A 55,097-nucleotide genomic window follows, 5' to 3' on the forward strand; every position below is an offset into this window, starting at 1 on the left:
GGGAGAGCCGCGCGATGCGAATACCGAAGCGGACCTCGTGGCGGCCGTCGCCGAGGGAGACCGCGAGGCCTTCGAGCTGCTCTACCGTCACTACGCCCCTTGGCTGGTCGCCCGACTGCGCCACCGCTGCGCGGACGACTCGCTGCTCGACGACATCGTCCAGGAGACGTTTCTCAACCTGTGGCGCACCTGTGCGGCCGGTCGGCAGCGGCAAGTCGCCGACATGGGTGGGTGGTTGTGGCGCATCGCCTCCCGGCGGCTCGTGGACCAGGCCCGCGCGGGTGGCGCCCGCTCGCGGGTACAGCGGGCGCTGCAGCGGTTGCGTATCCGCGACGAACCGTCGGCCGAGGAGGAGGCGCTCGCCGGCGGCCGGCACGGCGACCTGGCCGATGCGCTGGCCCGGCTGCCCACGGAGCTCCGCCGCGTCATGCAGGCGACGGTGGTCGACGGCCTGACCGTACGGCAGGCCGCGAACGTTCTCGGAGTGCCGCCCGGCACGGTGAAGACGCGCGCCATGCGGGCCCGCAAGTTACTGAAGCAGGAGCTCGATCGAGGGGCCGCGCCACGACAGCGGCCCGGCTGGAGAGGAGGCGAGGATGACGCAGCGGACATTGCCGCAGGAGAGTCCTGACCCTCACACACCTGACGCGCTGCTGCGCGGCTATGCACGCGGAGAGACGCCGGCGCACGCCCTGCGGGCCGTCGAGTCGCACCTCGACCACTGTCCGCTCTGCCGCTCACGGCTGTCCGGCCACACCGACCCGCGGATCCTGGACCACGGCTGGGAACGCCTCGACGTGGCGATCGACGCACCCGTACCCGGTACAGGAGAGCGGCTGCTGGTCCGCTTCGGGGTGCCGGACCATGTGGCGCGGCTGATCGCGGCGACTCCGGCGCTGCGTGCGTCCTGGGTGGGTGCCGCCGCCCTGACGTTGCTGCTCGCCGCGCTGATCGCGCGCCTGGCCGAGCCGGCCGGGACGCCGCTGCTCTTCCTCGGTCTCGCACCGCTGCTGCCCGTGGCCGGAGTGGCCGTCTCCTACGGCCGGCGCTGGGACCCCGCGCACGAGATGGGCCTGGTGACACCCATGCGGGCCCTGCGGCTCGTGCTGCTGCGCACCGCCGTGGTCCTCGCCACCTGCATCGCCCTGACGGGCGCCGCCAGTCTGGCCGTGCCCGGTCTCGGCCTCGCCACCTTCGGGTGGCTGCTGCCCGGCTGTGCGCTCACCGCCGTGAGCCTCGCCCTGGCGGCACGGATGGACTCCACGACGGCGGCCGGCGCGACCGCGGCCGGCTGGCTCGCCGTCCTGATCGCCACCCACGACTCGCACGCCGTCTTCAGCGCGACGGGACAGACCGCCTCGGCCGCGGTGCTCGCCGTGGCCTCGGTGGCCGTGCTGCTGTCCCGTACCGCATTCGACCGACCCGCTTACCGACAGGGGACTGCCCGATGACCGATCACACCGTCGAGGTACGGGAGTTGGGTGTGCGCTACCGGCGTTCCGTGGCGCTCGACTCCGTGTCCTTCTCACTGCGGACGGGCGTCACCGGCCTGCTCGGTCCCAACGGCGCGGGCAAGACCACCCTGCTGCGGGCCCTGGCCACCGCACTCGTCCCCGACACCGGGGAGATCCGGGTGCTCGGCCAGGATCCTCGCGACCCCGGTCAGCGCACGGAGATCAGGCGCCGCCTCGGATTCCTGCCGCAGGACCCCGGATTCCATCCGAACTTCACCGCCTTCGAGTTCGTCGACTACGTCGCGATCCTCAAGGAGATGACCCACCGCGGCCGCAGGCACGACGAGGTGCGCCGGGTGCTCGACGCCGTGGGCCTGAGTGAGCACCGCGGCAAGCGGATCCGGATGCTGTCGGGCGGTATGAAGCAGCGCGTGGCGCTCGCCGCGGCGCTCGCGGGCGAGCCCGAACTGCTCATCCTCGACGAACCGACCGTCGGCCTCGACCCCGAACAGCGGCTGCGCTTCCGCGAGTTGATCGCCGACATCGGCGAGGGCCGGACCGTCCTGCTCTCCACCCATCAGACCGAGGACGTCGCCGCCCTGTGCCGCCGCGTCGTCGTACTCGACCACGGCGTCGTCAAGTTCGACGGCGATCCGGTCGGTCTGAGCGCGGTCGCCCAGGGCCGGGTGTGGAGCAGCGCCGAGCGCGACCCGCAGGCGCTGGCCGGATGGCGTACCGGCCAGGGGACGTTCCACAACATCGGCAGTCCGCCGCCGGGTGCCGCGATCGTGGACCCGGCGCTGGAGGACGGCTATCTGCTGCTCCTCGACGACACCGGACGGCGGGCCGGTCAGGGGGCCGCGGCATGAGCGGCACGATGACCGAGGCCCCGGTGCGCGCCGAACGCCGCACCCCCCGCGCGGCGGGCGCCGCCACGCGCACGCTCGCCCGCGTCGAGGCCGTACGGCTGCTGCGGCACCCCGCCGTACTCGCCGCGTTCGGGCTGTATCTGGCGCAGTGGGCGTACAGCGGGTACTCCGGCGACGACCGCTATCCGGTGCTGCACGACGAGGACCGCTACACCCAGCTCTCGCTCCTGCTGATCGCGGCGGGAACCCTGCTCGCGGCCAACCTCGCCGCGCTCCGCTCGTACCGGCACGGCACCGACGCGATGTTCGACCTCCTGGTGCTTCCGCCCTGGCGGCGCACCTGGGCCCTGCTGCTCGCCCTGCTGCCGGTGACCGTGCTGTCGGCGGTCCTGGCCGGCGCCCGCATCGGATACACGGCCGCTCAGGACGCGGCGATCGGCAGCCCCTCCGTGGCGGAACTCGCCACCGGCCCGCTCGTGGTGCTCCTGGCCGGCGCGATCGGCGTCCTCGCGGCCCGCGTCGTGCGATCCATGGTGGCCGCGCCGCTCACCCTGGCCGCGCTCGGGATCGTGACGGTGGTGGGCGCACTGCAGCCGAAGTCGGACGTGCGGTGGTGGGGTCTGGTCGGCATCGAGGACGAGAACGTGCCACCGCTGCCCACCTCACTCACCTACCGTCCGGCGGGCTGGCATCTGCTCTATCTGGCCGCCCTGGTGACCTTGGTGGCCGCGGCGGCGGTGCTCCGCGCGGGCGGTCGCTCGACCGTGTTCAGGGCGACGGCCGGCGTCGCCCTGCTCGCGGTGATCGGCACGGGTCTGGCCCAGCAGCGCGGTCTGCCGGACGAGGTCCGCGAGGCCCGTACGACCGCCGAGAACGCCCCGTCGTCGCAGCAGGTGTGCGTCGAGCGCGACGGCGTCGACCACTGCGCCTTCCCCGAGTTCAAGGACCGGTACCGGCAGTGGGCGGAGGTGACCGGGGGAGTGCTGCGCTGGGTGCCGCGGACGGCGCGGGAGAAGCGGTATGTCGTACGCCAGCACGTCTTCCTGAGCACGGTCGGCACCGGTGTCGTGCCTCCGTTGCCGGTGGCGAAGTGGGCTGCCGACGACCGTGCGGCCGGGACGCCGGGCGCCGTGCCCGTCGGCACCGACTGGGGCACGCACAGCGACCTCGCGGGCGACCACATGCTCGGCTTCGCCGGGAGCTTCGCGTACCGCGCGGTGACCGGCGAGGCCCCCGCCGACGCCCGCAACCAGGCGGTCTGCCGCGCGCGCGGGGCGCTCACACTGTGGCTCGCCGTCCAGGCGACGGACGGAACCCGGGAGGCCTACGACTCGCTGACCGGGCGATCCTTCGGCGGTCTCTCGCTCAACACCTTCAACGCCGCCACCGGCCTCGGTGTCAGCGCGCGTGAACAGGACCTCGTACGGACCCTGCTGACGCGGCGCGACGCCGAGGTCGGCGCCAAGGTGAAGCAGTCGTGGACGCGACTCACGGCGGCGGACACCACGACCGACGAGGCGGCCGCCCTCCTGGGCGTCCCGGCCCCGCCGGCCGCGCGCGACGGCGAGGAGGGCCGGTGCGCGTGAACGCCTCCACGGGTGCGGTGCTGCGCACGCTGCTCAGGCCCGACCTGCGGGCGGCCCGCACCCTTCCGCTGCTCGGTGCGGGCGTGGTGGGGGTGGCCGCTACGGGCTGCCCCGCGCTGTTCTCCGCGCACGTCCAGCCGGACGCGGCCGCCGTGCTGTTGCGGATCGCGACCGTACTGACCGCCATCGGCCTCGCCTGCCTCCTGGACGACCCCGCGGCCCGGACCACCGTGGTGGTGCCCGTGTCGCGAGGGCTGCGCAGCGGGCTGAGGATGGCCGTGGGCCTGCTGGCCTTCGGGCTCTTCTGGGGTGCCTCGGCGAGCCTCGCCCGGCTGGGAGTGGCCGCCGAGGCACGGCAGTCGTTCCCGGTCGGCGGGCTCGCGGTGGAAGGCGTGACGCTCGCCGTCGGCACGCTCGCCCTGGCCCTCCTCGGTGTGCGGCGATCGGCGCTGGGGGCGGGCAGCTTGGTGGCCGCGCCTGCGCTGACGCTCCTTGTCGGGGCGGCACTGTTCCTTCCGGACAGCCTGGAGCTGTTTCCCGTACCGGGTGATCCGGGCTGGAGCGATGCCACCCTGCGGTGGACCGTGCTGCTGCTCTTCGCCTTGGCCGGCTGCGCGGCACAGCTGCGCGAGCGGCCTGTCCGCTGACGGCGTGGTGCGCGACTGAGGCCGGTGACCTGCTACTCGCGGTTCCCGCGTGCGCGGCGCGAGAGAATCGGACAAGTCGGATTCCTGTGCAGGGAAATGGTGGTGATGAGCGCGATGAGTCACTCCGCTACGCCGCTCGCCAAGAAGATCGGCATCAAGCCGGGCCACCGTCTCCGGCTCCGACACGCGCCCGCCCACTGGGACATCCCGGGCCTGCCGGAAGGCTGCGAGGTGGCCGAGGGAAGCCCGCGGGGCGCGGACGTCGCCGTCGCCTTCTACCGGTCCTACGCCGACCTCGTCACCGAAGCCCCCGCCCTGGTCGACGACCTCGCCGACGACGCCATGCTGTGGCTCGCCTGGCCCCGCCGCGCGGCCGGGCACGTCAGCGACATCACCGAGAACTCCCTGCGCGACCTCTTCCTCCCGCTCGGCGTGGTCGACGTGAAGGTGGCGGCGCTGGGGGAGGACTGGTCAGGCCTGAAGTTCGTACGGCGCCGGGAGAACCGGCGTACGTGACCGGATGTGCGTGTCGGCGGCGAGGCTCGGTATCGGGACCCGGCTTCCCTAGTCGCCCCCGCCCCCGCCCCCGCCACCGCCCCCGCCGTCACCGCCCCCGCTGTCGCCCCCACCGCTGTCCCCGCTGCTGCCGCCGTCCGACCCCCAGCCGTCGCCGCCGCCGGGCTCGTTGTCGTCGCCGCCCTGCCCGAGGTTGCTGAACCAGGCACGGTCCCACCACTCGTCGGCGGCGAGGGGCTCACCCTCGTTCACCGGGCGCCGCTGCGACCGGAACCGTGCCAGGCCCGTGGTGTCCCCCAGCCCGAAGGCGACGGCGAAGACCTGCGCCATGACGGCGTCCAGCGGGTCCGGGCTCTCGTACCGCACGGGGGACAGCGGCAGCAGGACCGAGCCCTGCTCCAGCACCGGCCGGCGTGGGGGGCGTGTCAGCAGGGCGACGCGCTGTTCGTTGCGCAGCAGCCACGAACTCACCGCGTTCTCCCGCCGCAGCACCCAGTACTGCCCGGGCAGCCACACCTCCACGGAACTCTTCGACTTCCGCAGCTTCTTCTTGAGGCTGAGCTGCGCCGTGACCTCGCCGACCGTCAGACGCAGGCCCTTGGAGGGTTCGGAGGCGTCGGCCCGGAAGCCGCGGGGCGCCCGGAGCCGTACGACAGGAGCGTACGGACCCCATACGTCCACGCGCACCAGACGCCGGTCCACGGCGACGGTGACCGGCCCGGCGGGCCCCGGCGCGAACCGCCGCGCGATCCACAGCGGTACGCCCTCGGCCCGGGCCCGGGCCCCCAGAGCGGCCACCTGGTCCGGCCCGCCGCACCGCCAGACCGCCAGCTCACCCAGCCTGTGGGCGAACTCGGCGGCCCGGCGCACCCGCACCGGCGTGGCGGTGCCGGTGACGCGGGTGACGGGGACGATCCCGGTCCCCGCCGCCAACCGCTGGAGCGGGCGCTCCGCCCCACCGCCCCCGAGCCACCACCCGCGCTGGAACGCCTCGGCCATGGCGCCGAAGTTCAGCTCACTCGACGGTGTGGTCCTGCCACCCCTGCGCAGCCGGTCCTCGGTCAACTCCACGGTCCGCGCCAGCGGATTCCACGACTGCTCGCTGTACAGAACCTGGCTCACCACAACCCCCGTCCCCCGCGGCCGGCTCAGCACGGCCCACCCTCACCATTGTCCGGTCCTGCCCGCTCCCATGCCGCTGTGGCGTACGGCACAGGGAGCAGCCGCGTGTGACCGCCGTCCGTCATACAAATCGGCGTACTCAAGACGTCCCTGCAGTGAACGACTAGCATCCGCCGGAAGCCGTGGCCGGGGCGAAGTGACGGAATGAGGGCTGGACATGACGGAACCGAGGATCGCCGTCGCCGTGGTGACCATGGGGAACCGCCCCGCCGAGGTCGACGCGCTGCTCGAGTCCGTGGCCAAGCAGGACCTCGCCCCCACCCGGATCGTCATCGTCGGCAACGGCTGCCCGCTTCCCGAGTTCGCCGAACGGCTGGGCCTGCCCGGCGAGGTCACGCCGATCGAGCTCGACGAGAACCTCGGCTGCCCCGGCGGGCGCAACGCGGCCCTCGCGCGGCTGCGGGAGTTCGGGGACGTCGACGTCGTGGTCGACCTGGACGACGACGGGCTCCTCGTCGACGCCGACGTACTGCGCCGCGTACGCGACCTGTACGCCGCCGACGACCGGCTCGGCATCGTCGGCTTCCGCATCGCCGACGAGCACGGCGAGACACAGCAGCGGCACGTGCCGAGGATCGGCAAGTCGGATCCGCTGCGGGGCGGTTACGTCACCGGCTTCCTCGGCGGCGGGCACGCGCTGAGCATGGCGATGCTCGACGAAACCGGGGACTGGCCCGCCGAGTTCTTCTTCGCCCACGAGGAGACGGACCTGGCCTGGCGGGCGGCCGACGCCGGCTGGCGCATTCTCTACGCCCCCGAACTCCTCCTCCAGCACCCGAAGACCTCGCCCGCCCGGCACGCCATCTACTACCGCGTGACCGCCCGCAACCGCGTCTGGCTGACCCGCCGCCGGCTCCCGCTCGCCCTCGTCCCCGTCCACCTGGGCATCTGGATCCTGCTCACCCTCGCCCGCAACCGCTCGCCGGCCGGCCTGCGCGCCTGGTTCGGCGGCTTCCTGGAAGGCCTACGGGAACCGGCGGGCGAGCGACGCCCCATGCGCTGGCGCACGGTGTGGCGGCTCTGCCGGCTGGGGCGGCCCCCGGTCATCTGACCAGGCCCGTCAACGGACGGGACGCGGGCCCCGGTCGTTCACCTCTGACGACCGGGACCCACACGCGCCCCCGGATCCGGCCACGGCGGCGACGCTCCCCCGAGCTGCGCGTCGTACGCACGCACCGTCGGGCCGGACCCGATGTAGTGAGATTAAGCCATGTTGACGGAACGCCAACAACTGGCCAAAGGTGTTTTTTGACACTCGATCACTTGGCGTCGGCATAACACTCCACCACCGCCGTGGTGAACGGAAACCGCACCGGCGTCTCCCCGAACGTCAGCCGCCCGGCCAGCTCAGCCGCCTCGCGGATCGCCGTCACCACCGCCTCGGCCTCTTCCTCGGGACAGTGCACGATCACCTCGTCGTGCTGGAAGAAGACCAGTTCGGCCGCCATGCCCGCACAGGTCTGCCGCAGCGCGGCGAGCAGCAGCAGGGTCCAGTCGGCGGCACTGCCCTGGACGACGAAGTTGCGGGCGAAGCGGCCCCGGGCGCGGGCGTTGGTGGAGGCGTAGCCCGGCACCCACTCCTGCGGCCCGGAGCCGTCGGCCGACTCCTCCCGCGCCTGCGGTGTCGGGATCCCCGCCTCCTCGGCCGCGTCGTCCGACGCCCCGGCGGCCGGGGGACACGTCCGCCCCAGCCACGTCCGCACGAGCCGCCCCTCCTCCCCGGCCCGCGCCGCCTCGTCGACGTACGCCACCGCTCTCGGGAAACGGCGTCTGAGCGCGGCGAGGTTCTTGAGTCCGTCGCCGGAGGTCTGCCCGTAGACGGCGCCCAGCACGGCGAGCTTGGCCTGATCGCGGTCGCCGGAGAAGGCGCGGTCGGAGACGGACTGGTAGAGGTCGGTCTCCCGCCCGGCCACCTCCATCAGCCCGGGATCACGCGAGATCGCGGCGAGCACCCGCGGCTCCATCTGGTCGGCGTCGGCCACGACGAGCCGCCAGCCCGGGTCGGCGACCACCGCACGCCGGATGACCTTCGGAATCTGCAGCGCGCCCCCGCCGTTGGTCACCCACCGCCCGGTGACCGTCCCGCCCGCGAGGAACTCCGGCCTGAACCGCCCGTCCCGCACCCAGTCCTGCAGCCAGGACCAGCCGTGCGCCACCCAGATGCGGTACAGCTTCTTGTACTCGACCAGCGGCTTCACGGCCGGATGGTCGAGGGACTCGATCTCCCAGCGGCGCGTCGATCTGATCCTGATCCCGGCCTGCGCGAAGGCCTTGACGACGTCCGCGGGCAGATCGGGCCGCACCCGGCGCCCGAACGCGGCCGACACCTCGTCCGCCAGCTCGGCCAGCCGGCGCGGCTCCCCGCCCCCGGCGTACCGCTCACCCAGCAGTTCGTGCAGCACCCGGCGGTGCACCTCGGCGCTCCAGGGCAGCCCGACCCGGTTCATCTCGGCGGCGACGAGCATGCCCGCCGACTCGGCCGCCGTCAGCAGCCGCATCCGCTCCGGGTGTGCGGTCGCCCCGTGCCGACGCTGCTGGTCGGCGTACACCTCGACGAGGTCGGCGAGCGGCACATGGACCGCCTGCGGCTCGAAGAGCGGGGACTGCGAGCCGGGTTCGGCGGCGCGCAGGGGCGGGTCGGGCGGTACGGGGCGGCGGCGCAGCCGGGCGAGGGCGGCGGCGGCCGACCTCGGCTCGCCGTACCGCCCCTCGTGACCGAGCAGGAGCGTCTCGGCGTCCTCGATGTCGTAGCACCGCTCGACTCGCACCCCCGTGGCGAGCAGACGCGGATAGACCTCGGCGGTGGACCGCCACACCCACCGCGCGACCTCCGGCCGCCCCCGCACGGCCTCGGCCGCGTCCGCCTCCCACCGCACCGGCCCCGCGGGCAGCCCGTCCGGACCGAGGGGGGCGATCTCCACGCCGCCGTCCTCGGCCGGAGCGAGCGCCCACCGGTCGGTCATGCTGCGAGTGTGGCACCCGGGTCTGACAACGCCCTCAGCCTTGCTTCTCGCCCTGTTCCCCGCCCCGTACCTCGCCCTGTCCGTCGGCCGTCTTCAGCGTCGTCTCCTCACCGCTCTTCAGGAACTGGGAGAGCAGTTCGACGACGTACGCCTCCATCGCCTCCTTGGAGAGGCCGAGGCCGGACAGGACGCCGGTGCCGTTCTCGAACTCCAGCAGGGCCAGCAGGATGTGCTCGGTGCCGATGTAGTTGTGGCCGAGGCGCAGCGCCTCGCGGAAGGTGAGTTCCAGGACCTTCTTGGCGTCGGAGCCGTACGGGATGAGTTCTGGAACCTCGTCGGCGGCGGGCGGCAGCGCGGCGGTCGCGGCCTGGCGCACGGAGTCCAGGAGGACGCCCTGCGCCGTGATCGCCTTCGAGGCCAGGCCGTCCGGGTCGGCCAGCAGTCCGAGGACCAGGTGCTCGGGGCGGCCCTCGGCGTTGCGTGCCGCGATGGCCTCGTTGTGGGCGGCCATCACCGCGCCCCGGGCACGCGGCGTGTAGCGGCCGAAGCCCTGCTGCGGATCGAGGTCGATCGACTCCTTCGGCACGAACCGCTTCTGCGCGGCCTGCCGCGTGACGCCCATGCTCCGGCCGATGTCGGTCCAGGAAGCACCCGACCGCCGGGCCTGGTCCACGAAGTGGCCGATCAGATGGTCGGCCACCTCACCGAGGTGATCACCGGCGATCACCGCGTCCTGGAGCTGATCGAGGGGCTCGTCGTGGACCTTCTTGATGGCCGCGATGAGTTCGTCGAGTCGTACGGATGACGTGATGCTCGGGTTCGTCGACATGTGTCAACCGTAGGTTGACGATCCCGAGGCGTCAACCCGTGGTTGACGGGCTCGTTTCATTACGATCCTGTGGTGAGCACGCCCAGCACGGTCGACCGAGCCTTCGAGGCCGCCCTCTACGCCACCGGCCACACCGCCCTCGACACCGGCGCATCCCTCCTCGCCGCCGACACCGCGGCGGACGCCGAACTCGCCCGTCGCGGACAGGAGTTCGTGGCGGCCGCCTGGCGGCGCGGCTGGCAGCCGGCCGATGTCGTACGGCTCGTGCGGCGCGACCTGGACGACGTGCACGTACGACTGCTCGCGGCGCTGATCCGAGCACAGCAGCCGGACGACGGCCCCCGCGGCCCGCGCTGGAACGCCCAGCTCGACGACCTGCCCGCCGAGGCCCCGCCCCGCACGGACCGCTTCTCGCACGCGACCGCCGTCCTGGAGCTGTACCGCCTCCTGCTGCGCCTGCCCACGCTGGAAGCCCTGGACCAGGCGGCCGCACCGGCCACCCGGGCCACCGGGCCCGAGTCCCGCATGCTCACCCGCATCCGCGCGCTGCTGGCCAAGGCGGAGGCGACCGGCTTCCCCGAGGAGGCGGAGGCGCTCACCGCCAAGGCGCAGGAGCTGATGGCCCGGCACAGCATCGACGACGCGCTGCTCCCGACCAGCGACCACGCCCCGAAGGACGCGCCCGGTGCCTGCCGGATCGGTGTGGAACCGCCGTACGAGCAGGCCAAGGCCGTCCTGCTGGACGCGGTGGCGACCGCCAACCACTGCCGCGCCGTGTGGAACGAACCCTTCGGCTTCTCCACGGTCGTCGGCTTCGAGGCCGACCTGGAGGCGGTCGAGCTTCTCTACACCTCGCTTCTCGTGCAGGCCCAGACCGCGATGACGAAGGCGGAGGCGGCCCAGCGCGCGGGCGGCCGCAAGCGCACCAAGACCTTCCGGCAGTCGTTCCTGGCGGCCTACGCCCACCGCATCGGCACCCACCTGACCGCCGCCGCTCGGACGCAGGTGACCCAGGACCTGCTCCCGGTCCTCGCCTCCCGCGAGGTGGCGGTCACCGAGCGCCTGGACCGCATGTTCCCGGAGACGACCACGACCCGCCTGCGCGGCGTCAGCGACGAGGCGGGCTGGGTGGAGGGCTCGGAGGCGGCCGACCGGGCCCGGACGAAGGCCCGACGGCCGCTGCGCTGAGCCGCGTCAGCGGCCGGGGCGCCGCAACCGCGTCAGTCGCCCGACTGCTGGAAACCGGTCACCGAGGCGTCCGGGGTCTGCCCGTCGCTCTTCAGCGCGATGTCGCCGTACGACCACTTGAAGCTGTGCGGCTCGGCCGCCCCGGGCAGCGAGATCTTCACCGACTTCACGGCGAGGCTCTTGGTACCGCCGCCCTCGCCCCGCACGTAGGTGAGGGTGAAGGAGGTGGAGGCCTCCTTCGCGAGGGTCGTCTTCCCCGTCGCGGCGGCCTCGTCGGGCGCGACGGTGGCCACGGTGTCGCCCGCGTCGAGCTCGACGCCGGGCAGCCCGTCCAGGACGCACTTGGCACCGCTGCGGTTGGTGACGGTGACGGGCACGTTGCCGGTGTCCCCGGCGGCGGGGGCGGCGTTGGCCGGCCCGAACTCCACGGCCAGCTGGTCGGCGCAGGCGGAGGCGGCCTTGCTTTCCTTGCCGCTGTCGGCGTCGGCGGTGTCGTTGCCGCCGTCGCAGCCGGTCAGCAGGAGGGCCGCGGCGAGGGCGGCGACGGTGAGGGAGGTGGCGCGCATGGAGTCCTTCAGGGAGTGACGTCGGAGATCGCGTGCAGTCCCCGAATCAAACCTCACGATCCCAGACCGGCCGTCGGCAGCCCTGTCGGCAGCGCGTCGCCCTCCGCCCTGGTGTACGTCTCCGCGCCCAGGCCGCCCTCCCAGGTCACCTTCAGCGAGGTCTTGCCGACGGAGTCCACCATCCCGATCGCCCGGTCCTTGCTGCCGTCACTGCACTTGAGCCGGATCATCCGCATCCCGTCCTCCTCACCGGCGGTCCCGCTGCACACGGTCCCGCCGGTCGCGAAGAGCCCGGCCTCCTTGCCGGTGACGACCAGCGCGACGGCCTTGCCGTCGGTCGTGGCGAGCCAGTTGCCCTCCAGGCCACCGGCCGCGGAACCCGACCCTCCCGTACCGCCGCCCGTGTCGGCACTGGCCGACGCGGAGGCGCTGGGACCGGAGTCGCCCGTGGGGGTGGCGTCGGAGTCGGAGCCGCCGTCGCCGCTGCAGGCGGTGAGGGCGAACGCACCCGCCAGGGCCGCGGCCACGGCCGTGACCCGCATCCGCCGGCCCGGCATCGTGCGCGTACGCGAGAAAGTCGCCGAGGTCACTGGAAGCTCCCAAGCTGTAGCGGTCGGCATACGGCCGAATCGGCCGACATGGCCGAAACGACCGCAGCAAGTTACCAGGGAGTCCTGTCGGCGCCCCACCACCCGCCCGACCTACCAGGACGCCTTGCGCACCCCCGGCAGATACCCGGCATGCGCCTGCCCCCGCAGGCTCACCCGGGACAGCCCGAACGTACGGAAGTAGCCACGCGGCCGCCCGTCCACCTGGTCCCGGTTGCGGACACGCGTGGCGCTGGCGTCCCTGGGCTGCCCGCGCAACTCGCGCTGGGCGGCGAGCCGTTCGGCGTCACTGGACGACGGCCGCCGGATGATCTCCTTCAGCTCGGCCCGCCGCGCCGCGTACCGGGCGACGATCTCCTGCCGCTGCCGGTTCTTCGCGATCTTGCTCTTCTTGGCCATCAGACCTTCACTCCTCGGGCGCGGATACGGGCGACGGCCGCCTCGACTCCGATGACGTCGACCGTCTTGATCCCCTTGGCGCTGAGCCGCAGCCGCACATGCCGGCCCTCACTGGGCAGCCAGTAGCGCTTGGTCTGGATGTTGGGGTCGAAGCGGCGGGAAGTCCGCCGGTGCGAGTGGGAAATGGTGTTGCCGAAGCCGGGCTGGGCGCCGGTCAGCATGCAGTGGGCGGACACGGTGACGAACCTCTCCTCAGTCGCTGCTGTTAATGGAATTCATTTTCAGTAAGATAGCAGCATGGCACGCAACGAACTCCGGCCGGTCATCAAGCTCCGGTCCACCGCCGGCACCGGCTTCACCTATGTGACCCGCAAGAACCGCCGCAACGACCCGGACCGCATGACCCTGCGCAAGTACGACCCGGTCGTCGGCCGCCACGTCGACTTCCGAGAGGAGCGCTGAGCACCACCATGCGCAAGGAAATCCATCCGTCCTACGGCCCGGTCGTCTTCCGGGACCGGGCCGCGAACTATGCCTTCCTCACCCGCTCGACGATGACCAGCGAGAAGACGATCGAGTGGGAGGACGGCAACACCTACCCGGTCGTCGACGTCGAGATCTCGAACGTCAGCCACCCCTTCTACACGGGCACGGCCCGCGTCCTGGACACGGCCGGCCGCGTGGAGCGCTTCGAGCGCCGCTACGGGAAGCAGGGCTGACGAGGTGGCCGTGATGTCCGGTCTCTCCGTCGTGATCGTCGGCGGGCTGCACACCGACGCCCGCAAGGCGGCGGTCGCGCACCTGCTCGCCGACGTTCCCGACAGCGTCGTACTCCACCACGACCTGGCGACGGCCGCCGCCGGCACGGTCGTCCGCACGATCCGTGACGCCGCCGGCCTCGTGAGCGCCGGTGAGGCGCCCCTCGTCAACGACTGCGCCTGCTGCGCGCTGCGCGAGGACCTGGTGCCGGAACTGATCCGGATCCGGGACGCGGGCGGCACCCGTATGGCGATCGTCGAGCTCTGGGACTCCGTGGAGCCCAAGGCGATGGCCGAGGTCGTCACGGCCGGCGGGCTCCGGGTCACCGGCGTGATCACCGCGGTCGACCCGGCGCTCGTGCTGCCCTACCTGGGCAACGGCGACGACCTGGCCGAGCGTGGCCTCGCGGCCGCGGCGACGGACCAGCGCACGGTCGCCGACACCTTCGCCCGCCAGCTGGAGTACGCCCCGGTCCTGGCCGTCGCCGACTCCCCGGAGGCCGACGACGAGGACCGCGAGCTGCTGGCCCAGCTCCACCCGACGGCCCGCCGGGTCCCGATCGGCCACGGTGACCCGGCGACCGCCCCCGCCGACGACCTGACGGTGCCGGCCCCGCGGCGCCGTCCGCTCACCCCTCTCGCGCAGGCGGCGTTGGCCGGCTTCGACGTCGAGTCGGCCGCCGCGGCCCAGCACCCGGCGTGCGCCCTGCTCCCCGCCGAGGCGGACGCGCACGGCATCTCGACCCTCGTCTGGCACCGGCGCCGCCCCTTCCACCCGGAGCGGCTCTACGAGGCGCTGGAGGACATCACCTGCGCGGCCGCGCGCAGCAGGGGCCGGTTCTGGCTCGCCGACAAACCGGACGTACTGCTGCACTGGGACGCGGCGGGCGGCGCCCTGTGCGTGGAGAGCGTGGGCCCCTGGCTCGCCTCGCTGCCCGACGCGGCCTGGGACATGGTCCCGCCGGTCCGCCGGGCCGCCGCCGCACTGGACTGGCACCCCGAGCACGGCGACTGCTGCCAGCACCTGGTCTTCACGTCCCCCGGCCTGGACCGGGACGGCCTCGCCGAGCTCCTCGAGTCCTGCCTGCTCACGGACGCCGAGTACGCCGCCGGCCGCGACGCCTGGAAACAACTCCCGCCCGCCTTCGACACCCTCCTGGAGGTCTGACCCCATGCCCCGCAAGCCCGACCGCAAGCCGGCCAAGCCCCGCCCCAACCCCTTGGACCAGGCCGGAATCACCTACGTCGACTACAAGGACACCGACCTCCTGCGGAAGTTCATCTCCGACCGCGGCAAGATCCGCAGCCGCCGGGTCACCCGGGTGACGGCCCAGCAGCAGCGACAACTGGCCACGGCCATCAAGAACGCCCGCGAGATGGCCCTGTTGCCGTACGCGGACCGCTGAGGCCCCTTCGGTCAACCTCCCCAACCGGAAGGACACTTGGGGTTTGGAACAACAACGCCGCGGAACGCGTCTCTTCCTGTGCACGGGGGATTCGGAGCGTCCGCGGGAAGCAGGACGCATGTGATGCGATCCCATGGGCATGCGCTGGAACGCATGTAGGGCCGCGTACGTCACAGGAGTAACCGCAGGAACACCCCGCGTGCACGTGCATCTGCTCATGCAGCTGCACGTGAACAGAGCTATGATCCGGGAGCAGTTTGACCACTGCACCTCAACACCACTGCACCGCCGGGGAGCGACCTGTGGACCGCGACGTGTACAACGGCATGGCAGCCACGGCTCTGACCGGGGTGGCCTGGCAGAAGAGCAGGCACAGCAACTCCCAGGGCTCCTGCGTGGAGTTCGCCCGCCTTCCCGGCGGCGACGTGGCCGTGCGCAACTCCCGCTTCCCGGACGGCCCGGCCCTCGTCTACACCCGTGCCGAGATCGAGGCGATGCTCCTCGGCATCAAGGACGGCGAATTCGACCACCTGGTCGCGGGCTGAGGCCGACGCCCCGCCGGTGCAACCCGGGGCAATCGGGATCTTACGCGCAGTAACGCGCGTAGAACCGCAGCGTCACTCGACGCTGCGGTTCGTCATTCGACCGGACCGGCAGCCGCCCCCGGCGACCCGGCCGCCTGCAGCCGGAACAGGGCCCAGACCACCTTGCCGCTGAGCGTTCCCGCCAGCGGATGCCACCCCCAGCTGTCGCTGAAGGAGTCGACGAGGAACAAACCCCGCCCGGACTCCGCCGAGAAGTCGTCGGAGTCGCGCGCGACCGGACTGTCGTCACTGGGATCGCGCACCGCGCACACCAGCCGTTCCGTCCACCGCATCAGATGCAGCCGGACGGGCGGCGCCTGCTCGGGTACGCGCTGCGCGCCCGCCGGCAGCGCATGGCGCAGCGCATTGGTCACGAGCTCCGAGACCACGAGACAGACGTCGTCGAAGCGATAGCCCAGTTCCCACTGGTCAAGGGTGCGCCGGGTGAACTTCCGTGCCTCGCGCACCGCTTCGTAGCGGGCGGGCAGCGCACAGGAGGCGGCGTTGGACACGGCTGCGGGATCCAGCGGCGGAAGGCCCTGCCGTAACGGCTCGAGCATGGTCGATCCATTCGTCCCCATGCGAGGCACTCCCGGGAATTCGCGGTCGTTGCGATGCAGCGGTTGCGCGGGACCATGGTTTCGGATGCGCAGAGCAGATGCAAGGGCAGATGCACGTGCACGTGACCGAATTGGACGCTCCCGTACCGCTTGTTGGCCATTTTTTCCGCCAACTTCACGCCCTCTCCTTGTCTTCCGCTGTCATCTTCGTGAGCGGAATCCTTGGCTTCTTTCCGTCTCTGTAATCGGACGAGTACTGCTCGAAGTGATTTAGTGGCAGACTGCGGGCCCTGAAGACGGTTGGGGAGGCTGGCGAACGTGAGCGCGGGAGAGCCCGGATCGGTGGTGCGGCGCATGCTGCTCGGCTCGCAACTGAGGCGACTGCGGGAAGCGCGCGGGATCACGCGCGAGGCTGCGGGTTACTCGATCCGCGCCTCCGAGTCGAAGATCAGCCGGATGGAGTTGGGCCGGGTGAGCTTCAAGACGCGCGACGTCGAGGACCTGTTGACGCTGTACGGCATCACGGACGAGGCGGAGCGCAACTCGCTCCTCTCCCTCGCCCGCGAGGCCAACGTCGCGGGCTGGTGGCACAGTTACTCCGACGTCCTGCCCAGCTGGTTCCCCACCTACGTCGGCCTGGAGGGCGCGGCCAGCCTCATCCGGGCGTACGAGGTGCAGTTCGTGCACGGTCTGCTGCAGACCGAGGACTACGCCCGCGCGGTCGTGCGGCGCGGTATGAAGGGCGCGAGCGAGGCGGACGTCGAGCGCCGCGTGGCGCTGCGTCTGGAGCGGCAGAAGTACCTCGTCGCCGAGAACGCCCCCGAGTACCACATCGTGCTGGACGAGGCCGCCCTGCGCCGGCCCTACGGCGACCGCGCGGTGATGCGCGGTCAGCTCCAGCACCTGATCGAGATCTCCGAGCATCCGAACGTGCGGCTGCAGGTCATGCCGTTCGGCTTCGGCGGCCACTCCGGAGAGTCCGGCGCCTTCACGATCCTCAGCTTCCCGGAGTCCGACCTCTCGGACGTCGTCTATCTGGAGCAGCTCACCAGCGCGCTCTACCTCGACAAGCACGAGGACGTCGCCCAGTACGAGCGGGCGCTGAAGGAGCTTCAGCAGGACAGTCCGGGGCTGGACGAGAGCCGGGATCTTCTCCGGGGACTCCTTCAACTCTCTTGAAACACAAGTACGATGACGTGTGATCAGACCGTGAAGACGATCACGGTGGGCGATCGTGATGACGGTCAAGTCGATCGGATCAAGTCGATCGGGCGTCTGCTAGGGATTGAGGGATCACATGTCGTCGTACTTCACCGACCTGGCTCAGCAGTACATCGACGGTGAGTGGCGCCCGGGCACCGGCTCCTGGGACATCATCGACTTCAACCCGTATGACGGCGAGAAGCTGGCATCGATCACCATAGCCACGGTCGACGAGGTGGATCAGGCCTACGAGGCGGCGGCCCGCGCCCAGAAGCAGTGGGCCGCGACCAATCCGTACGCCCGCCGCTCCGTCTTCGAGAAGGCGCTGCGTCTGATCGAGGACCGTGAGCAGGAGATCGCCGAGGTGATCACCGCCGAGCTCGGCGGCACCCGGCTGAAGGCGGGCTTCGAACTCCACCTCGCCAAGGAGTTCCTGCGCGAGGCGATCCACCTGGCCCTGCGCCCCGAGGGGAAGATCGTCCCCTCTCCGGTGGACGGCAAGGAGAACCGCGTCTACCGCGTCCCGGTCGGTGTGGTGGGCGTCATCAGCCCCTTCAACTTCCCCTTCCTCCTCTCCCTCAAGTCGGTCGCCCCGGCCCTCGCGCTCGGCAACGCCGTGGTCCTCAAGCCGCACCAGAACACCCCGATCTGCGGCGGCTCCCTGGTGGCGAAGATCTTCGAGGACGCGGGGCTCCCGGCCGGTCTGCTGAACGTCGTCATCACGGACATCGCGGAGATCGGCGACGCCTTCATCGAGCACCCGGTCCCGAAGGTCATCTCCTTCACCGGCTCCGACAAGGTCGGCCGCCACGTCGCCACCGTCTGCGCCTCGCACTTCAAGCGCTCGGTCCTCGAACTCGGCGGCAACAGCGCGCTGGTGGTCCTCGACGACGCCGACGTCGACTACGCGGTCGACGCGGCGGTCTTCAGCCGGTACGTCCACCAGGGCCAGGTCTGCATGGCCGCGAACCGCGTCCTCGTGGACCGGTCGGTCGCCGAGGAGTTCACCGAGAAGTTCGTCGCCAAGGTGAAGACCCTCAAGGCCGGCGACCCGCGCGACCCCGAGACCGTCATCGGCCCGGTGATCAACTCCTCCCAGGCGGACGCGATCTCGGCCACCGTCGAGCAGGCGATCGCCGACGGCGCGACGGCCCTGGTGCACGGCACGACGACGGACAACCTCGTGCGGCCCTCCGTCCTCACGGACCTCCCGGCCGACTCGCCCCTGCTGAAGCAGGAGGTCTTCGGCCCGGTCGCCTTCCTCGTCCCCTTCGACGGCGAGGAGGAGGCCGTACGTCTGGTCAACGACACCCCGTACGGCCTGAGCGGCGCCGTCCACACCGGGAACATCGAGCGGGGCGTCGCCTTCGCCAAGCAGATCGACACCGGCATGTTCCACGTCAACGACGGCACGGTGCACGACGAGCCGATCGTCCCCTTCGGCGGCGAGAAGCACTCCGGCCTCGGCCGCCTGAACGGCGAGACGATGCTGGACGCGTTCACGACGACGAAGTGGATCTCGGTACAGCACGGGCGCAGCGGCTTCCCGTTCTGAGCCGACCACGGGCCGCTTCCCGGGGTTGACGCCGACCCCGGGGCTGTGCCGTCCTAATCTGGACAGCATGTCAGCGATCCGTCTCCTCGTGCTCGGCGCGGTCCGGCAGCACGGGCGGGCCCATGGGTACCAGGTGCGCAACGACCTGGAGTACTGGGGCGCGCACGAGTGGTCCAACGCCAAGCCCGGCTCGATCTACCACGCCCTGAAGCAGATGGCGAAGCAGGGGCTGCTGCACGCCCACGAGATCGCGCCGTCCACGGCGGGCGGTCCGCCGCGTACGGAGTACGAGATCACCGAGAAGGGCACCGAGGAATATCTCGGGCTGGTCCGGCAGTACCTCACGAGCTACGACCAGCGGCCCGACGTCCTCACCGCCGCGCTCGGCTTCATGGTCGACCTGGACCGCGAGGAGGTCCTCGCCCTCCTCGAGGAGCGGGTGCGCAGTATCGAGGGGTGGCGCAAGGCCGTCACCGAGTACTACACGCCCGAGGAGGGGCCGGGGCAGCTCGGCCACATCGGCGAGATCATGAACTTCTGGGTCCACTCCGCCGACACCGGCGCCGAGTGGACCCGCGGTCTCATCGCACGCATCCGGGGCGGCGCCTACACCTTCTCCGGTGAGGGCGACCCGTTCGTCGGGATCCTCGCCGAGGACCAGGAGAACCCGTACGCGACGGGGGAGCGGCATTCGGAGGATGACCGCTAATCAAGTTTGACTAAGCGTGTCCCGGGGTACTAGCTTCGAGCTTGTAGTCAAGTTTGACTAGCGAGGGAGCGGCACGTGGCCGACACGGCGATCACCGTCGAGGACGCACGCAAGACCTATGGCACCAAGCCAGCCCTGGAGGGGCTCGACCTGCAGGTGACCCGCGGCACCGTGCACGCGGTGCTCGGCCCGAACGGCGCGGGCAAGACGACCCTGGTCCGGATCCTGTCCACCCTGCTGCGGCCGGACGGCGGCCGGGTCGAGGTGGCCGGGCACGACGTGGTCCGGCAGGCGTACGAGGTGCGCCTGCGCATCGGCCTCCTCGGCCAGCACGCGGCCCTGGACGAGGAGTTGGGCGGACAGCAGAACCTGGAGATGTTCGGCCGCCTCTACCACCTCGGCGCCCGCCACGCGCGCGTGCGGGCCGGTGAGCTCCTGGAGCGCTTCGGCCTCGCCGACACCGGCCGCAAGCCGGTCAAGCAGTACAGCGGTGGCATGCGCCGACGACTGGACCTGGCGGCCTCACTCATCACCGACCCGGAGGTGCTCTTCCTGGACGAACCCACCACCGGACTCGACCCGCGCGGCCGCGCCGAGGTCTGGTCCGCCGTCCGCTCCCTGGTCGGCGGCGGCACCACGGTCCTGCTCACCACCCAGTACCTGGAGGAGGCCGACCAGCTCGCCGACCGCATCTCGGTCGTCGACGCCGGCCGCGTCATCGCGGACGGCACGGCCGACGCACTCAAGGCGCTGACCGGCGGCGACCGCATCGACGTCGTCCTGCGCGACGCCGGCCAACTGGGCGCGGCGGTGGCCCTGTTGCCGATAGCGAAGGACGACATCTCCGTCGACCCCGACCGCCGCCTGCTCAGCGCCCCGGTCACCGACCGGATGGCGGCGCTCTCCGGCGTCGTACACGCCCTGGAGAAGGCCGGAATCGAGGCCGAGGACGTCGCGCTGCGCCGCCCGACGCTGGACGAGGTGTTCCTGCACCTCACCGGGGACGACCGCCGAGTGAAGGAGGCCGCATGAGCACGAACGCCTACGCCCTGACCGACTCCTGGACCATGACCCGCCGCGAACTCGCCCACTGGGCGCGGCAGCCCGTGCAGGTCGTGGTCAACCTGATCTTCCCGGTGATGCTGCTGCTGATGTTCGGCTACCTCATCGGCGGCGGCCGGGGCGTCCAGGGCTCCTACATCGACTATCTGCTGCCCGGCATGCTCGCGCTCACCATGGCGTTCGGGCTGGAGGGCACGATGATCGCGGTCACCCAGGACCTCAACAAGGGGGTGATCGACCGCTTCCGGTCCATGCCGATGGCCAACGGCGCGGTGCTGGTGGGCCGTTCGGTCGCCGACATGCTCCAGTCGGCGCTGGCCCTGCTCGTCCTCATGGGGGTCGGGTACGCGCTGGGCTGGCGTGCGGACGGCGGCCCGGGGGCCTTCCTGGGCGCCTTGGGCCTCCTGCTGCTCTTCCGCTTCGCCATGCTGTGGATCGGCATTCATCTGGCCCTGGTGGCCGGTAAGCCGGAGCTCGTGCAGGCCGTGCAGATCCTGGTCTGGCCGATCGGCTTCCTGTCCAACGCGCTCGCCCTCCCCGGGGCGATGCCCGGCTGGCTCGGCAAGGTCGTCGAGTGGAACCCGATGTCCCACACGGCGACGGCGGCGCGCGACCTGTTCGGCGGCACGGGCACGGAGCACGTGGTACCGGCGATCGTATGGCCGCTGGCACTCCTGGCGGTGTTCTTCCCGCTCGCGGTACGGCGCTTCGCCCGCCTGAGCCGCTGACGGCCACCAGCGGCACCCAGGACACCCAGGCCACCCAGGACAGGCCCTAGTGGTGGAAGCCGGTGGCCGCCCCCTTGTCCCGCGTCAGGGGGTGCGGCTGCCGGCGCAGCTCCGGCAGGACCCGGCCGAGGTCCTCGACGAACAGCTCGGCGAGGTCCTCGGAGAACCCGTTGCGACAGACGACGCGCAGGACGGACAGGTCCTCGCGGTTGGGCGGGAAGGTGTACGCCGGGACCAGCCAGCCCTTCTCGCGCAGCCGCCGGGAGACGTCGAAGACGTCGTACGCCGTGACGTCGGGGGCCGTGGTGAAGGCGAAGACGGGCAGTTGGTCGCCCCGGGTCAGCAGCCGGAAGTCGCCGAGTTCCTCGACGGCCCCGGCGACCTTCCCGGCCACCTCCCGCGAGGCCTGCTGCACGGCCCGGTACCCCTCGCGGCCCAGCCGCAGGAACGAGTAGTACTGCGCCACGACCTGCGCGCCCGGCCGGGAGAAGTTCAGCGCGAAGGTGGGCATGTCACCGCCCAGGTAGTTGACGCGGAACACGAGCTCCTCGGGCAGCGACTCCCGGTCCCGCCACAGCGCCCAGCCGACCCCCGGGTAGACCAGCCCGTACTTGTGCCCCGAGGTGTTGATCGAGGCCACCCTCGGCAGCCGGAAGTCCCAGATCAGGTCCTCGTCGAGGAAGGGCGCGACCATGGCACCGGACGCGCCGTCGACATGCACCGGGACGTCCAGCCCGGTCCGCTCCTGGAGGGCGTCGAGGGCCGCGCACAGCTGAGCGATCGGCTCGTACGAACCGTCGAAGGTGGAGCCGAGGATCCCGACGACCCCCACGGTGTTCTCGTCGCACAGCTCGGCCGCGGCCTGCGGATCGAGGTGGAACCGCTCGCCCTCCATCGGGACCAGGCGGGGCTCCACCTCCCAGAAGTTGCAGAACTTGTCCCAGCACACCTGGACGTTGACGCCCATCACGAGGTTGGGGCGCGCGCCGGGGTACCGGTCGGCGTTGCGCCGCGCCCAGCGCCGCTTGAGCGCCATTCCGGCGAGCATGCACGCCTCGCTGGACCCGGTGGTGGAGCAGCCCACGGCCGTCGAGGGGTCGGGCGCGTTCCACAGGTCGGCGAGCATCGCCACACACCGCTTCTCCAGCTCGGCGGTGCGCGGGTACTCGTCCTTGTCGATCATGTTCTTGTCCCGGCACTCGCCCATCAGCACCCCGGCCTGGGGCTCCATCCAGGTGGTGACGAAGGTGGCCAGGTTGAGCCGCGAGTTGCCGTCCAGCATCAGCTCGTCATGGACCAGCTGGTACGCCGTCGACGGCGGCAGGGGAGAGTCCGGCAGCCGGTGCCTGGGCGGGGCCTGGGTCATGCCGCCGGCCGGGTTCGCCTCGCCGTAGAACGGGTTGACGGCGAGCCTGCGCCTGTCGCCCTTGTCGTCAGGTGCTTCGCTGTCCCCACGATGCAGTGGCATGTCTACGACGGTAGGTCCGCGCGGCCGGGCTTGCACCTCACGTCGCGTGAGGACCCACTGTGGGGTGCGTACCGAGAAGGGAGCGGAAGTGAGCTACTCCGTGGGACAGGTCGCCGGCTTCGCCGCGGTGACGGTGCGCACCCTGCACCACTACGACGACATCGGCCTGCTCGTGCCCAGCGAGCGCAGCCACGCGGGCCACCGGCGCTACAGCGACGCCGACCTCGACCGGCTGCAGCAGATCCTGTTCTACCGCGAGCTCGGCTTCCCTCTGGAGGAGGTCGCCGCCCTGCTCGACGACCCGGCCGCGGACCCGCGCGAACACCTGCGCCGGCAGCACGAACTGCTGACCGCCCGGATCGAGAAGCTGCAGAAGATGGCGGTGGCCGTGGAGCACGCCATGGAGGCACGCAAGATGGGCATCAACCTGACGCCGGAGGAGAAGTTCGAGGTGTTCGGGGACTTCGACCCGGACCAGTACGAGGAGGAGGTGCAGGAACGGTGGGGCAACACCGACGCCTACCGGCAGTCACAGCAGCGCGCCGCCTCGTACACCAAGGAGGACTGGCAGCGGATCCAGCGCGAGGCCGACGACCTCACCCGCCGCTTCGTCGCGCTCATGGAGGCCGGTGAGCCGGCCGACTCCGAGGCGGCCATGGACGCCGCCGAGGAGCACCGCCAGGGGATCGCCCGCAACCACTACGACTGCGGGTACGAGATGCACGCCTGCCTCGGCGAGATGTACGTCTCCGACGAGCGGTTCACCCAGAACATCGACCAGGCCAAGCCGGGCCTCGCGGTCTACCTGAGGGACGCGATCCTCGCCAACTCCGCCCGGCACTCCTCTTGAGGCTCCTGGCCCGGGACCCCGTACGGGTCACTCCCGGGCCAGGACCACCGCGGTCCCGTAGGCGCACACCTCGGTGCCCACGTCGGCCGCCTCGGTCACGTCGAAGCGGAACGCCAGCACGCCGTTGGCGCCACGCGCGCGTGCCTGCTCGACGAGCCGCTCCATGGCCTGGTTGCGGGTCTCCACGAGCGTCTTGGTGAGCCCCTTGAGCTCACCGCCGACCAGCGACTTCAGCCCGGCGCCGATCTGGCTGCCGACATGCCGGGAACGCACGGTCAGTCCGAAGACCTCGCCGATGACCTCGGTGACCCGGTAGCCGGGAACGTCGTTCGTGGTCACTACCAGAACGTCGGGCTGGGGTCCCTGCCCGCCGCCGTACTCTTCGATGCCCATGACTCACAGCTTTGTCCCAGCGGAGGCACAGTGCATCCTGAACGGGTCCATGGAACCTGGGCGTCCAGTGCAGCGTTGATAATTTGAGCAGTCAGCACGACCCGCCCGCCCCTTCCCCCGCAGGAGCCACGATCCCGTGACCACGCTTGCGCTCGGCCCCGAGTGGCTCGATCCGAACTACCTGATCGAGACCTTCAGTCTCCCCGGCATCCTGCTGATCGTCTTCGCCGAGTCCGGCCTCTTCGCGTTCCTGCCCGGCGATTCGCTGCTCTTCACGGCGGGCCTCTTCGTGGCTCAGGGGCAGTACATCACCCAGCCCCTGTGGCTGGTCTGCACCCTCATCGTCCTGGCCGCCGTCATCGGCGACCAGGTCGGGTACATGATCGGCAAGTTCCTGGGCCCGAAGCTCTTCAACCGCCCCAACTCCAAGCTCTTCAAACAGGAGAACCTGGACAAGGCCCACGAGTTCATGGAGAAGTACGGCCCGAAGGCGATCGTCCTCGCCCGCTTCGTGCCGATCGTGCGCACCTTCGCCCCCATCGTGGCGGGCGCCGGCCGCATGAAGTACCGCACGTTCTTCACGTACAACGTCATCGGGGGCATCGCCTGGGGCACCGGCGTCACCCTCGCGGGCTACTGGCTCGGCCAGATCGACTTCATCAACAAGAACGTCGAGGCGATCCTCGTCCTCATCGTCTTCGTGTCCGTGGTCCCGATCATCATCGAGTACCTGCGGGAGCGCGCCAAGAAGAAGCGTGAGGCGGCCCAGGCCCCGGCCCCCGCCCAGCAGCAGCACATGAGGATGGACGACGCGACGACCCAGCTCCGCCGCATCCCGTCCGAGGACCAGCCCCAGCAGCAGCCGTACGGCGACCAGGACCACCAGCAGTACGGCAACCAGGGCGACGGACACTACGGCTACGACCAGCAGTACTACGGCCAGCAGCAGCCCCAGCAGCAGCCGTACGCCCAGCAGTACCCGCAGGGCTACGGCCGGCAGCAGCCTTACGGCGGCCAGCAGAACCAGCAGTACCCGCCGAACCAGGGTTACTGAAAGCCCTCTCAGGGGCGCGGGGCCGTATCGAGTCGGTAGGCGCTCAGAATCCCCGCGTCCGCTTGGCGGCCCGCCGCTTCTCCGGCGACCCGATCCGCAGGAACAACCGGGAGATCTCGGACCCGAGGTTCACCCCGATGGCGATGGCCATGGCCAACGACGCAGCCGTGGCCAGCGAAACCAGCCCCGCGTCCACCTTGTTCTGCGCGATCGACAACAGCCCGAAATACGTGGCCGACCCCGGCAACAGGGGCCCGATCGCCGCCGTCGTGTACGGCAACGCCGACGCGAACCGATACCGCGCCATCAGCTGCCCGAACAACCCCACCAGCCCGGCCGCCACAGCCGTGGAGGCGACCGGCGAGAGCTCACCGGTGTAGTGCAGCGCGCCGTACACGACCCAGGCGACACCCCCGTTGAGGGTCACGGCCAGCACAGTGGACCGCTCCTGCTGCAAGAGCACCGCGAACGTCAACGACAACAGCATCGACGCCCCGATCTGCCACAACGGCCGGTGGGAGATGTTCAGCGCCGCGTCGGGGTCGAGCTGGGCGCCGAGGTTCACGCCGAAGTACAGGATCACCAGCACACCGACGACGATCCCGACGAAGAAGTACATGACTTCGAGCAGTCGCGCGGACGCGGTGATGTAGAACCCGGTCAGCCCGTCCTGCACGCCCGCCACCAGCGCCCGCCCGGGCAGCAGCGCGAACAGCCCACCGGTGATGACCGCGGAGGCCTTCACGTCGACGTGCGTCAGCGTCAGCGCGACGCCTATCGCGGCCGGCGGCATCGCGGCCACCGTGAACTGGTAGAACTCCGGCAGCCCACGCCCCGCGCACAGCCACGCCAGCCGGTCGCCGAGCATCGCGCCCACCATGGCCGCGACGAAGACGATCACGTCACCGCCGACCAGCACGGAGGCCGCCCCGGCGAGCAGCCCGCTCGCCCCCGTCAGCACCCAGGTGGGGTACGGGTGCCGGTTGCGGCGGATCTCCGCGAGGCGCCCGTAGGCCTCCTCCAGGGAGATGTGGCTCTCCGGGTCGCTGAGGTCGTCGACGAGCTGGTAGACGGCCGCCAGGCGCGTGTAGTCGGTGCCGCGCCGCCGGACCGTACGTGCCGCCGACACCGGATCGTCCACCAGCGACGGCTGGTACGAGATCGACAGCAGGGTGAAGGTGACGTTCGGTTCGCAGCGGTCCAGGCCGTAGGACCGGCAGACCGCGAACATCGCCGCCTCCACGTCCTCCGCGCCCTCACCGCCGGCCAGCAGCAGCTCGCCGATACGCAGGGTCAGGTCGAGCACGCGCGGGACGGCCGGACCCTCCTCCTCCGCCTTCGGCATCCGCTCCGGCGCGGGCCGCTCCGCCACCGGCATGCGCAGCATCGTGCGCATCCGGTCCTGCCAGGGCAGGTCCTTGGTCAGGCTGATCCGCGGTATGCCGCCGGCGGGTGTGAACGCGGGCGGGGCGTCCTCGACGCTGTAGCCGCGCGGCGTGCTGAACGCCGATCCCTCGGGCTCGTGGACCGGCGCCTGCGGTACGCCCAGCCCCTGAGGAAGGGCGAACTCGGACGTCGTCTCCGACTCACTGTCCCCCACCTCGACGCCGGCGGGCGGCGTGAAAGCCATCCTCGCCTCGTCCGACTGCGGCTTGCGGTCCTCCGCGTCCGTCACGTGCGTAGCACTCCCTGTACGACACCTCCTGCCGCACTCAGTATGCGCACAGACACACGAACGGGCTGCACGCACGCGCGTACAGCCCGTTCACGTGGCTGAGAGCCACCGGCGGCTCAGTGGCCGCCCTGGTCCTTGAAGCGCTTGTAGGACCGCTCGATCTCCGCCTCGGCCTCCGTACGGCCCACCCAGTCGGCGCCCTCGACGGACTTGCCGGGCTCCAGGTCCTTGTAGACCTCGAAGAAGTGCTGGATCTCCAGGCGGTCGAACTCGGAGACGTGGTGGATGTCACGCAGGTGCTCCTGGCGCGGGTCCGTCGCCGGGACGCACAGCAGCTTGTCGTCGCCGCCGGCCTCGTCCGTCATCCGGAACATGCCGATCGCGCGGCACTTGATGAGGCAGCCCGGGAACGTCGGCTCGTCAAGAATGACCAGCGCGTCCAGCGGGTCGCCGTCCTCGCCGAGGGTGTTCTCGACGAATCCGTAGTCGGTCGGGTAGGCGGTCGAGGTGAAGAGGCGACGGTCCAGGCGGATCCGACCGGTCTCGTGGTCCACCTCGTACTTGTTCCGCGAACCCTTCGGGATCTCGATCGTGACGTCGAACTCCACCGGTGGCTCCTCCATGATCAGCACATAGTTCTGGTGGTTAAGTGTCCCTCACGCAGGTGTGTGATCGCGAAAGGGGCTGGTGTTCGTGCCAGAGCTGAGGCCTTGGCGAGCCGCGAGACCGCATGTGACGCGGTTCGCGGGCGCCGTTCGACCGAGTCTGGCTCGGGCCGCCGAGGCCGTACGACCACGTCTCGAACGCACCGCGACGGCCGCGAAACCCCGGGTCGCACGGCTTGTCCGAGCCGTCTCACCGCAGGCCGCGCGGACACGCAAGCCGAAGACCTGGCAGTACACCGCGGGCGCCACCACCGCCGGACTGGCGCTGGCCGCCGGAGTGGTGACCGCCGCCGGCCCCTGGGACTCCACCGGTCAGCGTACGGCCGAGCGGGACCGGGCGGCCGCCCAGGAGCGCACGGGTGGCGCAGATCACGGCCGTAATGCCGATACGTCGGACACCTCCGGCACCGCAGGCCACGCGCCCCTTCCCGCCCCCAGCGCGGCCTCCGTCCTCACCGGCCTGGGCGGCGGCACCAGCAGCGTGAAGGCGGCCCCGAACGGCAAGGCTCTCGCCGGCGTCCTGGGCCCGCTCCTGGACGCCCCGGAGCTCGGCACCCGCAGCGCGGCGGTCGTCGACGTGGCCACCGGCAAGCGCCTCTACGGCGAAGGCGCCTCCGAGCCCCTCGTCCCGGCCTCCACCACGAAGATCGTCACCGCCGCGGCCGCCCTCACCGCGCTCGGCCCCGACCACCGCCTCACCACGCGCACCGCCCTGGAACCCGACACCAAGGAACTCGTCCTGGTCGGCGGCGGCGACCCCACGCTGACCGCCCGCAAGGAGGCCGACGGCTGGGCGAGCCTGCGCGAACTGGCCGCCGACACGGCCGAGGCGCTGAGGAAGCACGACCTGCGCGAGGTCACCCTCTCCTACGACACGACCCTCTACGCGGGCTCCGACCTGCACCCCATCGGGGTGAACGGCAACCTCGCCCGGGTCACCGCCCTGATGGCCGACGAGGCCCGCACCGACGACTCCATGAGCGGCCCGGTGCGCCGGGTGCCCGACCCCGCGAAGGACGCTGCGGCCAAGTTCGCGTCCTTCCTCGCGGACCACGGCATCAAGACCACGTCCCCCGGCCCGTCCAAGGCGACCAACCGCGCCGAGTCCCTCGCCGAGGTCTCCTCGCCCCCGCTCTCCGCCCTGGTCGAGCGCATGCTCACCAACAGCGACAACGACATCGCCGAGGCCCTGGCCCGCCAGACGGCCGTGGCCAGCGGCGAGCGCGCCGACTTCGACGGCGCCGACCAGGCGATCCGGGCCCGGCTGAAGAGGCTCGGACTCCCCGTGGACGGCGCGGTCTTCAAGGACGGCAGCGGCCTCAACCGCGAGGACCGCCTGACCGCCGGCCTCCTCGCGGCCCTCCTGGCCAAGGCGTCCGACCCGGCCCACCCCGAACTCCGCCCCACCCTCACGGGCCTGCCCGTGGCAGGCTTCACCGGCACCTTGACCAGCCGCTACACGGACGGCGCGGCAGGCATCGTCCGAGCCAAGACAGGCACCCTGACCGGCGTGAACACCCTGGCCGGCACGGTGGTCGACCAGGACGGCCGCCTGCTGTCCTTCGCCTTCCTGGCCACGAACACGACGGACCCCGGGGCGGCGCAGTCGGCCCTGGACAGAACGGCTACGGCGCTGGCGTCATGCGGCTGCCGCTGAGGGCGCGGCGGGCGGGCGCGGCCCGCGGCGCCGGGCCGCGCACAAGTCACCGCCGCTCGAGCCGACCCCTCACGGCCTGCCCCAAGTGGGAACGCTCACGTACGGTTGACGCATGACGAGCATCGGTGGTGCCGAGATGGTCGACTGGAATCTCGCGGTGGCGACCGCGACCCGGCTCGTACGGCCGGGCCCCGAGGTGAGCCGCGACGAGGCCAGGGCCGTCGTCGCCGAGCTGCGCCGACATGCCAAGGCCTCGGAGGGACACGTCCGGGGCTTCACTCGTATGGGCACGGACGACATCCACGACACCCCCGTCCTCGTCGTCGACCGCCCCGGCTGGGTACGGGCGAACGTCGCCGGGTTCCGCGAGATCCTCAAGCCCCTGCTCGGCAAGATGCAGGAGCGCCGCGGCGGCAGCCCCGGCGGCGCGATGCTCGGCGCCGTCGGCGGCAAGGTCACCGGCGTGGAACTCGGGATGCTGCTGTCCTTCCTGGCCTCCCGCGTCCTCGGCCAGTACGAGACCTTCGCCCCCGCCACCCGCGAGCTCCCGGCGGGCGAGAACGGCGGCGGAAGGCTGCTGCTCGTCGCCCCGAACATCGTGCACGTGGAGCGCGAACTCGACGTGCACCCCCACGACTTCCGTCTCTGGGTGTGCCTGCACGAGGAGACCCACCGCACGCAGTTCAGCGCGGTGCCCTGGCTGCGGGACCACCTGGAGGGCGAAATCCAGTCTTTCTTGGGGGAGACCGACGTCGACCCCATGACCGTCCTCGAACGCATCCGCGAGGCCGCCCAGTCGCTGGCCGGCAGCCGGCCCGAGGCCGAGGAGGACGACGGCGGACGCTCCTTCGTGGAACTCGTCCAGACCCCCGCCCAGCGGGAGATCCTCGGCCGCCTCACCGCGGTGATGTCCCTCCTGGAGGGCCACGCCGACTTCGTGATGGACGGCGTCGGCCCCCAGGTCGTGCCGAGCGTCGCCGAGATCCGTGAGAAGTTCCAGCAGCGGCGCGCCAAGGGCGCCTCACGGCTGGACATCGCCCTGCGCAAACTGCTGGGCCTGGACGCCAAACTCCGCCAGTACCGCGACGGCGAACGCTTCGTACGAGCCGTCGTGGACCAGGTCGGCATGGACGGCTTCAACCGCGTCTGGACGTCCCCGAACACCCTCCCCACCAAGGCGGAGATCGCCAAACCGGCGGATTGGATCGCTCGGGTGCACCGCAAGGCGGAGTCGTGAATCACGCGCCGAGTCGCGTATCTCATACGACAGTCGTGCACCGAATCCGGCCGACGGCAGTCGAACGCCCCTCCAATCACCCGTCCGAGGGACCGTGAGCCATGGGTAGGCGTGCAATGCTCGGGGAACGGCCCGGTTCTGTCACCATCTACACACTCTGAGTGACCGAGCTCGGGCTCACCCCCCGACAACTTCATGAAGGGAACCGGACATGGGTCCCCATCCTGCGGTCGCGGCGATACGCCTGGCGGTCCGCCGCGTCCTCCACGACATCCTCAACGAACACAGCCGCACATCCGACGCTCCAGCGCCCGGCAGCCCGCGCGCGACCTCCTACGGGACGTCGCCCGTGCCACCGCCGACGGCGCTGTCCGTGACGTCCGCCACCACGTTCGCCACGGTCGTGTACGACCCCACGAGCTCCGCGGCCACCGCCCCCGCCGCCGCGCGCGAGCCGTCGTACGAACCCTCCGGCGCACCCGCGCAGCAGCCCCCGCACACCCCCTCGTACGAGCGATCCCCCTCCCCGCTCGTGCTCGTGGCGTGCTCCGGCGGCGCCGACTCCATGGCCCTCGCCTCCGCGCTCGCGTTCGAGGCACCCAAACTCGGCATCCGCGCCGGCGGCATCACCGTCGACCACGGCCTGCAGCCCGGCTCCGACCTGCGCGCCGAGGAAGTCGTCCTGCGCATGCGCGAACTCGGCCTCGACCCGGTCGAGTCCATCGCCGTGACCGTCGGCCGCGAAGGCGGACCCGAGGCCGCCGCCCGCGACGCCCGCTACGCCGCCCTCGACGCCGCCTCCGCACGCCACGACGCCCTCGCCGTCCTCCTCGGCCACACCCGCGACGACCAGGCCGAAACAGTCCTGCTCGGCCTCGCCCGCGGCTCCGGCATCCGCTCCCTGTCCGGAATGGCCGCGGTCTCGGGGGCCGACGGCCGTTACCGGCGCCCCTTCCTCCACATCGACCGCCAGACCGCCCGCAAGGCCTGCATGGTCCAGGCCCTCCCCGTCTGGGACGACCCCCACAACTCCGATCCCGCGTACACCAGGTCGCGGTTGCGGCAGGAAGGCCTGCCCGCTCTGGAGAAGGCGCTCGGCAAAGGCGTCGTCGAGGCCCTCGCCCGCACGGCCCAGCTCTCCCGCGACGACGCCGACGCCCTCGACGCCTGGGCCCGCCAGGCCGAGGCCGCCGTACGCGACTCGGCCGGCCTTCTGGAGTGCGCGAAGCTGTACGCGCTGCCGCCCGCCGTACGCCGCCGGATCCTGCGCCGCGCCGCCATCGAGGCCGGGGCGCCCGCCGGCGCTCTGTTCGCCCGCCACATCGAGGAAGTCGACCGCCTGATCACCGGCTGGCGCGGCCAGGGGGCCATCAATCTCCCCGGCAAAGTCGTGGCTCAGCGCCAGGGTGGCAGACTGGTGATTCGGCAAGGCTGAAACCGGACCCTCCCACCGGCCCCTCACAGGGGGCGCGAGAGCGGCCCGGACCGGCCGGTGGGACGACCGAAAGTGATGCGGGTGGACGCGAAAGACATGGGCACCGACCTCAAAGAGGTGCTCATCACCAAGGAAGAGATCGACGCGAAGCTGGCCGAGCTGGCCGCGAAGATCGATGCGGAGTACGAGGGCAAGGACCTGCTCATCGTCGGCGTCCTCAAGGGCGCGGTGATGGTCATGGCCGACCTCGCCCGGGCGCTGTCCTCCCCCGTCACCATGGACTGGATGGCCGTCTCGTCGTACGGCGCCGGCACCCAGTCCTCCGGTGTCGTGCGGATCCTCAAGGACCTCGACACCGACATCAAGGGCAAGCACGTCCTCATCGTCGAGGACATCATCGACTCCGGCCTGACCCTGTCCTGGCTGCTGTCCAACCTCGGCTCCCGCGAGCCGGAGTCGCTCAAGGTCTGCACCTTGCTGCGCAAGCCGGACGCCGCCAAGGTCGCCATCGACGTCGAGTGGGTCGGCTTCGACATCCCCAACGAGTTCGTCGTCGGCTACGGCCTCGACTACGCCGAGAAGTACCGCAACCTCCCGTTCGTCGGTACGCTCGCGCCTCACGTCTACGGCGGCTGACCCCGCGGTCCGCGAACCCGGACCCGAAGGGCCCAACCCCCGTACGAAGATCGGGAACCCCGGCGGGCCCCGCGGCGTTGGAGCATGCAGACGGGCTTGTCGGCCCGCCCGTGCGGCTACGGGCGTCGAAGCTGGGGTACCGTCAGAAGAACTGTCTTATCAAACTCACTATGGCAGGAGGGACGGGGCGACACCGCTCCGTATGGATGGACGTGAAGCGATACTTCCGTGGGCCGGTCATGTGGATCGTGCTGGCCGTCCTTGCCGTGGTCGTGTTGATGCAGGTCGTCGGCTCGTCCGGCGGCTACAAGACGGTGGACACCGGCCAGGTCATTCAGGCGATCAATGAGAACAAGGTCGAGTCGGTCAAGCTGACCACCGGCGACGAACAGATCGTCAAGGCCCAGCTCAAGGACGGCGAAAAGGTCGAGGGCGCCACCAAGATCCAGGCGTCCTACATTGGCGACCAAGGCGTGGACATCGCCAACACGCTGCAGAACAAGTACCAGCAGAAGCAGATCCCCGACGGCTACACGGTCTCGCCGTCCAAGCAGAACCCGTTCGTCGGCATCCTGCTCTCCCTGCTGCCCTTCGTCCTCATCGTCGTCGTCTTCCTGTTCCTGATGAATCAGATGCAGGGCGGCGGCTCCCGGGTCATGAACTTCGGCAAGTCCAAGGCGAAACTCATCACCAAGGACACCCCGAAGACGACGTTCTCGGACGTCGCCGGCTCGGACGAGGCCGTCGAGGAGCTCCACGAGATCAAGGAGTTCCTCCAGGAACCGGCGAAGTTCCAGGCCGTCGGTGCCAAGATCCCCAAGGGCGTCCTGCTGTACGGCCCGCCCGGCACCGGCAAGACCCTGCTCGCGCGCGCCGTCGCGGGCGAGGCGGGCGTGCCCTTCTACTCGATCTCCGGTTCCGACTTCGTCGAGATGTTCGTCGGTGTCGGTGCCTCCCGAGTCCGTGACCTGTTCGAGCAGGCCAAGGCGAACGCCCCGGCGATCGTCTTCGTCGACGAGATCGACGCGGTCGGCCGCCACCGCGGCGCCGGCCTCGGCGGCGGTCACGACGAGCGCGAGCAGACCCTGAACCAGCTGCTCGTCGAGATGGACGGCTTCGACGTCAAGGGCGGCGTGATCCTCATCGCCGCGACGAACCGTCCCGACATCCTCGACCCGGCCCTCCTGCGCCCCGGCCGCTTCGACCGCCAGATCGCGGTCGACCGCCCGGACATGCAGGGCCGTCTGGAGATCCTCAAGGTCCACCAGAAGGGCAAGCCGGTCGCCCCGGACGTCGATCTCTCGGCGGTCGCCCGTCGTACCCCCGGCTTCACCGGCGCGGACCTGAGCAACGTCCTCAACGAGGCCGCGCTGCTCACCGCCCGCTCGGACAAGAAGCTGATCGACAACCACATGCTGGACGAGGCCATCGACCGCGTCGTGGCGGGCCCGCAGAAGCGGACCCGGATCATGTCGGACAAGGAAAAGAAGATCACCGCGTACCACGAGGGCGGACACGCCCTGGTCGCGGCGGCCTCCCCGAACTCCGACCCGGTCCACAAGATCACGATCCTGTCGAGAGGCCGGGCCCTCGGCTACACGATGGTCCTGCCGGACGAGGACAAGTACTCCACGACCCGCAACGAGATGCTGGACCAGCTGGCCTACATGCTGGGCGGCCGCGCGGCCGAGGAGCTCGTCTTCCACGACCCGACCACGGGTGCGGCGAACGACATCGAGAAGGCCACGGCCACGGCCCGCGCGATGGTCACGCAGTACGGCATGACCGAGCGTCTGGGCGCCATCAAGTTCGGCGGCGACAACACCGAGCCGTTCCTCGGCCGTGAGATGGCTCACCAGCGTGACTACTCGGAAGAGGTCGCCGCGCTGGTGGACGAGGAAGTCAAGAAGCTCATCGAGAACGCGCACAACGAGGCCTGGGAGATCCTGGTCGAGAACCGCGACGTCCTCGACAACCTCGTGCTTCAGCTGCTGGAGAAGGAGACGCTGGGCAAGGAGGAGATCGCCGAGATCTTCGCCCCGATCGTCAAGCGTCCGCCCCGGCCCGCCTGGACCGGTTCCTCCCGCCGCACGCCGTCCACCCGTCCGCCGGTGCTCTCCCCGAAGGAGCTCGCACTGACGAACGGCGCCAACGGCGCGACCCCGGCGATCAGCACCGCCAAGTCGACGGTCACGGAGCCCGCCCCGGCGACGGAGCCGGCCCCCGAGGAGCGTCCGGAGAGCTGACACCCCGGCCCCCGGTGACCCCACCGGGCCCGGAATGGATGCCGCGCCCCCCTGGTTCTAGCCTGGGGGGCGCGGCATTTTTTGTATGCCCGCAGTTCAGACGCGTGACCCACACGCGCCACCCGCACAGGAACGAGGCACCACATGACCGACCCCGTGACGCTGGACGGCGAGGGCAGCATCGGTGAGTTCGACGAGAAGCGCGCCGAGAACGCCGTACGCGAACTGCTGATCGCGGTCGGCGAGGACCCGGACCGCGAGGGGCTCAAGGAGACGCCGGGGCGGGTGGCACGGGCGTACAAGGAGATCTTCGCGGGGCTGTGGCAGAAGCCCGAGGACGTGCTGACCACGACGTTCGACATCGGGCATGACGAGATGGTGCTCGTGAAGGACATCGAGGTGTACTCGACCTGTGAGCATCATCTGGTGCCGTTCCGTGGTGTCGCTCACGTCGGATACATTCCGAGCACCTCCGGCAAGATCACGGGGCTGTCCAAGCTGGCCCGGCTGGTGGACGTCTTCGCCCGTCGGCCGCAGGTGCAGGAACGTCTCACTACGCAGATCGCCGACTCCCTGATGGAGATTCTGGAACCGCGGGGCGTGATCGTCGTCATCGAGTGCGAGCACATGTGCATGTCGATGCGGGGCATTCGCAAGCCGGGCGCGATGACCATAACGTCGGCGGTGCGCGGTCAGCTGCGGGACGCGGCGACGCGCAATGAGGCGATGAGCCTCATCATGGCTCACTGATACGCGGTATGGCCCGCTGGTACCCGGTGTGCTGACTCCGAGGAGCCCAGCCGCGGTGTGATGCGCGGTGCGCTGATCGCGCTACACCGTCGGCGCCGCCCCTGCCCCATTGTGCTCGTCGTCCTCCGGAAGCTTGCACACGCGCTCCAGGAAGATGGCCGCCGCTATCACGGCGATGCCGGCCAGGACCGAGAAGCCGGCGTAGATGGCCTGGTCGCGGCGGGCGGGGATGTCGAGGGACTCCAGGAGGAAGACGCCGGTGCCGCCGTACATGCCGGCGACGAGGGCGGCGACCAGGGCGCTGGCGTGGCCGAAGACGACCGCGCGGGCGGCCATCAGGGGGTCGACGCCCTTGGCCTCGGGGCGGCGTTCGCGCTGGGCCTTGAGGCGGGCGCGGATCGAGATCGCCGTGGCCAGGAGGACCACGGCGATCAGGGCGAGGACGATGGGTGCGGCCAAGGGGACGCTGGGCAGGGTCCCGACGGAGTTCCACAGGCGGGCGCCCGCCCAGGACAGGACTCCGGCGACGATGAACACACCGGCCAGCATCCTGATGCGCAGCTCTCTCACGGCGTCCCTTCAGCTCCCCCGACTACCCACGGAATGTGTCGTCTTGACCTTAACGACTATTCGGGCAGCTGGAGTTCCAGGTCCTGGCGCGGTACGACGCCTTCGCGGGTGACGCCGGCCAGAAGGTCGGCCACCGGGCCGCGGCCCGGCAGCTGCGCCTGCGGCTCGACGTCGTGCCAGGGGGCGAGGACGAATGCGCGCTCGTGGGCGCGCGGGTGGGGGAGGGTGAGGTTCGGGTCGTCGGAGACGACGTCGGCGTACGCGACGATGTCGACGTCGAGGGTGCGCGCGCCCCAGCGCTCGTCCCGTACGCGGTGGAAGGCCTCCTCGACCGCGTGGGCCCGCTCCAGCAGGGAGGACGGGGGGAGTGTGGTCTTGAGGACGACGACCGCGTTGAAGTAGGACGGCTGGCTTCCCGGCTCCACGCCCCACGGCTCCGTCTCGTAGACGGGGGACACGGCCTTGATGCGGACGCCGGGGGTGTCCTCCAGCGCGTCGATGGCGCCCTGGAGGGTCTCCAGGCGGTTCCCCAGGTTGGCGCCGAGGGAGATCACGGCCCGTTTGGGGTTGCTGAGGGTGGTGTCGGCGGCGTCGACCTGCTCGACGACGGAGGCGGGTACCGGCTGTACGGTCGGGTCGCTGTGACCCTCGGTGAAGGACGCGGTCATACTCGGCTCCGGGTGATGGTGACGGTCACGTCGTCGAAGGGGACCGTGATCGGCGCGTCCGGCTTGTGGACGGTGACCTCGGCCTCCTGGACCTGTTCGTGCTTGAGGCAGGCCTGGGCGATGCGCTCCGCGAGCGTCTCGATGAGGTTGACGGGCTCGCCCTCGACGACGGCCACGACCTCCTCCGCCACGATGCCGTAGTGCACGGTCTTCGCCAGGTCGTCGTCGGCGGCGGCGGGCCGGGTGTCCAGGCCCAGGACGAGGTCCACGACGAAGGTCTGGCCCTCCCTGCGTTCCTCGGGGAACACACCGTGGTACCCGCGGGCCTTCAGGCCGCGCAGCGCGACACGATCCACGCGAATCACTCCTGCAATCGTCGGTGACGGCCGGTCGCTGCCGCGTGCGGGCGGCACACCGGCCTCGAACGAATCTACCTGCGGGCACTGACAGGGCCGGGCCACGGGGGCGTGGGCCCGGTCCGGGGCCAGGAGGATTCATCGCGTGTTTCCCCTGGGGAATCCGGTGGCTCACGGGTTGGTAGCCGCGCCTACCCGTAGACGCGTGATTCCAACCACTTCTTGGTCCCGGCGGGGCCCCGCGGACCCCCTTGCGGGTGGCTCCCGGGGCGTCGTATCCGTGTGCGTCCCTGTATGTCCGTACGTTCCCTGGGTTTGGCCCTGTGGACGTTCCCGTCGATGTTCCTGTGGACGTCCCTGCGGATGTCTCTGAGGGGCGCGTACCCACTCAAGGGGTGTTGGCGTCGCCTTCTTCCTCGTCGTTTTCGGCCAGAACCGGGGAGGCGTGGTGCGACCACATCTTCCATCCGTCGGGCGTGCGCCGGAACACGTTCGTGGCGACCACGAGCTGGCCCACGAGCGGGCCGAGTTCCTCCCCGCCGTCGGGGGAGGGACCGCCGCTGAGGATGTTCTCGGTGCAGGTCACCAGGGCGGTGTCGCCGGTGACGGAGACGTGCACGTCGGTGAGGAAGAACTGGATGTAGTCGGTGTTCGCCATGATCAGGGCGTACGACCTGAGGACCTCGCCGCGTCCGGTGAGCACCGGCCAGCCGGGGTGCACGCAGGAGATCACGCCGCTGTCGGCCGGGTCGTGGTACTCCTCGTCGACGCCGAGGTCGGCCGGGGTGAGCCAGAGCGAGGAGAGCTCTTCGAAGTCGCCGCGCTCCATGGCCTCGTAGAAGGCGGTGTTGGCGGCTTCCACCTGTTCGACGTCGGTGTGGGGGGCGCTCACCGGGCTCCTTCAGCGCTGCTCGCGCTGGGCGCGTTCTCGGCGGTACGCGCCTCCTCGATGGCGCGTGCGACGCGCACCGCGTCCGCCGTGGCGCGCACCTCGTGCACGCGCACCGCCCACGCGCCGGCGTGCGCTGCCAGCGCCGACACGGCGGCCGTGGCGGCGTCTCGCTCGCGCGCGGGCGGCGGGGCGCCCTGGGGTCCGGCGAGGACGCGGCCGAGGAACCGCTTGCGGGAGGCGGCGACGAGAAGGGGGTGGCCGAGGCCGAGGAGCCGGTCGAGGTGGGCGAGGAGGACGAGGTCGTGTTCGCCGTCCTTGGAGAAGCCGAGGCCCGGGTCGACGACGACGCGGTCGGGGGCGATGCCGCCCTCCAGCACGGCTTCCACGCGCGCGTGGAGCTCGTCGGTGACTTCGGCGACGACGTCGGCGTACACGCCCTTGACGTTCCCGCCCTGCAGGAAGCCGCGCCAGTGCATGACGACGAAGGGGGCGCCGGCGTCGGCGACGACCGGGATCATCGCGGGGTCGGCGAGGCCGCCGCTGACGTCGTTGACGAGGGCGGCGCCGGCGGCGAGGGCCTGCTCGGCGACGGAGGCGCGCATGGTGTCGACGGAGACCGAGACGCCCTCGGCGGCGAGGCCGCGGACGACGGGGACGACGCGGCGCAGTTCCTCGTCCTCGTCGACCCGGGTGGCGCCGGGGCGGGTGGACTCGCCGCCGACGTCGACCAGGTCGGCGCCCTCCTCGACGAGGGCGAGGCCGTGCTTGACGGCGGACGTCGTGTCGAACCAGCGGCCGCCGTCGGAGAAGGAATCGGGGGTCACGTTGACGACTCCCATGACCGCGCACCGGTCCCACTCGGGAAGCCCCGCGACGCGCCCGCGTCCACTCTGCTTGCTCATGCGTTCAGCGTAGGCCCAAGCAGGGGCCGCAACGTGCGGTGGCCCGAGCGGAAGCGCGGGGGACGGGCTTCCGCTCGGGCCTGTTGCGGGTGGCCGCGCCTATGCGGCGCGGACCTCCCGCTCCGCCACCTGGTGGGGGCAGGGGCGCCGAGCGGCCGTGCGGCGGCGAAGGAAGCGCGGCAGCGGCAGTGCCAGGTTCACGAAGCCCTCCGCCTGCATGGCGGCGAAGCCGAGGCGGGGCAGGTCGCCGGAGGCCCGGTAGACGACGAAGCGGGGCTCCCAGCGGGGCTGGAACTTGGCGTTGAACTTGTACAGGGACTCGATCTGGAACCAGCGGGAGAGGAAGACGAGCAGGCCTCGCCAGGCGCGCAGCACCGGGCCCGCGCCGATCTTCTCGCCGCGTGCCAGAGCGGAGCGGAACATGGCGAAGTTGAGGGACACGCGCGCGATGCCGAACTTCGGGGCGGCCTGGAGGGCGGCCACGATGAGCAGTTCGTTCATGCCGGGGTCGGCCGAGCGGTCGCGGCGCATCAGGTCCAGGGAGACCCCGTCCGTGCCCCACGGCACGAAGTGGAGGATCGCCTTGAGGTCGCCGTACTCTCCCGGCTCCTCGTCGGCCTTGTGGGCCGTGGCGATGAGGCAGTCGCCGTCGGACGGGTCGCCGACGCGGCCCAGCGCCATGGAGAAGCCGCGCTCGGTGTCGGTGCCGCGCCAGTCCTCGGCGGCCCGGCGGATCCGCTCCAGTTCGGTCTCGCCGAGGTCACGGACACGACGTACCCGGGTCTCGTAACCGGCGCGCTCGATGCGCTTGACCATCTGACGTACGTTGCGCATCGCGCGGCCGGCGAGCGAGAAATCCGGGACGTCCACCACCGCCTCGTCGCCCAGCTCGAGGGCGTCGAGCCCGGTCTCGCGGGTCCACACCTCGGCGCCGGTCTCGGAGCAGCCCATGACGGCCGGGGTCCAGGAGTGGGCCTTGGCCTCGTCCATGAAGCGCTCGATGGCGCCGGGCCAGGCCTCGACGTCGCCGATGGGGTCGCCGCTGGCCAGCATCACGCCGGAGACGACGCGGTACGTCACCGCGGCCTTGCCGCTGGGGGAGAAGACGACGGCCTTGTCGCGGCGCAGCGCGAAGTGGCCGAGGGAGTCGCGGCCGCCGTGCTTGGCGAGCAGGGCGCGCAGGCGGGTCTCGTCGTCCTCGGTGAGGTGGGCGGCGGGGTGTTCGGGGCGGAAGGCGAGGTAGATCGTCGTGACCGCGGTGATCCAGCCGAGCGCGCCGAGGGAGAAGGCGACCGTCCAGGAGGTGTTGCCCTGGTAGTCGACCGGCCCCTCGAAGCCGAACAGGCCGTACAGGACGTGTGTGATGCGGTCGGCCAGGCTGGGGTCGCCCACCAGCGTGCCCGGGTGGGCGCTGACGATGACCAGCCCGAGGGCGAGGGAACCGGCGCTCATGAGGACGAAGTTGGCCAGCGCGCGCCACCTGCTGCGGGGGTCGGGCAGCGCCGCGAACTGGTCGCGGTGGCGCAGCAGCGCGGTGAGCAGCAGCACCGAGATGAGCACGCCCACGACGGAGTGGCGGTACATGAACTGCGCCACGGCTCCGGCCGGCAGCAGGACGACCGCCGCGCGCCAGGCCCGGCGCTTGCCGCGCTTGAGGCCGTGGGCGAGCAGCAGCAACAGCACGCCCGCGCTGAGCGACAGTGCGGCCGCGAACGGCCCGAACGCGCCCGGCAGGACCTCGGCGATGGCGTGCATACGGCTGTGCCGGAAGCGCGGGAAGACGCCCGCGGCGATGTTCAGCAGGCCCACCAGAGAGCAGGCCCTGCCGACGAGGGCGGGAACGGCCTCGGGGCGCGGGCCGCGCAGCAGGTGCCGTACGCGGCTCGTCAGATGGCCAACCTGGCTCGATCGTTGAGGAACCTTGCCCGACATTTCCACATCTGTCCTGACAGACATCGCATCCCAGTGTTCCGCGAGAGACCTTGGATCCGGTGCCGATTCGGGCATCCGGCGACATTGCGCCCTCTAGGACGGTGTCTCGAGGGGAGAGGTTCACTCGGCTCCCCAAAACCGTTTCAAAGGCCAAGGAAAGTCCGGGGCAAGCCCTTGCGAAGGTGCGGGGGAGACAGCGCGGGAAGCGCGATCCGGGCGGAAAGTGCGGACAGGTAACCATCGATGGGTCTCACGAGCGACAAGGTGCTGGCGCTGGCGGTTCTGTCCGCCGTAGGGCTGTTCGTCGGCACGGTGTGGCTGTGGCCGCGGCTGGCGCGGCGCGGCTGGCGGGCGGTGAGCGGACGCGTGGGCCTGTTGTTCTCCACGCAGTTGGCGCTCTTCATGGCGGTCGGCCTCGGCGCCAACCAGGCCTTCGGGTTCTACGCCAGCTGGGCCGATCTGTTCGGGCAGGAGAAGGACCAGGGCGTGGTCGTGGACCACACGCCGGAACGCGGGCCGCTGCGGGTCGTGGACACGCGCCGGGTGCCGGGGGCGGCGAGCTCCAGTCCGCGGTTGGGCGGTCAGATCCAGAAGGTCGACATGGTGGGCCGGACCTCGCACATCGCCACGCCCGCGTTCGTCTATCTGCCGCCCGAGTATTTTCAGCCGGAATACCGCACGCGCAGGTTCCCGGCGGCCGTCGTCCTCACCGGCTATCCCGGTACGGCCCAGGCGCTGGTGGACAAGCTCGACTATCCGCGTACGGCCGCCAGGCTCGTGGCGCAGGGCCGTATGGAGCCGATGATCCTGGTGATGATGCGGCCGACCGTGGCGCCGCCCCGGGACACGGAGTGCGTGGACATTCCCGGGGGCCCGCAGACCGAGACGTTCTTCGCGGCCGATCTGCCCGAGGCCGTGAGCAGCCACTACAGGGTGGGCGGCGGGCCCGGCAGCTGGGGAATCATCGGTGACTCGACCGGCGGCTACTGCGCGTTGAAGCTCGCCATGCACCATCCCAAGGTGTACGCGGCGGGGGCGGGGCTTTCCGCGTACTACAACGCGCCGATCGACGCCACGACCGGCGATCTCTTCCAGGGCGACGAGGAACTGCGCAATCGCGCGAACCTGTGGTGGTACCTCAAGCACATGCCGGCTCCGGACACTTCGCTGCTCGTCAGCAGCAGCAAAGTTGGAGAATCCAACTACAAGGCCACGCTGAAGTTCATTGAGCGTGTGAAGGCCACGAAGCTGACCCGCATCTCCTCGATCATCCTCGAAAGCGGCGGTCACAACTTCAACACCTGGCGGCGGGAGATTCCGGGGACGCTGGAGTGGATGAGCGGGCGGCTGAGCGGCAGGTGAGATGGCCGACGGCAGGGCCGCGGGACGGCCGTGGGGATGTCCGCAGAGATGGCCGACGGGGCTTTGTGATCTTGGTTCTTGGTTAATTCCGTGCCGGATCTGATTCCTGATGCCGTGTGAACGACTCGCGATGGCTGTCTTTTTACGGGGCGGGGCAACAAGATTCGCCTACGCGCGGTAAGTTTCTGGCCATGCCACGTGGACGTCACCGTCATTCCCCGCCCTTGCACAGGCTGCTGCCCCCGTCGGCGATCGCAGGCGTCTCCGTCGTCTGCGCCCTCGCCCCCTGGGTGTTCACCGAGCCCTTGGTGCTGCGCGGCCTTGCCGGGGCCGCCGCGGCGACGGCGGTCATTGGTGCGGTCGTCATGCGCCGCTGGGACACCCAGGCCGGCAAGAAGGTCGCCGACCTCACGCGCGCGCGTGCGAGCGACGAGTGGCGGTACGAGGAACGGGTCGCCGAGCTGGAGACCGACCTCGAGGAGTCCCGTGAGCTGCGCATGAAGCTGGAGCAGCGGCTGCGGGGCAAGCGGGCGGAGCTCGCGGGGCTGCGCAACGAGCACGCGGCGCTGCTGCGCCGGTACGCCACGGCGGAGACCGAGCGGGCCAGCGTCCTGGAGGAGCGCCGGGTTCTGGAGATAGAGGCGACAGCGCCCGCGCGCGCGTTGCCGCCGGCGCCGGTCGACGCCTCTTCGGCGCAGGAGACGGGGGCTGTGGCTGCCCCCGCCGAGGCCGAGGCGGAGGGTGCGGAGACCGAGTCCGCCGAGTCCGTCGAGTCCAACGAGGAGACCCCGGTGACTCCGGCGGTCTTCTCGCCGGAGGGATCCCGGCTGTTCCTGCGGGCCAAGGCGGCGTTGGCGCGGTTCGACGGGGAGGAGGCCGCGGAGGACGGCGAGTCCGTGCAGGTGTCCGAGTCCGCGCTGGACACCGAGCCGGTGCAGGTGTCCGAGTCCGCGCGGGACACCGAGCCGGTGCAGGTGGCCGAGTCAGCCAAGGGCAGCGAGTCCGCCAAGGACCAGTCCCCGAAGGACGAGCCTCCGAACAACGAGCCCCCCAAGGGCGACGGCCGGTCCAACGGCGAGTCCGCGAAGGACGGTTCGGGTGCCACCGGGGCGCAGACCGCGGCGGCACGGACCACCGAGGCCCAGCACGTCGGCGGATCCGAGAAGGAGCCCGCGCTGGAGGACGAAGCGCAGGGGAAGCCCGAGGCGGTCGACGGGCACCAGCGCGCGGCCGCCAACACCACGGCAGACGCCCTGACCAGGACGGACGCCCGCATCGGGACGGGTGCAGTCGCCGAGACGGATGCCGTCGCCAAGGCGGCCACGGTCGCTACGACGGACGCGCCCGCCGTGGCCCGTCCCGCCCTGCCCCCGGCCGGTTCGATCCCCTCGCAGCAGCCCGCGGGTCACTTCATCGCGCCGACCGCCGTGGCCGTCGTACCGGCGACGCCCGTACGGCGCCCGATGATCGAGGGCGGCTTCGACTTCTTCGGTACGAAGAGGGGGGCGGCCATGCCCTCCGCGCTGGAGTCCGTCCAGAACGAGGACCTCGCCGACGTCGTCGGCCAGGAGGCCCTCGCCCTCCACAAGGCCGAGTCCGAGGCCGAGTTCAAGCCGGCGGACGAGGAGTCCCGGGGGATCGGTCAGGTCATCGACCTGACGGCGCACGACGAGACGGAACAGATCGATGTGCAGGGGCTGCGCAGCGCGGTTTCCTGACGGCGGGCCCGGGTGACGCCGGTCGGTGTCCCTTCGGGGGCGTGAGCGGCCTCAGGCCATCCACCGGTCCGGCCGCGCCACCTTCCGTCCCGTACGCGACCTCTCCGCCTGCCCCCGCAGCAGTTCCGCAGCCTCCTCGGCGCCCCTCAGACGGGCTGTCACCGTCTTGTTCGCCCCGGTGTCCACATGGACGTCGGCGACGCCCCACACGCGCTCCCAGGGCCCCTGGGACAGCCGTACGCTCTGGACCTTCGCATGCGGTACGAGCGCGAGGCTCCGCTGGAACAGGCCGGTGCGGGCGGCGAACACCGCGTCCGTGACGGCCAGGCCGTATCCACGCCACCACAGCGGCACGCACCGGCTTGCCCGCCGCGGCGGACGCGACAGGGACGCGTGCGGGGGGACGCTCACGCCGGGCAGCACGCGCGCGACGACCGATTCGGCGACCTCGCGCGGCGCGACCGGCAGCAGGACCGAGTTCGACGAGCCCGCCACGTCCAGCTCCACCCGCACCCAGCCGCGCCGCCGCCACAGCAGCGGCTCGACGATCCGTACGGTCTGGACGCGGCCGGGCGGGACCGTCTCGTGCGCCCGGTCGAGCAGACCGTGGTCGAGGCGCAGCCCGTCCGGCGACTCGCCCACCGTCCAGTCGTACTCGGTGACGAACCGCCCCACGCTGCTCGCCCCCGCCGCGCCGAACAGCGGTACCGCGGCCGCGAGCACGGTCCACACGCTTTCGGTGGCCAGCCAGAGGACGGTCGGTACGACGACCGCGGCGGCCAGCGTCCCCCAGGTGGCGCCGGTCAGCAGGAGGGAGACGGCCAGGACGCCCGGCGGCACGCGCAGCAGTTGCTGGGACGGCGCCTCACCGACCTCGTGTGCCGTCTCGGGTGCGAAACCGGCGGCGCGTGCGAGGAGTTCCGCACGGAGCGCACGCGCCTCCTCCTCGCCCAGGAAGGCGAGTTCGTCCTTCTTGTCCGTGCCTATGACATCCAGCTTGAGCTTCGCCACGCCCGCCACGCGCGCGAGGAGCGGCTGGGTGATGTCGATGGCCTGGATGCGTTCCAGCCGGATGTGCGCGGTGCGCCGGAACACCAGACCGGTACGGATGCGCAGGTCCGTCTCGGTCACCGCGAAGTGCGTGAACCACCAGGTGAGGAAGCCGTACAGGGCGGCCGCGGGGACCAGCACGGCGAGTGCGAGCAGGAGGGTCGTCGTGGTCAGCCTGGTCAGCTGGCGCTGTGCCTGGTCGGGGTCGTGCACGGCCCAGCCGATCAGCACCGCGACCGGCGCCCACGCGCGCCTGAGCGGCGTCACGGGGTGCAGCCGCCGTTCGGTCACGGGTCGCAGCCCGCTTACGGCGTCGTCGACGCCGGGCGTCGTCACAGGCCCGCCGATCGTGCCTCGCCCAGCTCGGTGAGCCGGTCGCGCAGCCGCTCGGCCTCGGCCGGGTCGAGGCCGGGGATGGTGGCGTCGGTGGCCGCCGCGGCCGTGTGCAGCTGCACGCTGGCCAGCCCGAAGTGCCGCTCGAGGGGGCCCGAGGTGACCTCGACCAGCTGCATCCGGCCGTACGGCACCACCGTCTCCTCGCGCCACAGCACGCCCCGGCTGATCAGCAGGTCGTCGGCGCGCTCGGCGTAGCGCCACGAACGCCAGTTGCGGCCGAGCATCACCCAGCCCCATGCCATCAGCGCCAGGGGCAGCAGCGCGAAGGCCGCCCAAGCGGGCCCGGCGAACAGGCCGAGCACCACGGCGAGGCCGATCGTCAGCAGTCCCAGCCACACCACCAGCAACAGCCGGCGCATGCGGAGCAGCCGGGGCGGCAGCCCGGTCCACCTCGGCTCGTCCCCCGCGTGATCGCCCCCCACGCGCTCGGCCCCCGCCTGCCCGTCCTCCGCTGTCCCCGTGTTCTGCGGGCTCCCCGTCTCCATGAGGCCAGCGTACGTAGGAGAGACTGTGTCCATGACTCCCACGACGGAGACCATGGTCGGTATCGGCGGCGCCGCGGAGAGCACCGACATGGTGCTCAACATCGGGCCCCAGCACCCGTCCACGCACGGCGTGCTGCGCCTCAAGCTCGTGCTGGACGGTGAGCGCATCACGCGCGCGGAGCCCGTGATCGGCTATATGCACCGCGGCGCGGAGAAGCTCTTCGAGGCCCGCGACTACCGGCAGATCATCATGCTCGCCAACCGCCACGACTGGCTGTCGGCGTTCTCCAACGAGCTGGGCGTCGTGCTCGCCGTCGAGCGCATGCTCGGCATGGAGGTGCCCGAGCGGGCGGTGTGGACCCGGACGCTGCTCGCGGAGCTCAACCGGGTGCTCAACCACCTGATGTTCCTCGGGTCCTACCCGCTGGAGCTGGGCGGGATCACGCCGATCTTCTACGCCTTCTCGGAGCGCGAGGAACTCCAGCACGTGATGGAGGAGGTCTCCGGCGGGCGGATGCACTACATGTTCAACCGGGTGGGAGGCCTGAAGGAGGACCTGCCGGCCGGGTGGACCACGCGCGCGCGTGCCGCCGTCGCCGACGTGCGCTCGCGCATGGACCGGTTCGACGACCTGGTGCTCGGCAACGAGATCTTCCGGGGGCGCACCCGGGGCGTGGGCGCCCTCACGCCCGAGACCGTGCACGCGTACGGCGTGAGCGGGCCGATCGCGCGTGCCTCGGGCGTCGACTTCGATCTGCGCCGGGACGAGCCCTATCTCGCGTACGGCGAGCTGGGGGACGTCCTGAAGGTCGTGACCCGGGACGAGGGCGACTGCCTCGCCCGGTTCGAGTGCCTGCTGGAACAGACCCACAACTCCCTCGACCTCGCTGACGCCTGCCTCGACCGCCTCGCCGGACTGCCGCCCGGGCCGATCAACCAGCGGCTCCCCAAGGTGCTGAAGGCGCCCGAGGGGCACACGTACGCATGGACCGAGAACCCGCTCGGCATCAACGGCTACTACCTCGTCAGCAAGGGCGAGAAGACCCCGTACCGGCTGAAGCTGCGCTCCGCCTCGTACAACAACATCCAGGCGCTGGTCGAGCTGCTGCCGGGGACGCTGATCGCGGACATGGTGGCGATTTTGGGGTCGATGTTCTTCGTGGTCGGGGACATCGACAAGTAGGGGCCGATCACGGCGTCAAGTAGGGACCGATCACGTCGGCGAGCAGGGGCTGATCACCTCGACGAGCAGTGCTGATCAGTCCGCCAGTACGTCCGGAATTCCAACCGACTGCACCAGCCAGCCGAAGTCCCCGAGACCGCCCGTAGCGGTGAGCTCGGCGGCCTCGCCCGCGGTCGCGAGGGCGCGTACGTAGTCGGCGGGGCGGGTGGAGGCCAGTTCCAGTGGGGGGCGTGCGCCTGTGAGGCCCAGGGCGCGCAACGCGTCGCGCTGTGAGAGCAGGCGCGTACCGGGCAGCTCGCACGCCGTCGCGCACGCGTCCAGTGCGACATGTGCCGTGATGTCGCAGGAGCCGTCCGGCACGGGCGCCGTCTCGCGCCCCTCGCGGAAGCCGGTGAGCGTGCCGAAGGGCGGTCGTGCGTCGGCCCGGTGCGCGTAGTCCACGGCGACCGCGAGCCCTCGGTCCAGCGCCGCGACCACGCCCGCCCAGGCCTCGTCCCGCGGCAGCCCGATCTCGGCCCGCAGCCCTGCCTGCTCCTCCCCGTCCAGCGCGCCCTCCGCGCCGCCCAGCGGCCACCACCGCGCCAGCCACTGCGCCTCCGCACCGGCGACCGGCTCCCCGAGGCGCTCGGTCCCGTCCCGCCGTACGAGAACCAGGCGGGGTACGCCCGTGGAGTCCACCTCCGCGACCTCCACGGGGACGTTGTCCAGCCACTCGTTGGCGAACAGCAGGCCCGTGATCCGCGGCGGCGGCTCGGGCAGCCACTCGATCCGGTGATCGAGGGTGTGCGGGCGGTCGGCGATCTCGACGGCGTACGCGCGCGTGCGTGCCGCGACCTCGGCGGGCAGGGCGGCCAGTACGCCCGTGATCAGCTCGCCCCGCCCCGCCGCCATGTCGACGAAGTCGAGCGACGCCGGCCGGCCCAGGGCCTCGTCGACCCGGCACAGCAGCCGGGCCACGGCACCGGCGAAGAGGGACGACGCGTGCACGGACGTACGGAAGTGGCCGGCCGGTCCCTCGGGCCGCCGGTAGAAGCCGCCCGGCCCGTACAGGGCGGATTCCGCCGCCGCCCGCCACCCGCGCCACTCGTCCGTCGCCTCTGCCGTCACCGGCCCAGGCTAAGCGCACAGGAGAGCGCAGCCTCCACCTTGCGGAGTACGCGCGCGAGGTGCGGATCGGCCCTCCGGTTGACCCCTGCACGCATCTCGCTTCCCTACGCTGGGTTACGTGCAGCGCCTCTATGACTTCATCCGCAGGCACCCGACATGGGTCGACGGCTTCTGGGCCGTCTTCCTCTTCGGGATCTCCGCGGTCACCGTGGCCGTCCGGGAGGAGGCCGGACAGGACCTCTCGGGCACGGACTCGGAGGCGGTCATCATCCCGGTCGTCCTCCTGCTGAGCCTGGTGATCGCGTTGCGTCGGCGCATGCCGGAGAAGATGCTGCTGCTGGCCATCGGCGTGGGACTGGCCCAACTGGTGCTGAACGTGGCGACGACACCCGCCAACTTCGCCTTCCTGGTGATCACCTACACCGTGGCCGCGACCGGCGCCCGCTGGTCCTCCCGGCTCGCGCTGGGCGCCGGCCTGTGCGCGGCGCCGCTGGCACAGCTGCGCTGGCCGGAGAGGGACTCCAGCGTGCTCGGCAACGTGGCCCTGGTGATCTTCCTGACGGTGCCGTTCGCGCTCGCCTGGGTGCTCGGCGACTCGATCCGCACCCGCCGCGCCTACTACGAGCAACTGGAGGAGCGTGCGACCCGGCTCGAAAAGGAGCGCGAGGCGCAGGCGAAGGTCGCGGTTGCCGCCGAACGCGCCCGGATCGCGCGCGAACTGCACGACGTGGTCGCGCACAACGTCTCCGTGATGGTGGTGCAGGCAGACGGCGCCGCCTATGTCCTCGACGCCGCCCCGGACCAGGCCAAGAAGGCCCTGGAGACCATCTCCTCCACCGGCCGCCAGGCCCTCGCCGAGATGCGCCGCCTGCTCGGCGTGCTGCGCACCGGCGAGCACCAGGAGGGCGGCGAGTACGTCCCGCAGCCCGACGTCGAGCAGATCGACGAGCTCATCCAGCAGTGCCGCACCTCCGGCCTTCCGGTCGACTTCAAGGTCGAGGGCACGCCGCGCCCGCTGCCCAGCGGCGTCGAGCTGACGGCGTACCGCATCGTGCAGGAGGCGCTGACGAACACGCGCAAGCACGGCGGTCCGAACGCGGGCGCGAGCGTGCGCCTGGTCTACTTCGACGACGGTCTCGGCCTGCTCGTCGAGGACGACGGCACGGGCGCCCCGCACGAGCTGTACGAGGAGGGCGGCGCCGACGGCCAGGGGCATGGCCTGATCGGCATGCGCGAACGGGTCGGCATGGTCGGCGGCACCCTGGACGCGGGCCCCCGGCCGGGCGGAGGATTCCGCATCAGTGCGCTGCTGCCGCTCAAACCAGCACACTGACGCCGGCGCATGCCCCTTGTTGACACCTGTAACGCCCCTGTACACGGACACGGAAGACACGGAAGAGGACCCCGATGACGATCCGCGTGATGCTCGTCGACGACCAGGTGCTGCTGCGCACCGGGTTCCGGATGGTGCTCGCCGCCCAGCCGGACATGGAGGTCGTCGCGGAGGCGGGCGACGGCGTCGAGGCCCTCCAGGTGCTGCGGGAGACCGCCGTCGACGTCGTCCTGATGGACGTACGCATGCCGAAGCTGGACGGCGTGGAGACCACCCGCCGCATCTGCCAGGAGGCCAACCCGCCGAAGGTGCTGATCCTGACCACCTTCGACCTCGACGAGTACGCCTTCTCCGGGCTGAAGGCGGGCGCCTCCGGCTTCATGCTCAAGGACGTGCCGCCCGGCGAACTCCTCGCCGCCATCCGCTCGGTGCACAGCGGTGACGCGGTGGTGGCCCCGTCGACGACCCGGCGCCTGCTGGACCGGTTCGCGCCGATGCTGCCCTCCACCGGCAAGGAGCCCCAGCACAAGGAGCTGGAGCGGCTCACCGACCGCGAGCGCGAGGTCATGGTGCTGGTCGCGCAAGGGCTGTCCAACGGCGAGATCGCGGCCCGGCTGGTGCTGTCCGAGGCGACCGTGAAGACCCACGTGGGCCGCATCCTGACCAAGCTGGGGCTCAGGGACCGGGTGCAGGTGGTCGTCCTCGCGTACGAGACGGGCCTGGTGCGGGCCGGAGGGAACGGCTGAGCACCGGCGCGGGAGGCACGGCCGAGCCTCGGTGCGAGGAGGCACGCCTCACGCACAGCGGGCGTGCCCGCGCGTCAACCGGTGCCCACTAGGGTCTGCGCATGCTCCTGTGGATCAACGGCCCTTTCGGCGGCGGCAAGACGCAGACCGCGTACGAGATCCAGCGCCGCCTGCCCGGCAGCGTGGTCTGCGACCCCGAGCACCCCGGGTTCGGGCTGCGGCGGATGCTGCCGCCGCAACTGCGCGGAGACTTCCAGGACTTGACCGCCTGGCGGCAGGGGGTCGTCGAGGTGCTCGACCTCGCGCTGACCAAGCACGACGGCGTGGTGATCGCCCCCATGACGGTCACGAACTGCGACTACTTCGCCGAGACCGTCGGGCGATTGCGCGAACTCGGCCATGACGTACGGCACTTCACCCTCCTCGCCGAGCGCGAGACGGTCCTGCGGCGGCTGCGGGAGCGTGGGTTCGGACACCTCCTTCGGTACGTCGCCGGCAAGGACGCCCCGCTGCGCCGGGAGACCTGGGCCGTGCAGCAGCTCGACCACTGCCTGGAGCGGCTGCGCGAGCCGGAGTTCGCCGAGCACCTGTGGACGGACCGCTCGACGGTGCCGAAGACGGCGGACCGCATCGCCGTCCTGGCCGGGCTGCGGCTGCGGCCCAACAACGAGGGCACGCTGCGGACGCGGCTGCGGCAGGTGGGGGTCGGGATCAGGCACATCCGGTTCGACTGACGGTCACCTCGGCGAGACGGTCACCTCAGGAGCGTGACGGTCACCTCAGGAGCGCCTCGAGGAAGTCGCTGCCGAGCCGCGCCACCGCGGTGACGTCCAGCTGGTGCAGGACGTACCGCCCCCGGCGGCGGGTGGTGATCAGGCCCGCCTTCTTGAGGACGCCCAGGTGCCGGGATATCTCGGGTGCGGTCATGCCGTGGATCTGCACGAGTTCGCCCGTGGTGTACGTGCTGCGGGCGAGGTTGCGGCAGAGCTGTATCCGCACCGGGTGGGAGAGTGCGGTCATCCGCAGGATCAGCTGGTCGACCGCGGGGGGCGCGGCGAGGTCCGCGGAACCGACGGGGTAGTGCAGCACCGGCTGCCAGCCGTGCCGGTGCAGCACCATCAGATGCGGCCGGCCCAGGCTCGTCGGCACGAGCAGCAGGCTTCTGTCCTTGATGACGGTGTGGCCCTGGCGCAGCTTGTCGATGGTGATCCTTCCGGCGGCCTCGTCGACGCTCACCGCCGGGGACACCGCGGTCAGCGCCTCGGTCAGCCCCTTGTGCCGCAGAAGGTCGGTCTTGTGGCGGGCGTCGGCCGCGAGCTGGTGGCGCAGCCGGGACCACGCCTCGGCGAAGAACGCCTCGTCGCAGTCCTGGAGGAACTGCCGCAGCCAGGACCGGATCCGCGGCGGGTCCGCCAGCAGCCGCTCACTGAACCGCAGCTGCTGCGGCCCACGCGCGGCGGCCAGCTCCAGGGCACGTCGGTGCAACTCCGCGTCGGCCAGCACCGCAGGCCCCTGCGTGGCGTACGGCAGCGCGCAGGTGAACTCCAGTGCCGCGTCCACGAACTGCTCGTCCGTCAGCTTGTCCAGCAGGTCCAGGTCCTCGGCGAGCGTGGCCCCCGGGAGCGTGTTGCCGCCCGGGACGCCGGCGAAGGGCAGGAACAGGTCCGAGAACGTCGTCCGCCACAGGAAGTCGGCCTCGCACATCCGGTCGGCCAGGTGTGGGTCCAGCCGGGCCGTCACGCTCGTCACCCAGCCCTGCAGGCCCGGGTGGTGCCCCGCCTCCGACAGCGCGTGCAGCGCCATGCCGAGCTCGGCCAGGGGCGAGGGCACGACGGCCAGCCGCTCCGGCCGCAGCCCCGCGATGTCGATGCTCACGCTCATGCCCTCATGGTGCACCCCGCCACTGACAACGCGGCCGCCGATTGACGGCGGCCGTCAATCGACGCGACGTGGGCGCTGCCCAGAGGCAAGCCTGGGGTCACCGGGGCAGCCGCGGAGCCCGATCCCACACACGTCATGCCTCCTACGTCCCGAGAAGGCGATACGCCATGAGCAGCACGCAGCACCACCTCCTCGACGCCCACCGTGCCCGGCAGCACGGCGAGGCGCCCCCTCCGGCGCCGGGCACCCACGACCAGAAGGTCGTACGCGAGTGGCGCGCGTACCGGCGGTTCCGGGCGGTCGTCGCCGGACGCCCGGCCCGGGCGGATACGACAGGCCCTGGGCCGCCGGCTGCGTCCGCGGGCCCGCTCTACCTGCTGACCTCCTCGGTCAGCACGGCCACGAACCGGGCGACGGCCTCCTTCACGTCCTCGGCCGTCCACTCCAGGCCGGCGGCGCGGACGCTGACCTCGGTGCAGGCCAGCCCCGGGCCCTTCTGATCCCAGGCGCCCGCGAACAGACCCGTCTTCGTCTCCTCCGCCTGCCGGATCGCGGCCTCGGAGAGGACGTCGACGTCGTACGGCAGCCAGAGCTGGAACTCGTTGGTGTGCGGCACCTCGGGGTGGACGCGCGCCCACGGCACCCCGGCCGCGGCGAACCCCTCACGCAGCGCGGCGGCCACCACGCGCGCGTGGGTCACGTACTCCGGCAGCCGGGGCAGCTCCCGCTCCAGGCCGACGAGCGCCGACAACACCGTGGGGAACTGCTGGAACAGCATGCCGCCGTAGCGGTGCCGCCAGACCTTCGCCTCCTCCACCAACGTCCGCGGTCCGGCGAGCGCGGCGCCCCCGTATCCGCGCAGGGACTTGTAGAACGACACGTAGACGCTGTCCGCCAGGCCCGCGATCTCGTCCAGGGGGCGGCCGAGGTGGACGGTGGACTCCCACAGGCGCGCACCGTCGAAGTGCACCACCGCGTCGCGCTCCCGCGCTGCCTCCACCACCGCGACGAGCTCGTCCCAGGAGGGCAGCAGGAAACCGGCGTCGCGGAGGGGAAGTTCCAGCACCAGTGCCCCGAAGGGCTCCTCGAAGTCGCGGACCTCGGCAGCGGTCGGCTGCCTCGGCTCGCGCGTCAGCTGCACCGGGCGCAACCCGCTGACCTGGCTGAACGCGTTCCGCTCATATACCTCGGGGTGGGCCAGCGCATGCAGGGCGACGGTCGGGTCGCCCGTGCGGCCGGCCCAGCAGCGCAGGGCGACCTGTTGGGCCATCGTGCCCGTCGGGAAGAACGCGGCGGCCTCCTTGCCGAGCAGCGCGGCCGTCTTCTTCTCCAGGGCCTCGACGACGCCGCTGCCGTAGAGGTCGGCCCGCTCGTCCAGGTCGTACACGTCCGGCGCCGTCTCCAGGAGCGCGAGGCGCTCGCGGAGCGAGCCCAGGAAGTCGAGGTGCGAGAGAACGCGCTCCGCGCTCCTGAATGCGCCTATGCGCCGTTCGAAGCGCTGCTCGCGCCGTTCGTCGTCCGTGATCCGCGTGCTCTGCTGTGTGCCCTGCTCCGCCGTATCGGTCATGTCCTGGATCATCCCTCCCGGCCGGCCGCGCGGGCACCCGGGTTTCGGCCGACGCCTTCACCGTCCATACCTGCGCGCAAGGCGTGGGGAAACCCACAGCCTGTGGACAACCGAACGCCCCTCGAACCAATCGCGTTAACATGACGAGAAATCGTCCGGTACCCGGAGCGGACTGGAACGGGAAGGCCGCCTTCGCGTGAGTACAAGCCAACAGCCAGATCCCAAGGACCGCCCCGCGCGGCTCACCGTCGGTGTCGTCGGCGCCGGCCGTGTGGGCCCCGCGCTCGCCGCGTCCCTTCAGCTCGCCGGGCACCGCCCGGTGGCCGTCTCCGGGGTCTCCGACACCTCCCGGCGACGGGCCGAGCGGATGCTCCCCGACGTGCCGCTCGTGCCGCCCGCCGAGGTCCTCGCGCGCGCCGAGCTGGTCCTGCTGACCGTCCCGGACGACGCGTTGCCCGGGCTGGTCGAGGGCCTCGCCGAGACCGGGGCCGTCCGGCCGGGGCAACTGCTGGTGCACACCTCCGGGCGGTACGGCGCCAAGGTACTGGACCCCGCCCTGCGCGCGGGCGCGCTGCCGCTGGCCCTGCACCCGGCGATGACGTTCACCGGCACCCCCGTGGACGTGCAGCGCCTGGCCGGCTGCTCCTTCGGCGTCACCGCGCCCGAGGAACTGCGGCTGGCCGCCGAGGCCCTCGTCATCGAGATGGGCGGCGAACCCGAGTGGATCGCCGAGGAGATGCGCCCGCTGTACCACGCGGCGCTCGCGCTGGGCGCGAACCATCTGGTGACGCTGGTCGCCCAGTCCATGGAGCTGTTGCGCGAGGCGGGCGTCGCGGCCCCCGACCGGATGCTGGGCCCGCTGCTCGGCGCCGCGCTCGACAACGCGCTGCGTTCCGGCGACGCGGCGCTGACCGGCCCCGTCGCGCGCGGGGACGCGGGCACCGTCGCCGCGCACGTCACGGAGCTGCGGCGGCACGCCCCGCAGACCGTCGCCGGCTACCTCGCGATGGCGCGCGCGACCGCCGACCGCGCGCTCGCCCACGGACTGCTCAAGCCGGAGCTCGCCGAGGACCTCCTCGGGGTACTCGCGGGCGGGACCAACGGCGCCGAGGGAGACGCCCGATGACCACCACCCTGCTGCGCACCGCCGCCGAACTGCACGCACGCGTGCGGGCCGGCCGACGCGCCGTCGTGATGACCATGGGCGCGCTGCACGAGGGCCACGCCACCCTGATCCGCACCGCGCGCGACATCGCGGGGCCGGACGGCGAGGTCGTCGTCACCGTCTTCGTGAACCCCCTGCAGTTCGGCAAGGGCGAGGACCTCGACCGCTACCCGCGCACCCTGGAGGCCGACCTCAAGATCGCCGAACAGGCGGGCGCCGACGCGGTGTTCGCCCCTGCCGTCGACGAGGTCTACCCGGGCGGCGAGCCCCAGGTCCGCATCACCGCCGGCCCCATGGGGGAGCGCCTCGAGGGCCGCTCCCGCCCCGGCCACTTCGACGGCATGCT

At 71.3% G+C, this 55,097-nt stretch carries 57 protein-coding genes (2 of these 57 running past the window's edge); 34 read left to right on the plus strand and 23 right to left on the minus strand.

The genetic code is table 11. The annotated features are described in order from the left end of the window. The 6 genes from EJ357_RS25885 to EJ357_RS25910 all read left to right on the plus strand — a co-directional run. Nucleotides 1–631, plus strand: the 3' portion of a protein-coding gene (locus EJ357_RS25885) for an RNA polymerase sigma factor (RefSeq protein ID WP_126393977.1). The gene continues 2 nt to the left of window position 1, outside the view; only the last 631 of its 633 coding nucleotides appear in the window; the start codon is cut by the window's left edge — 1 of its three bases falls inside, at nucleotide 1; the stop codon is at nucleotides 629–631. Beyond that, nucleotides 597–1,451 carry a cupin domain-containing protein gene (locus EJ357_RS25890; protein WP_126393978.1) on the plus strand — a complete coding sequence of 285 codons (855 nt, stop codon included), beginning with the start codon at nucleotides 597–599 and terminating at the stop codon, nucleotides 1,449–1,451. The genes EJ357_RS25885 and EJ357_RS25890 overlap by 35 nt, the downstream gene beginning before the upstream one ends. Further along, complete coding sequence (locus EJ357_RS25895) at nucleotides 1,448–2,323, plus strand: ABC transporter ATP-binding protein (protein WP_126393979.1); 876 nt, start codon at nucleotides 1,448–1,450, stop codon at nucleotides 2,321–2,323. Before EJ357_RS25890 ends, EJ357_RS25895 begins: the two co-directional genes overlap by 4 nt. Then, a complete protein-coding gene (locus tag EJ357_RS25900; protein WP_126393980.1) occupies nucleotides 2,320–3,909 on the plus strand; it encodes a hypothetical protein in 1,590 nt (529 codons plus the stop codon). The genes EJ357_RS25895 and EJ357_RS25900 overlap by 4 nt, the downstream gene beginning before the upstream one ends. Continuing rightward, nucleotides 3,906–4,556 carry an ABC transporter gene (locus tag EJ357_RS25905; RefSeq protein ID WP_126393981.1) on the plus strand — a complete coding sequence of 217 codons (651 nt, stop codon included), beginning with the start codon at nucleotides 3,906–3,908 and terminating at the stop codon, nucleotides 4,554–4,556. The genes EJ357_RS25900 and EJ357_RS25905 overlap by 4 nt, the downstream gene beginning before the upstream one ends. Before the next feature lie 105 nt (nucleotides 4,557–4,661). Then, a complete protein-coding gene (locus tag EJ357_RS25910) occupies nucleotides 4,662–5,072 on the plus strand; it encodes a DUF3052 domain-containing protein (protein WP_228472601.1) in 411 nt (136 codons plus the stop codon). A gap of 48 nt (nucleotides 5,073–5,120) precedes the next feature. Here the strand turns inward: EJ357_RS25910 and EJ357_RS48455 are convergent, their stop codons facing one another. Next, the gene (locus EJ357_RS48455; protein ID WP_175647532.1) at nucleotides 5,121–6,194 is read right to left on the minus strand and encodes a hypothetical protein; all 1,074 of its coding nucleotides are present in this window, start codon (nucleotides 6,192–6,194) and stop codon (nucleotides 5,121–5,123) included. Nucleotides 6,195–6,411: 217 nt separating this feature from the next. Here EJ357_RS48455 and EJ357_RS25920 point away from each other — a divergent pair, with 217 nt between their 5' ends. Beyond that, nucleotides 6,412–7,305: a glycosyltransferase family 2 protein gene (locus EJ357_RS25920; RefSeq protein WP_126393983.1), complete on the plus strand. Its 894-nt coding sequence runs from the start codon at nucleotides 6,412–6,414 to the stop codon at nucleotides 7,303–7,305. A gap of 208 nt (nucleotides 7,306–7,513) precedes the next feature. Here EJ357_RS25920 and EJ357_RS25925 read toward each other — a convergent pair whose 3' ends face one another. Both EJ357_RS25925 and EJ357_RS25930 read right to left on the minus strand, forming a co-directional pair. Then, complete coding sequence (locus EJ357_RS25925) at nucleotides 7,514–9,217, minus strand: bifunctional 3'-5' exonuclease/DNA polymerase (protein WP_126393984.1); 1,704 nt, start codon at nucleotides 9,215–9,217, stop codon at nucleotides 7,514–7,516. A 34-nt stretch (nucleotides 9,218–9,251) separates the two neighbouring features. Then, on the minus strand, nucleotides 9,252–10,046 hold the full coding sequence (locus EJ357_RS25930; RefSeq protein ID WP_126393985.1) for a Clp protease N-terminal domain-containing protein: 795 nt from the start codon (nucleotides 10,044–10,046) through the stop codon (nucleotides 9,252–9,254). A gap of 72 nt (nucleotides 10,047–10,118) precedes the next feature. Between EJ357_RS25930 and EJ357_RS25935 the strand changes: the two genes are divergently transcribed. Further along, complete coding sequence (locus EJ357_RS25935) at nucleotides 10,119–11,234, plus strand: DUF2786 domain-containing protein (RefSeq protein ID WP_126393986.1); 1,116 nt, start codon at nucleotides 10,119–10,121, stop codon at nucleotides 11,232–11,234. A 32-nt stretch (nucleotides 11,235–11,266) separates the two neighbouring features. On the opposite strand, the gene EJ357_RS25940 is transcribed toward EJ357_RS25935, so the two are convergent. From EJ357_RS25940 to rpmB, 4 genes are all read right to left on the minus strand, one after another. Continuing rightward, nucleotides 11,267–11,800: a DUF4232 domain-containing protein gene (locus EJ357_RS25940; protein WP_126393987.1), complete on the minus strand. Its 534-nt coding sequence runs from the start codon at nucleotides 11,798–11,800 to the stop codon at nucleotides 11,267–11,269. Between the two features lie 53 nt (nucleotides 11,801–11,853). After that, the gene (locus EJ357_RS25945) at nucleotides 11,854–12,342 is read right to left on the minus strand and encodes a hypothetical protein (RefSeq protein WP_126400037.1); all 489 of its coding nucleotides are present in this window, start codon (nucleotides 12,340–12,342) and stop codon (nucleotides 11,854–11,856) included. 159 nt (nucleotides 12,343–12,501) lie between these two features. Beyond that, complete coding sequence (gene rpsN, locus EJ357_RS25950; RefSeq protein WP_126393988.1) at nucleotides 12,502–12,807, minus strand: 30S ribosomal protein S14; 306 nt, start codon at nucleotides 12,805–12,807, stop codon at nucleotides 12,502–12,504. Continuing rightward, entirely contained in the window at nucleotides 12,807–13,043 is a 237-nt protein-coding gene (gene rpmB, locus EJ357_RS25955) for a 50S ribosomal protein L28 (protein ID WP_126393989.1), read from the minus strand. Before rpmB ends, rpsN begins: the two co-directional genes overlap by 1 nt. A 61-nt stretch (nucleotides 13,044–13,104) precedes the next feature. On the opposite strand from rpmB, the gene rpmG reads away from it, so the two are divergent. From rpmG to EJ357_RS25980, 5 genes are all read left to right on the plus strand, one after another. Next, complete coding sequence (gene rpmG, locus EJ357_RS25960) at nucleotides 13,105–13,269, plus strand: 50S ribosomal protein L33 (protein ID WP_019753828.1); 165 nt, start codon at nucleotides 13,105–13,107, stop codon at nucleotides 13,267–13,269. Between the two features lie 8 nt (nucleotides 13,270–13,277). Beyond that, the gene (locus tag EJ357_RS25965; RefSeq protein ID WP_126393990.1) at nucleotides 13,278–13,526 is read left to right on the plus strand and encodes a type B 50S ribosomal protein L31; all 249 of its coding nucleotides are present in this window, start codon (nucleotides 13,278–13,280) and stop codon (nucleotides 13,524–13,526) included. A 13-nt stretch (nucleotides 13,527–13,539) separates the two neighbouring features. Beyond that, entirely contained in the window at nucleotides 13,540–14,733 is a 1,194-nt protein-coding gene (locus EJ357_RS25970) for a CobW family GTP-binding protein (protein ID WP_126393991.1), read from the plus strand. 4 nt (nucleotides 14,734–14,737) lie between these two features. Further along, nucleotides 14,738–14,971, plus strand: a complete 234-nt coding sequence (gene rpsR / locus EJ357_RS25975; protein WP_126393992.1) for a 30S ribosomal protein S18 — start codon at nucleotides 14,738–14,740, stop codon at nucleotides 14,969–14,971. 326 nt (nucleotides 14,972–15,297) lie between these two features. After that, nucleotides 15,298–15,516, plus strand: coding sequence for a DUF397 domain-containing protein (locus EJ357_RS25980; protein ID WP_126400040.1), 219 nt, complete (start codon nucleotides 15,298–15,300; stop codon nucleotides 15,514–15,516). A gap of 92 nt (nucleotides 15,517–15,608) precedes the next feature. Here EJ357_RS25980 and EJ357_RS25985 read toward each other — a convergent pair whose 3' ends face one another. Continuing rightward, nucleotides 15,609–16,136, minus strand: coding sequence for an ATP-binding protein (locus EJ357_RS25985; RefSeq protein ID WP_126393993.1), 528 nt, complete (start codon nucleotides 16,134–16,136; stop codon nucleotides 15,609–15,611). Nucleotides 16,137–16,469: 333 nt separating this feature from the next. Here EJ357_RS25985 and EJ357_RS25990 point away from each other — a divergent pair, with 333 nt between their 5' ends. From EJ357_RS25990 to EJ357_RS26010, 5 genes are all read left to right on the plus strand, one after another. After that, nucleotides 16,470–17,294 carry a helix-turn-helix domain-containing protein gene (locus EJ357_RS25990; protein WP_126400042.1) on the plus strand — a complete coding sequence of 275 codons (825 nt, stop codon included), beginning with the start codon at nucleotides 16,470–16,472 and terminating at the stop codon, nucleotides 17,292–17,294. Nucleotides 17,295–17,412: 118 nt separating this feature from the next. Beyond that, complete coding sequence (locus EJ357_RS25995; RefSeq protein WP_126393994.1) at nucleotides 17,413–18,873, plus strand: aldehyde dehydrogenase family protein; 1,461 nt, start codon at nucleotides 17,413–17,415, stop codon at nucleotides 18,871–18,873. Between the two features lie 67 nt (nucleotides 18,874–18,940). Then, nucleotides 18,941–19,582, plus strand: a complete 642-nt coding sequence (locus tag EJ357_RS26000) for a PadR family transcriptional regulator (RefSeq protein WP_126393995.1) — start codon at nucleotides 18,941–18,943, stop codon at nucleotides 19,580–19,582. 75 nt (nucleotides 19,583–19,657) lie between these two features. Next, nucleotides 19,658–20,614: an ATP-binding cassette domain-containing protein gene (locus tag EJ357_RS26005; protein ID WP_126393996.1), complete on the plus strand. Its 957-nt coding sequence runs from the start codon at nucleotides 19,658–19,660 to the stop codon at nucleotides 20,612–20,614. Continuing rightward, the gene (locus tag EJ357_RS26010) at nucleotides 20,611–21,372 is read left to right on the plus strand and encodes an ABC transporter permease (RefSeq protein ID WP_126393997.1); all 762 of its coding nucleotides are present in this window, start codon (nucleotides 20,611–20,613) and stop codon (nucleotides 21,370–21,372) included. The genes EJ357_RS26005 and EJ357_RS26010 overlap by 4 nt, the downstream gene beginning before the upstream one ends. A 46-nt stretch (nucleotides 21,373–21,418) precedes the next feature. Here the strand turns inward: EJ357_RS26010 and EJ357_RS26015 are convergent, their stop codons facing one another. Next, nucleotides 21,419–22,840 (minus strand): glutamate decarboxylase, encoded by a 1,422-nt coding sequence (locus tag EJ357_RS26015; protein ID WP_126393998.1) that lies wholly within the window; start codon nucleotides 22,838–22,840, stop codon nucleotides 21,419–21,421. A gap of 88 nt (nucleotides 22,841–22,928) precedes the next feature. Between EJ357_RS26015 and EJ357_RS26020 the strand changes: the two genes are divergently transcribed. Beyond that, nucleotides 22,929–23,690 carry a MerR family transcriptional regulator gene (locus EJ357_RS26020; RefSeq protein WP_126393999.1) on the plus strand — a complete coding sequence of 254 codons (762 nt, stop codon included), beginning with the start codon at nucleotides 22,929–22,931 and terminating at the stop codon, nucleotides 23,688–23,690. Between the two features lie 27 nt (nucleotides 23,691–23,717). Here the strand turns inward: EJ357_RS26020 and EJ357_RS26025 are convergent, their stop codons facing one another. Then, on the minus strand, nucleotides 23,718–24,083 hold the full coding sequence (locus EJ357_RS26025; protein ID WP_126394000.1) for a YbjQ family protein: 366 nt from the start codon (nucleotides 24,081–24,083) through the stop codon (nucleotides 23,718–23,720). 136 nt (nucleotides 24,084–24,219) lie between these two features. Between EJ357_RS26025 and EJ357_RS26030 the strand changes: the two genes are divergently transcribed. Then, nucleotides 24,220–25,137, plus strand: coding sequence for a DedA family protein (locus EJ357_RS26030; RefSeq protein WP_126394001.1), 918 nt, complete (start codon nucleotides 24,220–24,222; stop codon nucleotides 25,135–25,137). Nucleotides 25,138–25,180: 43 nt separating this feature from the next. On the opposite strand, the gene EJ357_RS26035 is transcribed toward EJ357_RS26030, so the two are convergent. Further along, nucleotides 25,181–26,812 (minus strand): threonine/serine exporter family protein, encoded by a 1,632-nt coding sequence (locus tag EJ357_RS26035; protein ID WP_126394002.1) that lies wholly within the window; start codon nucleotides 26,810–26,812, stop codon nucleotides 25,181–25,183. A 116-nt stretch (nucleotides 26,813–26,928) separates the two neighbouring features. Next, on the minus strand, nucleotides 26,929–27,420 hold the full coding sequence (locus EJ357_RS26040) for an inorganic diphosphatase (RefSeq protein ID WP_015658794.1): 492 nt from the start codon (nucleotides 27,418–27,420) through the stop codon (nucleotides 26,929–26,931). A gap of 79 nt (nucleotides 27,421–27,499) precedes the next feature. Between EJ357_RS26040 and dacB the strand changes: the two genes are divergently transcribed. The 6 genes from dacB (at nucleotide 27,500) to folE (ending at nucleotide 35,438) form a co-directional block, all read left to right on the plus strand. Next, complete coding sequence (dacB, locus tag EJ357_RS26045) at nucleotides 27,500–29,134, plus strand: D-alanyl-D-alanine carboxypeptidase/D-alanyl-D-alanine endopeptidase (RefSeq protein ID WP_175647534.1); 1,635 nt, start codon at nucleotides 27,500–27,502, stop codon at nucleotides 29,132–29,134. 112 nt (nucleotides 29,135–29,246) lie between these two features. Next, the gene (locus EJ357_RS26050) at nucleotides 29,247–30,371 is read left to right on the plus strand and encodes a zinc-dependent metalloprotease (protein WP_126394003.1); all 1,125 of its coding nucleotides are present in this window, start codon (nucleotides 29,247–29,249) and stop codon (nucleotides 30,369–30,371) included. Between the two features lie 373 nt (nucleotides 30,372–30,744). Beyond that, entirely contained in the window at nucleotides 30,745–31,806 is a 1,062-nt protein-coding gene (gene tilS / locus EJ357_RS26055; RefSeq protein ID WP_407698527.1) for a tRNA lysidine(34) synthetase TilS, read from the plus strand. Nucleotides 31,807–31,881: 75 nt separating this feature from the next. Further along, nucleotides 31,882–32,442, plus strand: a complete 561-nt coding sequence (gene hpt / locus EJ357_RS26060; protein ID WP_126400047.1) for a hypoxanthine phosphoribosyltransferase — start codon at nucleotides 31,882–31,884, stop codon at nucleotides 32,440–32,442. Between the two features lie 206 nt (nucleotides 32,443–32,648). Next, nucleotides 32,649–34,688 carry an ATP-dependent zinc metalloprotease FtsH gene (gene ftsH / locus EJ357_RS26065; protein WP_126394005.1) on the plus strand — a complete coding sequence of 680 codons (2,040 nt, stop codon included), beginning with the start codon at nucleotides 32,649–32,651 and terminating at the stop codon, nucleotides 34,686–34,688. A gap of 144 nt (nucleotides 34,689–34,832) precedes the next feature. After that, a complete protein-coding gene (gene folE, locus EJ357_RS26070) occupies nucleotides 34,833–35,438 on the plus strand; it encodes a GTP cyclohydrolase I FolE (RefSeq protein WP_126394006.1) in 606 nt (201 codons plus the stop codon). Between the two features lie 81 nt (nucleotides 35,439–35,519). Here the strand turns inward: folE and EJ357_RS26075 are convergent, their stop codons facing one another. The 6 genes from EJ357_RS26075 to EJ357_RS26100 form a co-directional block, all read right to left on the minus strand. Beyond that, nucleotides 35,520–36,008, minus strand: a complete 489-nt coding sequence (locus tag EJ357_RS26075; RefSeq protein ID WP_126394007.1) for a DUF3180 domain-containing protein — start codon at nucleotides 36,006–36,008, stop codon at nucleotides 35,520–35,522. Nucleotides 36,009–36,064: 56 nt separating this feature from the next. Continuing rightward, entirely contained in the window at nucleotides 36,065–36,676 is a 612-nt protein-coding gene (gene folK, locus EJ357_RS26080) for a 2-amino-4-hydroxy-6-hydroxymethyldihydropteridine diphosphokinase (RefSeq protein WP_126394008.1), read from the minus strand. Beyond that, the gene (folB, locus tag EJ357_RS26085) at nucleotides 36,673–37,032 is read right to left on the minus strand and encodes a dihydroneopterin aldolase (RefSeq protein WP_126394009.1); all 360 of its coding nucleotides are present in this window, start codon (nucleotides 37,030–37,032) and stop codon (nucleotides 36,673–36,675) included. Before folB ends, folK begins: the two co-directional genes overlap by 4 nt. Before the next feature lie 388 nt (nucleotides 37,033–37,420). Then, entirely contained in the window at nucleotides 37,421–37,924 is a 504-nt protein-coding gene (locus EJ357_RS26090; protein ID WP_126394010.1) for a nuclear transport factor 2 family protein, read from the minus strand. Further along, entirely contained in the window at nucleotides 37,921–38,826 is a 906-nt protein-coding gene (gene folP, locus EJ357_RS26095; protein WP_126394011.1) for a dihydropteroate synthase, read from the minus strand. The genes EJ357_RS26090 and folP overlap by 4 nt, the downstream gene beginning before the upstream one ends. 99 nt (nucleotides 38,827–38,925) lie before the next feature. Continuing rightward, on the minus strand, nucleotides 38,926–40,758 hold the full coding sequence (locus EJ357_RS26100; protein WP_126394012.1) for a phosphatidylglycerol lysyltransferase domain-containing protein: 1,833 nt from the start codon (nucleotides 40,756–40,758) through the stop codon (nucleotides 38,926–38,928). 243 nt (nucleotides 40,759–41,001) lie between these two features. Between EJ357_RS26100 and EJ357_RS26105 the strand changes: the two genes are divergently transcribed. Together EJ357_RS26105 and EJ357_RS26110 are read left to right on the plus strand one after the other, a co-directional pair. Then, the gene (locus EJ357_RS26105) at nucleotides 41,002–42,120 is read left to right on the plus strand and encodes an alpha/beta hydrolase (RefSeq protein ID WP_126394013.1); all 1,119 of its coding nucleotides are present in this window, start codon (nucleotides 41,002–41,004) and stop codon (nucleotides 42,118–42,120) included. Nucleotides 42,121–42,311: 191 nt separating this feature from the next. Continuing rightward, nucleotides 42,312–43,838, plus strand: coding sequence for a hypothetical protein (locus EJ357_RS26110; protein ID WP_126394014.1), 1,527 nt, complete (start codon nucleotides 42,312–42,314; stop codon nucleotides 43,836–43,838). Nucleotides 43,839–43,889: 51 nt separating this feature from the next. Here EJ357_RS26110 and EJ357_RS26115 read toward each other — a convergent pair whose 3' ends face one another. Then, a complete protein-coding gene (locus tag EJ357_RS26115) occupies nucleotides 43,890–45,224 on the minus strand; it encodes a PH domain-containing protein (protein ID WP_126394015.1) in 1,335 nt (444 codons plus the stop codon). Next, the gene (locus EJ357_RS26120; protein ID WP_126394016.1) at nucleotides 45,221–45,769 is read right to left on the minus strand and encodes a PH domain-containing protein; all 549 of its coding nucleotides are present in this window, start codon (nucleotides 45,767–45,769) and stop codon (nucleotides 45,221–45,223) included. The genes EJ357_RS26115 and EJ357_RS26120 overlap by 4 nt, the downstream gene beginning before the upstream one ends. 31 nt (nucleotides 45,770–45,800) lie before the next feature. Between EJ357_RS26120 and EJ357_RS26125 the strand changes: the two genes are divergently transcribed. Next, nucleotides 45,801–46,952 (plus strand): NADH-quinone oxidoreductase subunit D, encoded by a 1,152-nt coding sequence (locus EJ357_RS26125; RefSeq protein ID WP_126394017.1) that lies wholly within the window; start codon nucleotides 45,801–45,803, stop codon nucleotides 46,950–46,952. 75 nt (nucleotides 46,953–47,027) lie between these two features. Here the strand turns inward: EJ357_RS26125 and EJ357_RS26130 are convergent, their stop codons facing one another. Then, nucleotides 47,028–48,059 (minus strand): SAM-dependent methyltransferase, encoded by a 1,032-nt coding sequence (locus tag EJ357_RS26130; protein WP_126394018.1) that lies wholly within the window; start codon nucleotides 48,057–48,059, stop codon nucleotides 47,028–47,030. A gap of 118 nt (nucleotides 48,060–48,177) precedes the next feature. On the opposite strand from EJ357_RS26130, the gene EJ357_RS26135 reads away from it, so the two are divergent. The 3 genes from EJ357_RS26135 (at nucleotide 48,178) to EJ357_RS26145 (ending at nucleotide 50,872) form a co-directional block, all read left to right on the plus strand. Then, nucleotides 48,178–49,392, plus strand: a complete 1,215-nt coding sequence (locus EJ357_RS26135) for a sensor histidine kinase (RefSeq protein ID WP_126394019.1) — start codon at nucleotides 48,178–48,180, stop codon at nucleotides 49,390–49,392. A gap of 74 nt (nucleotides 49,393–49,466) precedes the next feature. Continuing rightward, nucleotides 49,467–50,138, plus strand: a complete 672-nt coding sequence (locus EJ357_RS26140) for a response regulator transcription factor (RefSeq protein WP_126394020.1) — start codon at nucleotides 49,467–49,469, stop codon at nucleotides 50,136–50,138. 101 nt (nucleotides 50,139–50,239) lie between these two features. Next, nucleotides 50,240–50,872: an AAA family ATPase gene (locus EJ357_RS26145; RefSeq protein ID WP_126394021.1), complete on the plus strand. Its 633-nt coding sequence runs from the start codon at nucleotides 50,240–50,242 to the stop codon at nucleotides 50,870–50,872. A 40-nt stretch (nucleotides 50,873–50,912) separates the two neighbouring features. Here EJ357_RS26145 and EJ357_RS26150 read toward each other — a convergent pair whose 3' ends face one another. Continuing rightward, a complete protein-coding gene (locus EJ357_RS26150) occupies nucleotides 50,913–52,019 on the minus strand; it encodes a DUF5937 family protein (protein WP_126394022.1) in 1,107 nt (368 codons plus the stop codon). A 370-nt stretch (nucleotides 52,020–52,389) separates the two neighbouring features. After that, nucleotides 52,390–53,586 (minus strand): threonine aldolase family protein, encoded by a 1,197-nt coding sequence (locus EJ357_RS26160; protein ID WP_126394023.1) that lies wholly within the window; start codon nucleotides 53,584–53,586, stop codon nucleotides 52,390–52,392. A gap of 196 nt (nucleotides 53,587–53,782) precedes the next feature. On the opposite strand from EJ357_RS26160, the gene EJ357_RS26165 reads away from it, so the two are divergent. After that, nucleotides 53,783–54,712, plus strand: coding sequence for a Rossmann-like and DUF2520 domain-containing protein (locus EJ357_RS26165; RefSeq protein ID WP_126394024.1), 930 nt, complete (start codon nucleotides 53,783–53,785; stop codon nucleotides 54,710–54,712). Continuing rightward, nucleotides 54,709–55,097, plus strand: partial view of a pantoate--beta-alanine ligase gene (gene panC / locus EJ357_RS26170; RefSeq protein WP_126394025.1) — the 5' end (the start) only. The gene runs 613 nt beyond the window's last position; 389 of the gene's 1,002 nt are visible here — the first part of the coding sequence; the start codon lies at nucleotides 54,709–54,711; its stop codon lies off the right edge, out of view. The genes EJ357_RS26165 and panC overlap by 4 nt, the downstream gene beginning before the upstream one ends.

Source organism: Streptomyces cyaneochromogenes, from assembly GCF_003963535.1.
Lineage (GTDB): Bacteria > Actinomycetota > Actinomycetes > Streptomycetales > Streptomycetaceae > Streptomyces > Streptomyces shaanxiensis.

What these genes read in the sequence shown, in the direction of transcription:
- EJ357_RS26010 (WP_126393997.1), top strand. Translation starts at nt 20,611, where the DNA reads ATGAGCACGAACGCCTACGCCCTGACCGACTCCTGGACCATGACCCGC.
- EJ357_RS26110 (WP_126394014.1), top strand. Translation starts at nt 42,312, where the DNA reads ATGCCACGTGGACGTCACCGTCATTCCCCGCCCTTGCACAGGCTGCTG.
- EJ357_RS26120 (WP_126394016.1), bottom strand. Translation starts at nt 45,769, where the DNA reads ATGGAGACGGGGAGCCCGCAGAACACGGGGACAGCGGAGGACGGGCAG.
- folE (WP_126394006.1), top strand. Translation starts at nt 34,833, where the DNA reads ATGACCGACCCCGTGACGCTGGACGGCGAGGGCAGCATCGGTGAGTTC.
- rpsN (WP_126393988.1), bottom strand. Translation starts at nt 12,807, where the DNA reads ATGGCCAAGAAGAGCAAGATCGCGAAGAACCGGCAGCGGCAGGAGATC.
- EJ357_RS26050 (WP_126394003.1), top strand. Translation starts at nt 29,247, where the DNA reads ATGACGAGCATCGGTGGTGCCGAGATGGTCGACTGGAATCTCGCGGTG.
- EJ357_RS25890 (WP_126393978.1), top strand. Translation starts at nt 597, where the DNA reads ATGACGCAGCGGACATTGCCGCAGGAGAGTCCTGACCCTCACACACCT.
- EJ357_RS26125 (WP_126394017.1), top strand. Translation starts at nt 45,801, where the DNA reads ATGACTCCCACGACGGAGACCATGGTCGGTATCGGCGGCGCCGCGGAG.
- EJ357_RS25945 (WP_126400037.1), bottom strand. Translation starts at nt 12,342, where the DNA reads ATGCGGGTCACGGCCGTGGCCGCGGCCCTGGCGGGTGCGTTCGCCCTC.
- EJ357_RS25930 (WP_126393985.1), bottom strand. Translation starts at nt 10,046, where the DNA reads ATGTCGACGAACCCGAGCATCACGTCATCCGTACGACTCGACGAACTC.
- rpsR (WP_126393992.1), top strand. Translation starts at nt 14,738, where the DNA reads ATGCCCCGCAAGCCCGACCGCAAGCCGGCCAAGCCCCGCCCCAACCCC.
- EJ357_RS26025 (WP_126394000.1), bottom strand. Translation starts at nt 24,083, where the DNA reads ATGGGCATCGAAGAGTACGGCGGCGGGCAGGGACCCCAGCCCGACGTT.
- EJ357_RS26015 (WP_126393998.1), bottom strand. Translation starts at nt 22,840, where the DNA reads ATGCCACTGCATCGTGGGGACAGCGAAGCACCTGACGACAAGGGCGAC.
- folK (WP_126394008.1), bottom strand. Translation starts at nt 36,676, where the DNA reads ATGACCGCGTCCTTCACCGAGGGTCACAGCGACCCGACCGTACAGCCG.
- EJ357_RS26145 (WP_126394021.1), top strand. Translation starts at nt 50,240, where the DNA reads ATGCTCCTGTGGATCAACGGCCCTTTCGGCGGCGGCAAGACGCAGACC.
- EJ357_RS25970 (WP_126393991.1), top strand. Translation starts at nt 13,540, where the DNA reads ATGTCCGGTCTCTCCGTCGTGATCGTCGGCGGGCTGCACACCGACGCC.
- EJ357_RS25925 (WP_126393984.1), bottom strand. Translation starts at nt 9,217, where the DNA reads ATGACCGACCGGTGGGCGCTCGCTCCGGCCGAGGACGGCGGCGTGGAG.
- EJ357_RS26160 (WP_126394023.1), bottom strand. Translation starts at nt 53,586, where the DNA reads ATGACCGATACGGCGGAGCAGGGCACACAGCAGAGCACGCGGATCACG.
- EJ357_RS25940 (WP_126393987.1), bottom strand. Translation starts at nt 11,800, where the DNA reads ATGCGCGCCACCTCCCTCACCGTCGCCGCCCTCGCCGCGGCCCTCCTG.
- folP (WP_126394011.1), bottom strand. Translation starts at nt 38,826, where the DNA reads ATGAGCAAGCAGAGTGGACGCGGGCGCGTCGCGGGGCTTCCCGAGTGG.
- EJ357_RS26100 (WP_126394012.1), bottom strand. Translation starts at nt 40,758, where the DNA reads ATGTCGGGCAAGGTTCCTCAACGATCGAGCCAGGTTGGCCATCTGACG.
- EJ357_RS25990 (WP_126400042.1), top strand. Translation starts at nt 16,470, where the DNA reads ATGCTGCTCGGCTCGCAACTGAGGCGACTGCGGGAAGCGCGCGGGATC.
- EJ357_RS25980 (WP_126400040.1), top strand. Translation starts at nt 15,298, where the DNA reads ATGGCAGCCACGGCTCTGACCGGGGTGGCCTGGCAGAAGAGCAGGCAC.
- EJ357_RS25965 (WP_126393990.1), top strand. Translation starts at nt 13,278, where the DNA reads ATGCGCAAGGAAATCCATCCGTCCTACGGCCCGGTCGTCTTCCGGGAC.
- EJ357_RS26150 (WP_126394022.1), bottom strand. Translation starts at nt 52,019, where the DNA reads ATGAGCGTGAGCATCGACATCGCGGGGCTGCGGCCGGAGCGGCTGGCC.
- EJ357_RS25985 (WP_126393993.1), bottom strand. Translation starts at nt 16,136, where the DNA reads ATGGGGACGAATGGATCGACCATGCTCGAGCCGTTACGGCAGGGCCTT.
- EJ357_RS25920 (WP_126393983.1), top strand. Translation starts at nt 6,412, where the DNA reads ATGACGGAACCGAGGATCGCCGTCGCCGTGGTGACCATGGGGAACCGC.
- rpmG (WP_019753828.1), top strand. Translation starts at nt 13,105, where the DNA reads ATGGCACGCAACGAACTCCGGCCGGTCATCAAGCTCCGGTCCACCGCC.
- EJ357_RS26000 (WP_126393995.1), top strand. Translation starts at nt 18,941, where the DNA reads ATGTCAGCGATCCGTCTCCTCGTGCTCGGCGCGGTCCGGCAGCACGGG.
- ftsH (WP_126394005.1), top strand. Translation starts at nt 32,649, where the DNA reads ATGGACGTGAAGCGATACTTCCGTGGGCCGGTCATGTGGATCGTGCTG.
- EJ357_RS25895 (WP_126393979.1), top strand. Translation starts at nt 1,448, where the DNA reads ATGACCGATCACACCGTCGAGGTACGGGAGTTGGGTGTGCGCTACCGG.
- EJ357_RS25995 (WP_126393994.1), top strand. Translation starts at nt 17,413, where the DNA reads ATGTCGTCGTACTTCACCGACCTGGCTCAGCAGTACATCGACGGTGAG.
- hpt (WP_126400047.1), top strand. Translation starts at nt 31,882, where the DNA reads ATGCGGGTGGACGCGAAAGACATGGGCACCGACCTCAAAGAGGTGCTC.
- EJ357_RS25910 (WP_228472601.1), top strand. Translation starts at nt 4,662, where the DNA reads ATGAGCGCGATGAGTCACTCCGCTACGCCGCTCGCCAAGAAGATCGGC.
- EJ357_RS26105 (WP_126394013.1), top strand. Translation starts at nt 41,002, where the DNA reads ATGGGTCTCACGAGCGACAAGGTGCTGGCGCTGGCGGTTCTGTCCGCC.
- EJ357_RS25900 (WP_126393980.1), top strand. Translation starts at nt 2,320, where the DNA reads ATGAGCGGCACGATGACCGAGGCCCCGGTGCGCGCCGAACGCCGCACC.
- EJ357_RS26140 (WP_126394020.1), top strand. Translation starts at nt 49,467, where the DNA reads ATGACGATCCGCGTGATGCTCGTCGACGACCAGGTGCTGCTGCGCACC.